We start from the raw sequence: 41,403 nt of genomic DNA, 5'->3' as shown, positions 1-41,403 counted from the left end.
TTGGTGTTGGATTTGGGTTATTATTAGGATTGTTACTTGGATTGTTATTTGAATTTGGGTTGCTTTGTCCACCATTATTTTGGTTTTGTCCATTTGCTTGGCTATTTGAGCTTTCAGTAACAAGTATGGGTGAGTCAGAACTTATAAGTGCACTTCCACTAGTTGCACTGTTTTGTGTTCCTTCTTGGTTATCTTTATTGTTTTGACTGTTTTGTCCTGCTTGTTGAGAAGCGTCAGTAGCTTGTTGTCCTGTTTGTTGTTGTGCATTTTGAGGTCCATTATCTAGGCTATTTGATGAATCTCCAGTTGATGCGGGTGCTGCAAGTGCATCTGTCACTGGTGAATCTTCTTGTTCTATACTAGCTAATGGATTTAATAAATTATCATTTATATTAATTTGATAGGTAGCTGCTACTATTCCTATAAGGGCTACTATTACAATAGATAATATTATTTTTTTATCCATTATTTCACCTATAGAGTTATTTTTTATTTAGCATTTATCAATATAATACTTTATAATATTAAAATATATTTTATTTGTTATATAAATTTTTTAGTTGGTCTATTTTAACTTCAGGTATTGCTTTTGTCTGTGTGATATCAGTGATTATAGTTTTTGTTTTGTGTTTTTCAGGGTTTTCAACTTGACTTAATAATTCTTCAGCATATCTTAGAGCATTTTTATATTTTCCTATTATGGTTCTTAGGTCTTCTATTGCTTCATGATCTCCCATATATAATCTTTCTTCTATATTATATAATTCTGTAAATTCCTCACCCATCATGTGCATATTGATAGTGTCTGGTTTTATGAATATTTTTATTTCTATATCTTGGGATATTTCATAATATTTTCTTGGTCGTCCCCTTTCTATTTTTTTGTATGATGGGTTTATAAGTCCAAGATCTTCCATAGCTTTCAAGTGACCTATGATTGCTTTTTGGCCTATATTTAGTTGTTGTGATATTTGACTTACAAAACGTGGTTCTTCTGTAAGTAATGCTAATATATCTCGTCGTGTTTTGCAGCCAATTACATCAAGTACTGCTTCTAAATCCATATTATCATCTTCTTATTTTTTACCTACTTATTATTATATTCATGTAAATATATAAATATTACCTAAGGTTACTAAAATATCCAAACATTTATATAGTACTTCATATTTATTTAATAATATCGAAAAATACTTTTGTAACTAAAAGTTATTAAAATACAAAAAGTATATATAACATTTTGTTACTAAATTATAATTAGCAAAAGAAAATATTTTATAACTTGGGGTTACTATAATAAATAAGCCCTTAAAAATAATAAAAGTATTAACACTAAATAAGGGTGAATACATGACAGAAGAAGAAAAAACAAAAAGTGAAGCAGAAGAAATAGAACAAAACAACAAGGAAGAAGAACAAGAAAAATCAGTAGAAGAACTTCTTGAAGAAAAAGAACAAGAAATACAACAATATAAAGATAAACTACAAAGAATACATGCAGACTTTGAAAACTTCAAAAAACGTTCTATTAAAGAAAAACAAGAATTTGTCAAATTTGCCAATGAAGGCTTAATACTTAAAGTACTGGAGGCATATGAGGATTTAGAAAGAGCTCTTGAAGTTAAAGAAGATAAAAACTTAAGAGAAGGTGTAGAGCTTATCTATAAAAAACTCACAAAAATCTTGGAAGATGAAGGAGTAGAGCCAATAGAAACAAAGAATCAGAAATTTGATCCATATAAACATGAGGCTCTAATGACTGAAGATAATGATGATTATGAGAATAATGAAATCATCCAAGACCTACAAAAAGGATATACATTAAATTCAAAAGTCATACGATACTCAAAAGTTAAAGTATGTAAAAAATAAAAATTATTTATTCATTTAAATTACAATAATAAAATAACTATTAAAAAAAATAAAGGTGATACACATGGCAGAAGAAAAAGTAATAGGAATCGACTTAGGAACTAGTAACTCAGCAGCAGCTGCATTAATTGGTGGAAAACCAACTATCATACCAAGTGCAGAAGGAGCAACTCAATATGGTAAATCATTCCCAAGTTATGTAGCATTCTCAGATGATGGGGAAGTTTTAGTAGGAGAACCTGCAAGAAGACAAGCAGTAACAAACCCAGAAAACACAATTAGTGCAATTAAAAGACATATGGGTTCAAACTATACAGTAAATATAAAAGGAAAAGATTACACTCCTCAAGAAATTTCAGCATTAATTCTTCAAAAAATTAAAAAAGATGCAGAAGCATTTTTAGGAGAACCTGTTAAAAAGGCTGTAATTACAGTACCAGCATACTTTGATGATAACCAAAGAACAGCAACAAAAGATGCAGGAAAAATTGCAGGTTTAGAAGTATTAAGACTTGTAAATGAACCAACAGCAGCAAGTTTAGCATATGGGTTAGATAAAACAGATGAAGAAGATGTAAATATATTAGTATTCGACCTTGGTGGAGGTACACTTGATGTAACAATTATGGAATTTGGAGAAGGAATCTTCGAAGTAAAATCCACAAGTGGAGACACTAATCTTGGTGGAACTGATATGGACACTGCATTAATGAAATACATAGCAGAAGAATTCAAAAAAGAAAATGGTGTAGATTTATTAAATGATGATCAAGCAGCTCAACGTTTAAGAGAAGCAGCAGAAAAAGCAAAAATTGAATTGTCCACAACATTAACAACAGATATAAACTTACCATTTATTACAGCAACACAAGCAGGACCTTTACATTTAAATATGAGTTTATCTAGAGCAAAACTTGAAGAAATTGTTGATCCAATTATTCAAAAATGTGGAGCTCCAATTAAACAGGCAATTGATGATGCAAAATTAGAAAATAATGAAATTGACAGAATAATTCTCGTAGGTGGACCAACAAGAATGCCTTCCATCCAACAATATGTAGAAGACTTTGTAGGTCAAAAAGTAGAAAGAGGAATTGACCCAATGGAATGTGTAGCATCAGGAGCATCTATTCAAGGTGGAGTATTAGCTGGAGAAATTGATGACTTAGTATTACTTGATGTAACACCTTTATCTTTAGGAATTGAAACAATGGGTGGAGTAGCTACAAAACTTATTGAACGTAACACAACAATTCCAACTAAGAAAAGTCAAATATTTACAACAGCAGCTGATGGTCAAACAAGTGTAGATATTCACGTAGTACAAGGTGAAAGACCAATGGCTAATGATAACACTACTCTTGGAAGATTCCAATTAGTAGGTATTCCATCAGCACCTAGAGGAACACCACAAATTGAAGTAACATTTGATATAGATGCAAATGGTATAATCAATGTATCAGCAAAAGATAAAGGTACAGGTAAAGAACAACAAATAACAATCACATCATCTAACAAATTATCAGATGAAGAAATTGAACAAAAAGTAAAAGAAGCAGAAGCTCATGCAGAAGAAGATAAAAAACGTCAAGAAGAAATTGAAATTAGAAATACTGCAGATTCATTAGTATACACTGCTGATAAAACTTTAGAAGAACTCAAAGATCAATTAGGTGAAGATAAACAAACACTCATAAAAGATCAACAACAAGAACTTAAAGATGCAATAGAAAAAGATGACATTGACTTAATTAAAGAAAAATCTGATGCATTAGATAAAACAATACAAGAAATTGGTGCAGAAATATATCAACAAGCTGCACAAGCTCAACAACAAGCTCAACAACAAGCAGATCAATCAGATTCAACACAATCTGATAATGATGACACAATCGATGCAGACTTTGAAAAAAAATAAATAAATTAACACATAGATTGAAGGATTATTGTTGAAGATTTCTTTAACAATTTCTTTTTATATATCAATTAAGTTAAAAGAAAATATTTAATAACCGTTTATAAATAAATTTATCTTAAAATTAATTAGCTATAAGAAAGGATAATTTCTTTTTAAATCTTAAAGATGTAAAAAAGAAGGGTATAGTATAGGAAGATTTTTCCTATACTATTTTTTTTTATTTATTATTTTAATAGAAAGGGGCAATACTATGGCAGATAAGAGAGATTATTATGAAGTATTAGGTGTAGATAAAAACGCTGATAAGAAAACAATTAAAAAAGCTTATCGAAAATTGGCTATGAAATATCACCCAGATGTAAATCATGAGGAGGGTGCTGAGGAAAAATTCAAAGAATTAAGTGAAGCATATGGTGTACTATCTGATGATGAAAAAAGAAAAAGATATGATCAATTTGGTCATGCAGGTATGGACGGATTCAGTCAAGAAGATATCTTTAACAACATAAACTTTGAAGATATTTTCAATGGTTTTGGATTTGGTGGTGGATCCCAAGGTGGATTTGGAAGTATTTTTGACCTATTTGGATTTGGTGGAGAATCATCTGGTCCTTCTGGAAGAGGGCAGGATATTTCACAAATAGTAGAATTAACACTTGAAGAAGTAGCTAGTGGTGTATCTAAGGATTTAGATGTTAGACATAAGAAAAAATGTCCAAAATGTAATGGAACTCGTGCAGAACCAGGGTCTTCTGTAAAAACATGTCCTCAATGTAATGGTGCTGGACAAGTAAAACAAGTACAAAACACTCCACTTGGACAGTTTGCAACAGTTTCTAAATGTCCTCAGTGTAATGGTGAAGGGCAACACGTTGAAAAACCATGTACAGAATGTCATGGTTCTGGATTAAAAACAACCACCAATAAAATTTCAATAAACATACCAGCTGGTGTGGAAACTGGAACAAAACTACGTGTTTCTGGTGAAGGTGATGATGGAATTAGGGGTGCTCCTTCTGGAGATTTGTATGTAACTATAAAAGTTTTAAAACACGATCTATTTAGAAGAGAAGGCCAAGATTTATTCTATGATCTACCAATAAGTTATGTGCAAGCATGTTTAGGAGATTCTGTTGATGTTCCAACAATTGATGGTGAAGCTTCTCTTAATATTCCAGCAGGTACACAAAGTGGAAGTACATTTAAATTAAGAGGAGAAGGTATTAAGAGTCTTAACTGGTCAGGAAAAGGAAACTTGTATGTTAAAGTGCAGGTTGTTGTTCCTAAAAAATTATCTGCTAAACAGAAAGAAGTACTTAAAGAGTTTGCTGATGTTAGTGGAGAAGAAATATCTCATGTTAAAAAAGGACTTCTTGATAAAATTTTTACTAAATAATCTCATCCATTCAACCCCTTCTTTTTCAATATCTTTTTTTTGAAATTTATAAATAAACATAATAATTATTTTAACACATATATTAACACTAATGTTGTGGAGGTATAGTCATGATTATTAGTAATGAAATTAAAGTAGATTTATTTTTAAATGATGATGAATATGTTAATATTTCATTAGATAGACTAGAATTATTACTTAGCCCATATAAAGAAAAGGTGCAAGGATTGTTACATCCTAAAGAAACACTTTCTATTAATAATGCCTATATTTGTTTTTCTGATGATGATGAAAAACATGTATTTTACTGTAAAATATATAAAACAAGTGTTGGTCCAGATATATGGATTTTATTATTAGCTGATAAAAGAGAAGGTTATGCATTATATAAAAATCCACTTACAAATAAACTTGAACTTGCATGGTATAGAAGTGATTTGCAAGAGCCATTAAGTAAAGAAATGGAAAGAATGAAAATTACATGTTATATTCCTAAATAATTTTTAAAAATAATCATATACTATTATTAATATAAATAACACTATAAATATAGAAAAAATAATAAAGATAATAAATTATGGAGATTTTATTTTGACATACGATGCAGAAGTACTAGTAGTAGGATGTGGAAATGTTCTATTTAAAGATGATGGATTTGGACCAGCTACAATAGATGAAATTGAGAAACATCTCAAAGAAAGACCATTACCTGATAATGTAATGACAATTGATGCAGGTACAAGTGCACCCCACTATCTTTTTTCATTACCAAATCCAATGTGGAAGAAAATAATCATACTTGATATTGCAAACTTTGGTGGAAAACCAGGAGATATTAAAATCTTATCAAAAGATGAAATGCCTGTAGGAAAATATCAGGATCCCCATTCAATATCTGTTGTAGATCCATTAGATGAATTAGATGATGTTGAAATAGTTGTTATTGCATGTCAACCTGAAAAAGTATCATCACCATTTGTAGAATATGGATTATGTGATAGTGTAAAAGAAGGTATGTCCAAAGCTATAGATTTGGTATATGAAGAAGTTAATATATAAAATAGAACTCTTTTTTCAATTTTTTTTAATGATTTATAACCTAAAACTATATATAATACTTTTTATATAATTATAAATAATCCTAAAAACTCGTTTGAGTCTTAACACTTAAATAGCACATATGGGGTTATAGTGTAACCTGGCATCATCTGGGACTCCAGTTGTCTTTGAAGAACGCGCGCATGCTGAGGCATACCGATGATGATCGATTGGAGTGCTGAGACAAGAGAAATCCTAGGATCGGGGTTCAAATCCCTGTGACCCCATTTTTAAAAAAAACTATTTTTATAAAAATTTAATATAAAAACATGTATGATCTATTTAACAATGCAAATAAATTATCTTTTCTAAGAATAATATTATCTATATTATTTAGTATAGGACTTTGTGATTTGTATATAAACAATAATAAAATCAGCATAATACTATTAATTCTATTTATAATAATATCATTAACAGACATATTTGATGGAAAAATAGCTAGAAAAAACAATCTCACATCATCTTTTGGATCAAAATTAGATGTTATTGCAGATATTACATTTGTATTATTATCATACATAGTGCTTGTTTATGTAAATAAAATACCATCATGGTTTTTAATATTAACAATAATAGTCTTTAGTGAATTTATATTAACATCATCAATACTTGCAAATAACAAAGATAAATCATTAATATTTGATAAAATAGGAAAATATTTTGGAGTAATATGTATGGCAATACCAGGTATGGTCCTATTTTCTAATATAATTAACTGTAACTATATTGTAAATATAATCATAATTATAACTAGTATAATGGGCATAATATCCTTCATATCAAGATTAGTGAAGTGTTATAAAATAAAGAAATTAGATTAAAAAATCTAATTCAAAAACATGTCCATTCACAATTTTTCTACCACTATATATTATTTTTTTATTATCTGATGTTTTAAGTAACAGTTTGTCTGTTGTAATATCCCTTAGAATATATTCATATCTGGTATTGTCTGATATAATATGTTCTGTTATATTTAAGAGATTACTTTCTAACTCAGTATTAATATCATCTATCATAGTTAGAGAATATAGAATACTTTCATCATTATAGGGCATAGTATCTAATAGATTTAATACCTCATATGGTGTTTTATAAGTATTATCTAATTCATATACAGTACTTTCTTTTTCTAAAATATTAAAACAGACTATCATAATAATAAATAGAATAATTATTGCAAGTACTCCATCATATAATAGAAATTGTCCTTTTTCATTCATATCTACTTTTTATCCATGATACAATCTCATCTTTTTTCTTAATAGATTCTACTGTAGCATGATTGATTGTTTTTTTATTTTCTTCAAAGTCCACTTCATTTATTGAATCAATAACTTTCTTTATAGGGGTATATGCAGCTTCTCTAAATTTTGGAACTAATTGTTTAATATTACCAGATTCATCCTCAAGATAGGTTTTACCAGTATTTGTTATTTTTCCAATAACATCTGTTTTAATCTTATTTTCATTTAATAAACGAATAATAGTATCTGATTCTTCTTCTGAAACAATTATCATTAATGAATCAACTGAAACCCCAAGAACATCTATATCTAAATCATCTAACATATTATAAACCTTTGAATTTATAAGATTTTTAATATTTTCACTATATAAATGTATTCCAAGTCCTGTTGTTTTATTAATTTCATTAGAATCACCAATTATTCCACCATTTGTAATATCGGTCATCGCATGAATTTTATCTTCTGATGGATAGTTATTTAGTAGTTGTGATGCTTTTATAAACTGAACATTAAGTGTTTCTTTTATGACTTCAGGATAATTATTATATATTGAAGTTGTTGTGATTGTTCCACCACCACAACCTTCTGTCATAAGAATCAAATCACCTTCTTTTGCATTACTACGTGCTTTGGGTAAGGTGTTGGATGATCCAACAGCACCAACAGCACCAACTAATCTATCACCTAAAACCATATCGCCTCCAATACGGAGGGTACTTCCAGAAACTAGTGGGACTTGTGTTAATTCTGATACTGCACAGATTCCTGCAGTATAATCTAATATTTTTCCAACATCTCCATCATCTGCAAGATGAATATCACTTATTAATGCTACAGGATTTGCGCCCATAACACATACATCACGTAGTGTGGCTCTTGCTGTATGAAATCCTGCAAGAAATGGATAATCACTTAATCTTGAATGAATTCCATCTATTGCAGTGGTTATATAATAGGTATCCTCTACCTTTACTACTCCTCCATCATCTTGGGCTGTAGGATTTACTATGGAGGAAGTGTCAGTATTTTTAATAATCTGGGCAATTTGATTGTGTACATAGAAATCTCCTTGTCCACGTGATCCTACACCAAATTCGCCCATATGGATATTTGTTTTTGGATAATCTAATAATTTTTTTAATTCAGTTTTATCTAAGTTTTCTGTTGTTTTTACTTCATCATACACAGTTTTACTTAATAATTTTGCTTGTTTGGAGTTAATATTCTTGTAGTATTCGATTATTGTTGTGAGTTTTTCAATTATTTCATTTTCATCTTTTTGTTGTCTCATATTTTTCTTTACAAATTCTTCAATATCCATATACATCACTAAAATTATTAATTTTCATAAAATTTGTATGATTATATCTATATATCATACTTTGTTATTATTATATTAATTTCTAATATTATAAAAAATAAGAAGAAAAGGTGGTTAATCTATGGTGTTTATAAATTTACGTAGAATATTTAATCCTGCTTTTCCACTTTTTTCTGGATGGAATTGTAGTGCATGAATATTATTCTTTCCAATAGCAACTGGAATTTTTCCACCATAATCAGTATATGCAGTTATTATATTTTTATCCTCAGGGTCAATATAATATGAATGAACAAAGTACATATAGTTATTGTCAGCTTCAGATAGAAGAGTAGTGTTATTTGAAGTAGTATCATTTACTTCTATAGTATTCCATCCCATATGAGGTATTTTATATTCTGGAGGTAAGTTAAATTTCTTTGCACTACCATTAAATATATCCAACCCCTTAATATCAGGACTCTCCTGACTACTAGAAAAAAGCATATGTAATCCTAAACAGATTCCTAGTAAAGGTTTATCATCATCTATATGATTATATACAACGTCCTTATACTTAACAAGATTCTTCATAACTGCACCAAATGCACCTACTCCTGGTAATATTAATGCATCAGAAGTTTTAATTTCATTTATATCAGAAGATACTTTTACTTCAACATTTAAACGTTTTAAAGCATTATATATGCTCCTTATATTTCCACTGCCATAATCAATAATAGTTATATTACTAATAAAACCACGTCTCCATAAATAATTTTAAAAAAAGTAAAAAAGAATTTTTAAGATAGATTCAATCTATCTTTTACCACTAGGTGTTTGTGAATCATAGAAATCTTTTATTCTAATTGTATCATCTAAGTCTGGTGTAGATACTTCATGTAATACTGTGTTTTCTATAGCAACAATAGTATGTGGTGTTTGTGGTTCTATTCTTACAGTATCCTTTGCTCCAAAATATTCTTTTTTGTCTTCAAATTCTATGTAACCTTTTCCACTTACAATGTACATTGTTTCATCTTTATTTGGATGATAGTGGAAGCTTGTCTGATAACCTTCTTTAATAAATAATTCTTTTGTAAGATATTTATCAGTATATATAAGTACTTTCTCATATCCCCATGGCTTATCTTCTCTGTTTTTATATTCATTTTGTACTTGCTGTAATTCTTTTGACGTGTCTACTGCCATCCAAAATAAACCATTTTCCTTATAATATCCAAGTTTCTTATCTTTTGCTAATTCAGGGAATATTGTTTTTTCAATATCTCCTGTTTTATATGATCCGAAGTCTAACTTACCTTTTGAAAAGTATATTCCACCATTTATATAGTAATCAAGTAATGGTTTTTCCTTGAATAATACTATTTTATCTCCACTTAATTCAACTATACCATAAGGTGATGTCATTTGTGTTACAAATATTGTGAAATCAAATGGTGATTTTTCACCATCTTCTATCATTTTTTTAATACTTAAATCTGCAACAACATCTCCGTTTCTTATTACACATTGTGTGTTATCATCCATGTGTTCCATTCCTAAACGTATGGCATTTAGTGTTCCAAGAGGTTTTTCTTCTTTAACATATTCAATTGTAACGCCCATATATTCATTACCATAACGTTCTTCTATTTTTTCTCCAAGGAATCCAGTCAATAATATTACTTTATTAACTCCTGCACTTTTAAAGTCAAATATTTGTTTATCAAGTATTGTGTAATCTTCTTTTAGTTCTACTAATGGTTTAGGTACTGTTTCAGTTACAGGTCTTAATCTTTTTCCAAAACCACCACATAGTATCATTCCCACTGTGTCTTTCATTTGGATCACTCTGTTTATTTTAGTAATATTTTTTTTTATATTATAAAATACTTTATATAAAAATATTTTTTACTATTTAAACTTCTTTTTTTTATAATAAATAAAGATTATTACAATTAAATATTCAAGAAAAATCAACAGTAACATAATCAATTCAATTATATTTAGAATAATGGGGAGTATCATTTTAAAAAAAAAGTATTTATTAAATAACAAAAAACCATTTTTAATTTCTTATTTTAAAAAATTTCTAAATTAATTCAAGAGTATTTATATTAATTGTGTGTTTTTATATTAAATCATATAAATTTTATTTAAATTCAGGTATTTTTATATAATCCCTTTAAATAGAAGCTTTTTTATATATACATACATCTAAGTGATGACATATTCATATGATACTTATGAATAATTTTTTTTCAATATGGGGTAGAGTAGTCTACTTCAATTTATTTTTTTTTAGTCTGAAATTTTATTAGAAACTAGCTATTTAATGGAATTATTTTCAATAAAAATAAAAAAAAGGGTGGAGTTTATTTTTTAGCCTTAATAACAATTCTTTCAGAGATTACTTGGGGTGGAATGGTATTTGTAGGGTCACCTACTGTATAAACATCAATTTTACAACCATTTTTTATGCTAGACATATTTACAGAGGTTTGTTTACCATTTTTATCTTCCTTGTATATTTTAGTGTTTTTTCTAATTATAACTGATGTATTTGAAGAATTATTTGTATCATCATATAAGTAAACTGTTCCTATTGTTGGATTTGTACTGTTATTAACTGTTGTGTTACCAACAACAGTACCTGAAACATCAGGTAATTGATCTATTGTTGCACTGTATGCACCATATGCTATTCCTGCTAATATTACTATAAAAACAATAGTTTGTAAAGGACTAAGCTTCATAAAATATACTCTTTATATTTTTTTTAATAATTATTATGTATTTTTTAACTTATAAATATTTTATAAATTATCTATTTTTTTTCAATCATCTAAATTACCAATATATGTAGCATAAAATCCATCAGTATCTGCATATATTGGTTTAAAACCATATTCTTCTGATTTTTTCATTGCATCTTGAATATATTCCCTTCCCCAAGCAGTTATGGCAGCAGCACATTCTTTTTTATACCATCTAAATCGCGCATATCCATAAGCTCCGAACATTGAATTTGCTAAACGTTTAAGTCCTTGTTGTTCGAAGTCATATGCCTTTTTCTGTTCAGGTACAGTTTCTTCATACATTAATTTTTTAATTCTTTGTCTTTCATCAAGAATATAACCAATAATTGAAGGAATAAAACCTTTTGGTTCTTTTAAAAATTTATAATCTGATTCTGGACATAAATGATATTCTGATTCATCTAGCGTATCATCAGTAGTTATAGTATCTGGAGAGATATTTTGAGCAATAATTACTGAAGGATATAGGCTTTTAAAATCTAGATATGCAATATGTTCAAATAATCCTTTTTCAGGTTCTTTAACATAGCCTCCTGCTACCTTTTTAGAACTTCTTCTTTGAGTATATTCATTAGTAGTTGGTTTATTTGGTATTATGTTGTTTTTTTCAAATGCCTTCCATATAAGATACCATTCAACCATTTGTCCGGTAGTCATACGTGCAATGTCAAATAATGGTTGACCAACTAATCTTGTTTGTGCAACAGTAAGGGGAGTTAATTTATCTGCAATTTCTGTTGTTGTAATAGCATCATCCATTGAATAATCAAATAATTTCTCTAATAATTCATTGTCAGAATCCCAGTATTCAAATATCTTATCTCCAGGTACATCTATCTTTTCAATATCAAATAATTCTTTATATACACGTTCTAATGTGTAACGATCTAAATTCATGTATTGCCTTACAAGAAGGTATAAGTCTACATGTACACGGCCTCTTATAAGGCCTGCATTATTAAATCCTCTTTTTATGAATTTAATACTTGATTTATCAATTCCAAGAGGTAATTTAATATTAAGTGTATCTGCTCTTTCTTTAATATATGGTAAATCAAAGTTATCAGAGTTATATCCTACAAGCATATCAGGATTTTCTTCTTTAATAATTTCAACAAATCGTTTTAACATATCCTCTTCAGTAGGTAATGTTTCAACAAAATCTTTACTTGATTTTTTTGTAGATAAAACCTTTTTAAAACCATTATTACCACATAAACTCATCATAATAATGGCATCTTTTTTAGCAGAGGGCATACCTTCAGCATTATAAACTTCTATATCAAAACTTAATATTTTATTCTGATTTACAATCTCTTTAGTATCAATTGGGTTTTCTTCTAATTTAAATATAATAACATCATCATCAACATCAAAATCCATATCTTGGGTTTTTCCATGAATTTCTATAACATTTGTTGGTGTTATTTGTTTATCAATTAAATATCTTCTATAAAATGGTATATCATATTCTCTTATTTCTCTAACAGTAGGTAGTTCACGTATAATATCACGTAATTTTGGAACTTCTTGTGGATGAATTAATGTTGCCTTAATATATTCACGTTTAACTCCAATATCTATTTTATCTTCTAATTCTAAATCATCTATACCTAATTGGCGTAGTTCAACTAGACATTCATCTAAATTATTTGGTAAAATATATAAATATGGTTTAAATGTTGTGTCATATGCAATAACATTTTCATTTGTCTTAGAGTCTCTACCAAATAATCGTATTACTGGTTTTTCATCTCTTGTTATATAATCAATATCATTTAGAACTATAGTTTTAGTTTCCATAATACTTAATTATTTATAAAATAGAATATTAAAAAGTTTATATCAAATAAAAGAGAAGTATTAATAAATACTATAATAAAAATATAAGCTTTAAAGAAAATGATATTATGACTAATTTTAGAAATTTAAATGATTATGATGATGTTGGTGAGATTGCAACATGGATATATAATACTGATGAATTTACATTTAATCTACTCTTTTATAATGATAAAGTACGTGCAATCACTGCTATTGAGAGATTAATAATGAGTGATTATATAAATCCTTATCATAGAAATTTTATCACAATATTGTATGATGAGAATCCAAGGGATATTGAAGGAATTGCTGTATCATTTAAGGGTTCTGATTTATCTATTAGAAATACATATAAAGCTTTATATGATACTTCATGTACTAGTTTACCTTTAATTATACAAAATTCAATAGTAGGTATGTTATTTGCATCACATATTAAAAGTAATGAATACTATATTGGAAACTTATATACTAATCCAGAACATAGAAAAAAAGGTGTTGGAAGTAAATTAGTTAAAAGATGTATAAAAAATGCGTATATATTAAAATGTGATGCAATATTATTGGATGTTGAATTTAAAAAACCAGGATTACTAAATTTTTATGGTAAACTTGGTTTTATGCGTGCTGAAAATCATTATCATAAAATATTAGGAACAACATATGGTTGTTATGGTATGAAATATGAATTAAAATAGGTGGGATATAATATGGAAAAAGTAGATGATATTACAATAATTTTAGGAAAAGAAAGAGATTCAAATACATATGTTATTGGGGATATGCTAATTGATCCTGGAACAGGACTAAATAACAAATATTTAATAGATTCAATAGAAGAATCTGGAATATCAATGAATGATATTACAAAAATTGTAAATACACACTGTCACTTTGATCATATGGGTGCAGATAAATATTTACAAGATAAATATGGTTATGATATATATATGCATCCATTAGATTTGGAAACTGTTAAAAATAAGGATGAAAATGCAACAGTAGCATCATCATTTGGAATGAAAGTTCCTGATTTAGATATTAAACCATTAAATGAGCATGACATGGTTAATGGATATGAAGTATTACACACACCAGGTCATACACGTGGTGGTATTTGTTTATGTAATGGAAAAAGTTTAATAAGTGGAGATACACTCTTTTCTGGAGGTAACTTTGGAAGAACAGATCTTCCAACAGGAAGTATGGATGATATGAGAAAATCCATTTTACATCTTGCAGATTTAGATGTTGTTCAATTATTCCCTGGTCATGGGCCATATGCAATATCAGCTGTAACTGAACAAATATCATTAGCTGTCATGTTAGCTTCACGTTTATAAACACAATAAATTCCTTTTATTATTTTTTTATATTGAGCTAAGAAGACCACTTTTTGTGAAATATTTTTTAACTTTTTTAATTTTATTTGATTTAACAAGAACTGTTATCTTATCATCTTTTGATAAAACAATATTATTTTGGGCTATAATATCTTCATTGTTTTTGTTACATAAGACTATGATGAAATCTTTTGATGGACTAATTTGACCTATTTCTTTACCAACAACTTTGCTGGACTTGACTGTGATTTCTACTAGTTCCATATCATCAGAACCTGTTGTTAACATTTTAACAGAAAGAGAATTGATAATTAACTTTTGAATATCCATACAAGTTGTAAGTTCAGGACTTACTACTTCATTTAGTCCTAATTTTTTAAACATCTTTATATGTGATGGATTGGCAGTTCTAGCAATTATTTTTTTCAGATGATATCCTTGAGATAAAATACCAATAAGTAGATTTACTTCATCAATACTAGTTGCAGCCACAATGATATCAGCATTTTCAATACCTGCATTTTCAAGCACAGTTTTATTTGTAGCATTACCCCGAACAATATCCACTGTTTCATATTTTTCTTTAATTAAGGATAATGCTTTTTTATTATCATCAATAAGAGTTATATGATAATCTTCACGTTTATTTAAAAGATCAATTAAGCGAATACCAACTCTTCCTCCACCAACTATGATTATTTCTTCCATTTATCACATCTCTTTGTTATGAATATAATTATACATTATATTTGAATTTACTTAAATAATTATAATTTTATTATATTAATAAGACATATATTATATAATAATATTAATTTTTTTTAAATAGAATTAATAAGTCTTAGGATTTGTTATTAGATTTAAAAAATTTATAGGAGATAACATGAATTATAAAAAAGTATTTGGTTTACTGTTAATTGGATTAGTTGTACTGGCAGCAATGATTATATTCATAGGTCCGGGGGAGATTATCAGTGCTCTTAAACAGGCAAATATGAATTATGTACTTCTAGCGATTATTTTACAAGTAATTACAATGATTTTATGGAATCTAAGATGGAGTGTTATCTTAGGTGGATTAAATATAGCTCATAAAAAAATAACATTATTTGCAATGTTACTTGTAGGTTTAGCAGTAAATAACTTGACACCAAGTGGTCGTGGAGGTGGAGAACCGGTTAGAGCATATTTATTAAGTAAAAATACAAATTCTTCGTTTAAAACAACATTTGCAACAGTAATGGGTGATAAATTATTTGATATATTCCCTTTTACTATACTTGCTATTATTGCAATGATTTACCTAATATTTACAATACATTTAAGTATAGTTATGCTTGCTACATTGATTTTTGCAATTATATTATTTGTTGCATTACTCATATTCATAGTATATATTTGTATTAATGAAACCTTTGGTGTTAGAGTTATTCGTTGGGTATTTAGACAGTTAAATAAAGTTATAAAACGTAATATTGAACCTTATGAAATAAAGATATTAAATTCACTTAAAGGATTTCAAACAAGTCTTTTATATCTATTGAAGAATAAGCAGATATTTGTATCTGCAATTTTTATATCTTTCATTGCATGGTTTTTAGAAATTATGAGAATGTATCTTGTATTTATGGCATTTGGAGTTCAAGTATCAATAGGTATGGTAGCAGCAGTATTTTTATTATCTACACTTGTGGGTATGATTCCTACATTACCTGGGGGATTAGGTGCTATTGATGGAGTAATGATTCTAGTATATTCTTTATCAGGAATACCACCATTTATTAGTACAGCAGTAACTCTTGTTGAAAGACTAATATCATTCTGGATGGTTTCAGTGTTAGGTTTATTAACCCTTCCATATTTTGGTACGGGAGTGTTAGATGAAGTAGATATTAATTAGAAAACAAAAAAAAATATTTTATTTTTTATCTTTTTTTTAGAAAAATTTAGGAGTATTTAATTATGAAATTACCAATAATAGAAGATACATATGCAGAAGCATTTAATACAAAAGCAGCTCATTTGTTAATTACTGCTGCAACAAAGAATTTAGCATTCACTGCTGCAACAGAAGCAACAGGATTTGCAACATCATTTATAGGATGTCCAGCAGAGGCTGGAATTGATAAGTACATATCACCTGATAAAACACCAGATAATAGGCCAGGTTATTCCATTATAATTTGTCAAAATAAGATAAAACAGGTTGAACAACAACTATTAGAACGTATTGGACAGTGTGTATTAACTACTGCAACAACCTCTGTATTTAATTTATTACCTGATTGTGATAATAATACAAATCTTGGATTTAAATTAGCATTTTTTGCTGATGGATATCAGGAAAAAGTAGAGAAATATGGAAAAACATTGTATAAAATTCCAATAATGTCTGGAGATTTTCTAATAGAAGAAGATTTTGGAATAACAAATGCAGTGGCTGGTGGTAATTTATTTATCATGGCAAAAACACAACAAAGTGCGTTAGTAGCTGCAGAAGCAGCAGTTAATGCAATAAAAGAAATTTCTGGAGTTATATGTCCATTTCCTGGAGGAATAGTTGCATCTGGTTCTAAGGTTGGATCTAAAAAGTATAAATTTATGAATGCAACTACAAATGAAGGGTATTGTCCAACATTAAAGGATAGAATATCTGATTCTAAATTACCAGAAGATGCAGAAGGTGTTTATGAAATAGTATTTGATGGATTAACCGAAGAATCCATATCTAAAGCTACACAAGTAGCAATTAAAGCCATAAAAACAATACCTGGGGTAATTAAAATATCTGCCGGTAATTATGGTGGAAATCTTGGAAAATATAAGATAAATCTCATAGAATAAGGGAGTTTTTGATAATATGAAAGGGGTATTAACACCTATTGAAATGAAAGCAGTGGATAGAAATACAGAATATAATCATATACCAACAATAGTATTGATGGAAAATGCTGGTTCAAGTATAGCAGGATATATAATGAATAATTTTCCAGATAAAAAGAAAATTTCCATATATTGTGGTACTGGTGGAAATGGTGGGGATGGATTTGTTATTGCACGACATTTATTAAATCAGGGTTATAAAATACATTTATTTCTATTATCTAAACCTGAGAATATTAAAAATAAGGATTCAAAAACTAATTGGAAATCAATTAACTTAATATCTAAAACTGATAAAAATCTTAAATTATCCAAAATTACAGATTCTAGTCAATTAAAGCCAGATAATTCTGATATAATTATAGATGCAATATTGGGAACAGGTGTTAATGGGAGATTAAGAGAACCTATATCATCTGCTATTGATAATATTAATTATTCACCAGCAATAGTAATATCAGTGGATGTTCCATCAGGTTTAAATCCAGAAGATGGTGTAGTTTATGATAAATCAGTTGTTGCACATACAACATTAACACTTCATAAACCAAAAACTGGATTAAAACTTGCAGATAATAAATATGTTGGAAATATTGAAGTATTGGATATTGGAATTCCTTTAGTATCAGAGGAATATACAGGAGTAGGTGATTTACTTAAATTAAAAACTCCAAGTACATCTTCACATAAGGGTGAAAATGGTTCTGTTTTAATTATTGGATCAAATCCTGATTATATTGGAGCAGTTATATTTGCAGCAGAAGCTGCTATTTCACGTGGTGTGGATTTAGTATTTATTGTAGCTCCTGAATCCTCTGCAAAAATAATAAAACAATATAATCCAGAGTACATTGTTAAAAGTATTGAGGGGGATGTATTAAATATGGATGGTTATCCTATTATATCTGAATTAATAGATAGGGTAGATTCAATATTAATTGGTTCTGGCGCAGGTCTTTCAAGTCAAACTGGTGAATTATTTAATAAGATAGTAACTTCTACTGATAAAAAAATAGTAATTGATGCTGATGCTTTAAAATTAGTTGATAAACAGAATATAATCGATTCAAATACTTTAGTAACACCACATACACGTGAATTTAAGGAATTTTTCGGATGTGATCTTCCTGATAAAAGAGATGATAAAATTAAACTTTTAGAAAAATTATCAAAGGAATATAATACTGTTATTTTATTGAAGGGTGTTGTTGATATTGTAGTATCACCTGATGATTATAAATTAAATAGTACTGGTAATCAAGGTATGACTGTTGGTGGTACTGGAGATTTACTTGCAGGTTTATGTGTAGGTATTTCAACAAGAAATACTCTTTATGAATCTGCATATATTTCAGCATTCATATTAGGTAATGCTGGTGATAAATTAGTTGAAGAGTATGGATTTAATTATACATCTAGTGATTTATTAAAGATTATTTAGAATATAATTGATAATAATACAAGAAGTATAGTTCCTAAAATTCCTCCAAAACCTGAAATTAGTATGGTTATAAGGTTAATTGGTATGTGAATACCTGGTATTATATTAACAATAACTAGTGTAATCCATCCCATAGCAAGGTGTGTTATTATTTTTAAAATAGTGTCACCATTTTCTATTAGGAGTTTAAGTCCAATAATTGCTATTAGTATGAGTATGAGTAATGTTATTAATTCAATTAACATATTTTATTCCTCCTTACTTTTTTTATAGATTTTATTTTTAATTCATATATATATTTATATCATGTCTTAAATAATTAGTAATTAATTGTAATGAATGTTTTTCATAGACAGGAGGTGTTAAATTTAGGCTCACTTAAATATATGGTTTTCAATTCTTTAATTGGGGAAATAGCTATTGTATGGGATAAAAATGAAATAATAAAACAAGTGGTACTTCCAGATTCAAAGAGTCGAAAACACAATTATGGGGACATACAATATCATGGAGTTTTACATGAAGTACATCCAAGTAAATACATATTAAAAATCATGTCAAATATTAAAGAAATTATTATGGGACATGATATTAAATTTGAATTAAATCAATTAGATTTAAATGATCTTACACAATTTCAAAGAGAAGTACTATTAAAACAAAATGAAATACCATATGGAATGGTAACTACATATAAGAAATTAGCACAATTAATAGGACGACCTAAAAGTGCAAGACCAGTAGCAAATACCCTTGCATCCAATCCATTTCCATTGATAATTCCATGTCATAGAACAGTAAAATCTGATTGGACATTAGGTGGATATAATGGAAGAAAAGATGGTTATTTTAAAAGATTCATACTAGAGAATGAGGGAATTCGATTTGAGGATGATGTAATCAAACAACAGTATCGTTATCCACAAGAAGATGTGGAAAGTATGAATAAAATCTAATTTTTTTTAAATATATAACTTATAACTTATTACAAATAACTTATAACATATACTAAAAAATAAATTCAACTATACAAAAACAATTACAAAAAATAAAAAGAAGAAAAAAAAGAAAATCTAAATTTTTTCATCCTCATCAAGAGCTAATCTCATTGTATCAGAATCTTGAGGTAAGTATCTGAGGAAATCTTCAGCAGCTCTTCTAACATCAGATGAACCAATAATATATCTTCCAGCAATAATAATATTAGCACCATTAGCTAAGGCAGTATCAACTTTTTCAGGAGTTACTCCACCAGCAACAGCAATTAAACCTCGTTTACCAAGTTTAGATTTAATATCTTTGATGTTACCCCATTCAGATTGTTGTTCACCATCATTATCTCTCATAGTCTCAGAATCAATATTTCTGTGTAATAAAACTATATTAGGTTTTAATTTAAGTTCTTCAAGTTTGGAAGGAATATCACTTACATTCATCATATCAAGAATAGAGTAAATTCCTTGTTTAGAACATTCATGGATAGCTTTCTCAATGGATTCATTGGTTCCAAGACCAGAAATAGCAACAGCATCAGCTGTTTCATCAGCAGCCATTTTAACTTCTACTCTACCAACGTCTAAAGTTTTAAGATCAGCAATAATGAAAGCACCCGGTCTTTCTTCTCTTATTTTACTGATAATTTCAACACCAAATTTTTTAACTAAAGGTGTACCTGCTTCAATAAGAATTCTTTCACGTTTAGGTAAATCTCTTATAATACTACGCATTCTATCTTCATTATCAAGATCTAATGCAACTTGTAAGTAAGGTGGGTTCCATAATTTCATAGCTTTGAATCCCATAATTGGATGTGTTCCTCTGTCTTTTTCAGCTAAAACCTTATCAACAGAAGGATATTTATCAAATGCACGTTTAATAGCTAATTTAGTAGCACCATAATTGTATTGGTATATTTTACGGTAATCCTTAGCAGAAGGATCAATAAATACATTAACCATCAATACAATATCTTCCACAATATCCTTTGGAATTATTTCTTCTTCAACAGCATCTGCTACAGCACGACCAACAGCAGTTTGAGCTGGACCAAATATTTTACTTGCATCATCTAGATTTTGTACAGTTACTTTAGGTACAATAAGAGTAGCAGGTTTAGTAGGTAAGTTTGGTCTAATAACAGATAATAAAGGAGTATGACCAACACTCATACTTGCCATGTTAGTTGCAAAAGCAGTACCAACAGGTCCTTGTTTACTACCAACTATAAGATCAATATGTGCTAATTCAGGTCCATCACCAATTAAAGCTTCACCTATCTCATATATATCAGACATTAATTATATTCTCCATTTTATTCAATTATAATCTTTTTTCCATCACAAGATGTATGAATTATAAAAAAAAGTTTTTCAATAATATTATATTTATATATTTATAATTATATATTTTCACTAATAAAAATTATTTCTTATCAACAAAAAAAAATACAAAACTAAATAAACAAAACTCCAAAAAAATTATATTAATTAAAAAAAAGAATGTGGGAAAAAATGAAACAATACACTGCAAATCTATTAGTAGATGGAATAGTTCAAGGAGTAGGATTTAGACCTACAATATACAGGCTAGCAAAAGTAATGAAACTAAATGGTTATGTACGAAACATGGGAAACATAGTAGAAATAGTAGTACAAGGAACATACGATGATATAAAACTTTTTATAGATCAAATACAAGAACATAAACCAATAAGATCTGAAATAAATAATATACACGTAGATATACACGAACAAACAACACCAAAATACAATGACTTCACAATAGTAAATAGTAGTAATGAAATATCAGGAACAGCAGTAATACCACCAGATATGAGTATATGTGATGAATGTCTAGATGAAATATTAGATACAAACAATCAACACTACTATTATCCATTTACAGCATGTACAAACTGTGGGCCAAGATTTACAATAATAGATGAAGTACCATATGATAGAAAAAATACAACAATGAAGAAATTCCCACTATGTAAACATTGTAATCAAGAATATACAAACCCACTAGATAGAAGATATCATGCAGAAGCAACATGTTGTCCAGATTGTGGACCAGAGGTGTATTTGTATAAGGATGGAAAAATACCTACAAGAGATCCAATAAGACAAACAAGTCAACTAATAGATGAGGGAAACATAATAGCAATAAAAGGAATAGGTGGAACACATCTTGTATGTAAAACATCAACAGATGATGCAATAGAAAAATTAAGAGAAAGATTAGGGAGAAAAACACAACCATTCGCATGCATGACACCAGATATACAAACAGCAAGTTTATTTGTTACATACACACAACAAGAAAAAGAAGTTCTACAATCAGTAGCAAAACCAATAGTAGTACTAAATAAATCCCCTGAATACAATCTATCACCACAACTATCACCTAATCTACATAATCAAGGGGTAATGTTGCCATATACAGGACTACATCATTTACTATTTAAGTACACATTAGAACCAGCATATGTGATGACATCAGCAAACATGCCTGGAAATCCAATGTTAATAGATAATAAAGAAATAACAACTAAATTAGAAGATATAGCAGACTACTATCTCTTACATGATAGAAAAATACTAAACAGGTGTGATGATAGTGTAATTCGATTCAGAAATAACAAACCCTCATTTATAAGAAGATCAAGAGGATATGTACCAAAACCTTTTGACTTTACAAAAATAAACACAACAAAAAATATACTAGCACTTGGACCAGAACTAGATGTAACATTTTCAATATTAAAAGAAGGAAAATGTTATCCATCCCAACACATAGGAAACACATCAAAATACAAAACACTAGAATTTATGAAAGATGCAATAAAACACCTTCTAAAACTAACAAGAACGGATAAAATAGATTACATAGTAGCAGATATGCATCCAGAATTTAACACAACAAAACTAGCAAAAGAACTATCAAAAAAATACAATACAGAACTCATACAAGTACAACATCATCATGCACATGCAGCAAGCCTAATGTCAGAACATCAATTGGATGAAATGGTAGCAATAACAGCAGATGGAGTAGGATACGGGGAAGATGGAAATATATGGGGTGGAGAAGTCCTATATTTAAATAACACTGGAGAATATAAAAATCATGGAGGACTCACACTACAACCAATGCCTGGAGGAGATCTAAGTACAAAATATCCAATAAGAATGGCAATGGGAATACTATATAATATCATGGATACTGAAGAATTAAGAAACCTTATGAAAACAGATTATTCAGATTACTTTAAATATGGAGAAAAAGAAGTAGATATAACATTAAAACAACTAGAAAACAACTTCAACACAGCACAAACAAGTAGTATGGGGAGAGTACTTGATAGTATAAGTGTTCTTTTAGGAATTAGTAAAAATAGGGGATATGAAGGAGAATGTTCAATGAAACTAGAATCAGTAGCAAGAGAAGGATTTGATCTACTGAAAATAGAACCAATATATGAAATTAAAAATAACAAAACCCTAATAAACACAAGTAAACTACTATATGAAGTAGTAAAACTAATGAAAAGTGGTGTAGGTATAGATGAAATAGCATGTGCAGCACAAAGAACATTAGCAGAAGCACTATCAAAAATAGCCATAAACACAGCAAAAGCATACAATACAAAAATAATTGGAGTAACAGGCGGAGTATTTTACAATGAATACATATCAAAAGTAGTTAAAGAAACACTAACAAATGAAGGATACACATACATACAACACAAACAAACATGTCCAGGAGATGGAAGTGTATCAATGGGACAATGTGCAATAGCAGGATGGAAAACACAAGAATAAAAAAAATAAGTGTTACAAAGTAGTAACACAACATCCATCCTTTTCAACAATAATAGTATGCTCAGTCTGAGCAACCATACCATCAGTTTTTTCTTTCAAAGCATTGTATGGATAAATAGATCTAGAAGAAATTAAAGGACGTATAGCCCTATTTAATCTATGTTCATCATAAACTTCAAGTAAATGTCTTCTAGCAAAAGGGAAATAACATAAATTATTTCCAATATAATTAAGTAAATGTTTAGAATCAGGTTGTCTCATAGGCCTATTTCTAAGGAAAGAATAAATATAATGCTGGGGAATATCATTTACCAAACCAACACCATTAGTAGCAAAAGGTTCAACAGCAATATGATCTCCCTCTTTTAACTCATGATTACTACCATCTGGATAATTAGGAATGGAAAGACCAGCATGTAAATTATTCTGCTCTAAACTATGGCCAGTAAGATTAACAATAGGATTATATCCAAGATCATTCATAGTTTTTTGAACTTCGTAACCAATTTCATTTAAAGTAACTCCCTCTTTTATAATACTAATAGCATTTTCTAATGCACAACTAGAAGCATTAATAATAGCACGTCTTTCTTCAATTTCATCCTCGCTAACAACAGGATTACCATCATCTAATCGACCTGGCATATTATAAGCTTTACCCTCCTCATCAACAAGTTCTCCATTATCGCCCTCAACAATAACAGTAACAGCAGTATCAGAAATATAACCATCAACTTCAGCTCCAAGATCAATCTTTACAATATCACCATAACAAAATCGTGTATCATCACTAGGAGCAGAAGTATAATGAGCAGCTATTTGATTGATAGAAACATTACATGGGAAAGATAATCCAGCACCAGTACTTTTAATTTCTGATTCAATCCACTCCACAAGATCAATTACTTTCATACCTGCAGTAATTTTCTTTACAGCCTCTTTTCTAACTTTTGATGCAATTTTTCCTGCTTTTTCATATTTTTCAAACATTAATATCACGGTCTAAATTTTTAAAACTAATTATATTTTTACTATATTTATTAATTTAAATATATACTCTTATAAAAGTATAATTAATTAGATAAATAATATAATAGTAACAAGTAATGAATTTACTAAAAATAAAAAATAAAAGAGGTTAAATTATGAATATAGCCTTCACTGAAGAACAATTGATGATAATTATTCTATCATTACTTTTTGTAATAGCTATAATAGTAATAGTTATAGAATGGCGAAAAAATGCAGTCTCTAAAAACAACGTTCTACTACTTGAGAAAAAAACAGAACTTAAGAAAATAGAACTTGTTGAAAAAGATTTAGAAAATAAAAGAAGAAAAGAAGACATGTCCGACTTATCAGAAGAAGATCAGGAAAGACTAAGACAAATCAGAATAAACACTGCTGAAATCATAGGAAAAGTAGGTCTATTAAATACTGAAGTAACAGAAAAGGTAGAACAATTAGAAGCAAAAAGTGAACTATTAAAACTTCAAAAATTATCAGAACAACTCAGTAAAAAAGAAGAAGAAATAGAAAAAGCTCTAAAAAAATAAAGGAAGTTAAAATATGGAAGCAGCATCAATTCTTGCTATAATAATATTAATAATAGCAATATTAATAATGATATATTACTATCTGCAAATTACCAACAACCAAATATACCAAAATATTCATTCACAAGCTACAGGCATATCCTCAAGAGTAGGACAAGAAGAATACTTTACAAACATCACAGATAAAATGAATGATTTTAGTGGAAAAATCAAAGATAGAATACAAGATGAAGAAGATGAAGAACATATATCTAAAGCAGATGTAATTTCAAATAAAATAGATCAATTTATTGATGAACAAAGTGAACAAGTAATAGCAGATTGGGATTTAGTAACACACAAAGACTTAGATTCAATAATAGAAAAATATGATTCAATTGAAAAAGATCTCAATCAATACAAACAAGACAACAATAACAGAGTAGAAACAATAGAATCAAGATTGGATGATATTGATAAAAAACTTGAAGAAATGGAATAAATAACTTATTCCAACATCTTTTTTTTAGAAACGTGCAACAATCCAATTAATAGGACAAAATAATTGTCGCGCACACATTAAGATAAAAAAAGTATTAATAAAATTAAAAAAAATAAGATATTGTATCATAATAATTTAAATATTATGGCATGCTGAGAGTAACCCACCTCATGTTTTTTGCAGTATTTATCTTAGCAAGATACCTTTTGTCATATTATAACAACAATAGAACATAAACTCTAAGAGAATAATATTCTCTATCACCATAAATGACAATATTTACTTTTGCACTCCATGGATTGATCGTTTCATCGATTATCTATGTTTGGCATCATCAACCTAATTGTATCATCTTTCAAAACCAGATTAAGATCTATCGTATCGTTTCTATATCAGTATCACACTTCTCAGTGTATGTCAATTAAGAACATCATGGTTTTATATAGTGGATGGAGTTTCCTCAGTGAAATTCACCGTTAACTGCACTTCAGCTTACCACAAATCTAAATATAAATTAAAGATAGCAGGGCCTAGATTTGAACTAGGGCTCTCGGGGTTATGAGCCCCGCGGGATCACCAGACTACCCCACCCTGCTATAGAATAAAATAGTCAACTCTAACTAAGAGCTATATTATAGTTTATTCCTAACTTATATATAAAGATTGCTATTTTAATATTATATCTTCAAGAATGTTACACTTGAAATCATTGACTACATTCCTAAATTTATTGTTCTGTCATGTCTTTAATTCTTTTTTCTATTTGATTTAATATTGTAACAGAATATATTCCAGCTCCATAACCATTATCTATATTCATAGTGGCAATTCCAGGTGCACATGATTGTAGCATAGCAAATAATGCTGTGAATCCTTTTTCACCTACTCCATATCCTGTTGATGTTGGAACTGCAACTACTGGAATGTCTACAATTCCTGCTACAACTGATGGTAATGCTCCTTCCATTCCTGCTATTGTAATGATAATATCTGTTTTTTTATCAATAAGATATGTGATTTTATCTATTAATCTATGTATTCCTGCAACTCCTACATCATATGTTGGTATAGTTTTATAACCTGCTTGTTCTATTGTTATTCTGGCTTCCTCTGCTATTGGAACATCTGCAGTTCCTGCTGTAATTATGCCAACTGTACCTTTTTTTTCCTTTGGAGTTGTTTTATTAATAGTTAATATACATGCTTCTTTGTAGTATGTTCCATTTTTTAAAACGTTTTTGTTTAACTGATATTTTATTCTATTAAAACGTTCTTCTGGTAATCTTGTTATCATTAAATGTTTTGTAAAATCAATATTGTTGATTATGTTTATTAGGTCCTCATCGGTTTTTCCTTGTGAATAAATAGCTTCAGGAACACCAACTCTTATTTCTCGCATAGTATCAAACTTAACATGACTACCCATTTCTTGTATTTGCATGATTTTTAATTTATCTTCAGCATCTGAAATAGAAATTTTGCCATCAATTAATTCTTTTAATATATTTTTCATAAAACTCCTCAATTTAGATATTTATCATGTTTTCGGCATTCTTATTTAATTTAATATTTATTATTAATCTTAATTATTTTACTATTAAATATATTATTGATTAATTCAATATTTATAATATAATTTAGGTCATAATTTTAGAAGGTTTTTAAATGAAGATTGATACACATATTCATAGTAAGTATTCAAAAGATTCAATTACTCCTCTTGAGAACATTATTAAATACAGTAAAAAAATAGGTCTTAATGCAATAGCTATAACAGATCATGATGAAATAAAAGGTACTTGGGCTATTAGAGAATTAGAACATGATGATTTGTTATTAATTCCTGGTGAGGAAGTTAGTACTTCAAAAGGTCATATTGTTGCTTTGGGGATAACTGATTATATAAAACCTCTTCAATCACCAGAAGAAACAATTGACGAAATTCATGATAATGCTGGAATTGCTATAGCAGCACACCCGTATTGTTATTATAGGAGTGGTCTTGGTAATATTACACAATCATTAGATGTTGATGCTATGGAAACGAAAAATTCAAGATATATTCTTGGAATATCTAATTATCTTAGTAAAAAAGTTTCTAATAAAAATAATATTCCTGAGATTGGAGCGAGTGATGCTCATTTTGTTGAGGGAATAGGATGTTGTTATACTGAGATTCCTGTAACTGATTCTGTGGATACATTGTTAAAATATATTAAAAAGGGTAAAAGTACTGCTCATGGTAAACGTACACCTATGGATCTTATTATTCGGGAAGTTATTAGAAAGAAAGGTCATAGAACTAAACCTAAAGAAAATTAATTTAAAAAGAATAAATTCCCCTTATAATGTTTAGATAACGAATGTCTCTAGTTATAATGGGAGATTGTTTTGACTTTGTAATGATTGGTTTAATTGCCATCCCATATCAAAGTCTATTTGTATTATATTATTTTGTACATATACTTCTACTGCACTACATCCGGAGTATAGTCTGTAATATGTTTTTTCATCCATATCTTGGTATATGTCTGTTTGTAATCCACTTGATTTTTCTAAAATATCTGCTAATTCATTAACTAACAAATCCACTAATTCATATGAAGGATTTGTTTTATAATATTTTTCTAATTTTCTTAAATCATTTTCATTAATGGTTATCATATTTTCACTATACTGGTTGTTGTTATACTGTTATTATTTAATTAATATATAAAGGTGCTTTATTTTAGATTAAACTAAATTATTAATTTTATTTTTTTGATTAACCTAAAATTATTCCGAATTTTAAATTATAATTGTGTGAAAATATGATTTTTAGTTTAGACTAACTTCACGGTAATTTTTTTGGTTTTAGTAGAATATATGTCTATCCTATGAAAAAAAGTAAAATGAAAAATTATCTTCATAATTCTTCAAATGATGGTGCATAGAATTTATCTCCAATAAAACTTGGAAGTATGGCACTTAAAACTAATACTCCTGCTAATATACTGTAGATATGTTGTGGAATAATATGATTATTTAAACCATATAATGCTGCTACTAATCCAAATGTTAAACCTGTACTCATTATCATAGTAATATACATGTGGTGTTTTGATAAACTTTTTTTTACTATTGTGTATACTCCTATGAATTTTCCCACTTGTCTTACAACAAATATTAATAAAAATATTCCTATTGTTGATATTATTATAGGTATTGAAACTTTTGTTCCACCTACAATGAAGAATATTGGTGTGAATATTGTGAATGATACTGTTTGTAGTCTTGTTAGCATGTCATTTTTATTTGTATGTGTAAATTGTTTTGATAGTAGCGCTCCTAATATGAATACGGGTAATAATGCTTGTCCTCCTCCTAGTGTTGCAAAGAATATTAATATTGTTAGTAGTAGGAATATATATTTTAGTTCTATTTCATTTTTATTCATACTAAATGTTTTACTTTCAAATAGTATATCTGAATATTTATATGCAAATACTAGTATTATTATTGATGTTATTATGAAAATTAGAGTTTCTATTGTAGGTTTCATAAACAATATACTTAGTGTTGCTGCTGTACATATGTTTGTTATGAAGGTTGAACCCATTAATATTGTTCCTAATTTTTTTTCTGATAGGTTTTTATCTATTATTACAGAGTATACTATGGCTATTGATGTTTCTGAAAGTGCTGTTGCTACAAGTAATGATGATTGTTGTGGCCATGATAGTATGTAGTTACATGTTATGAATACTGTTATAAATGCTAGTAGGAATGATGCTATCCCTATACTTATACATTCTTTTAGATTTGATTTCATTATTTGTATGTTTATTTCTGTTCCTGCTAGGAATGTTAAAACCATTCCTCCAACACTTGCTATGTATATCATCCATGGTTCAACATGTAATATTCCTAGATTTCCTGCAATTACGCCCATTATTATTTCAACAATTGAAATGGATATGCTCCATTTTATGGAAATCATACTTGCTAGTATTATTAGTATTGCAAGTATAACTGGGTAAATATCACTAATCAAGTTTATAGTCTCCTTAATTTTTTTTAAAATTAAAGATAAAATAAGTTAATTTCCTATAAATTTGCATGGTAACTCCTAATCCTATTTTGTGATTATCTGATGATTTATAGGTAAACTTAATTTTACCTTTAAAAATAGAAGTCATCATCCAGTAATCACTGGCAGTTAAATAGGTGGAACCTCATCACCTTATTTGTTATTTTTGTTGTTTATATTATTTATATATTGTTATTTTTTTATTGAGTGGATTGTTATTTTTGAGAAGTTCTATTTATTAATTGTTGTTGAAGGAGTGTGACAACTATTTTACTCTGTTAATTGTATATATTATTTGTTGTGTTATACAAACCCCGACAAATATTTAATAATTATAAAATAAGGTAACAAGAAACTTATTGAAAACACCAAAAACAGAATTGTTGCACATTCTATTATATCTATAAAAAAATGTAGTAGATGTATTTAATCTACTAAACCTTCGGTAGTTACTTTAAATACAGATTCGCCTTCAGGTAAATGAGGACTATCTACAAGACGTGCTATTCTTTTACCGGATAATCCTTTTTTAAGTAATATGCGGTATGTTGATGCGTGTCCTAAAACGTGTCCACCAACAGCTTTTGTTGGAGTTCCAAAGAATGAATCTGGTTTTGATTGTACTTGGTTTGTTATAAGAACTGCTACATTATACGTGTTTGCAATTGTTTGTAGGGTGTGTAGGTGTTGATTTAACTTTTGTTGACGTGTTGCTAATGATTCACGACCAACATATTCTGCTCTGAAGTGTGCCATTAATGAATCAATTATTATAAGTTTTATATTAACTCCACTTTGTATTAATTCATTGATTTTATCAGCCATTAAAATTTGATGTGAACTGTTAAATGCTCTTGCAACATGAATTTTTTTAAGAACTTCTTCTATATTTAATCCAAATCCTTCAGCTATTTGTTCTATCCTTTCAGGTCTAAACGTGTTTTCAGTATCAATAAATACTACTTCACCATCAAGACCACCTTCTTCTACAGGTAACTGGGTTGTAACAGATAATTCATGTGATATTTGACTTTTTCCAGATCCAAATTCACCATATACTTCAGTAATAGATTGGGTTTCTATTCCTCCTCCTATAAGTTCATCAAGACCTTTACTTCCCGTTGTTATTCTACCAACATCTTCACGTCTTTCCATTACTTCGAATGCAGTTTCAAAATCTATTTTTTCAGCTTTTCTTGCAGCTTCAATTACTTTTGCAGCTACTCCTTCACCAATTTCTACTTTTACACTAAGTTCTTTAGGTGTTGCAGTTGCTAATCTCATCATATCTGCAAATCCAGCATCTCTTAGTTTTTGTGCTGTTTTTTCTCCTACACTTGGTAAATCTTCTAATTCTGTCATTTAAATTCTCCTTGTTATTTTCATATCATTATACTACTATTACTAGTTGTCTTACATTTAACCTAATATCTTCATCATATTCATTAAAGTTTGCATTAGCTATTATTGTAACTTCATGTCCAATCATGTCTTCAAGTTTTGAAGACATTGCAGATTCATCTCCAGTTTGTTCATATATTGCTACAACTTCATCAGTTGTTGTGCTTATAAGTTCTTCTGCATCTTTTCTGAAGAATGTTGCTTGAACAGTTCCTGTTTCATCTTGTAATGTTGTTGATATAATCATTAGATAATTTGGTTTTTCTATTTTTTCTCCACATTCATTACATATATATCCATTTTCATCTTGTGTTATTCCAATATTACAATTTGGACACATGGTATAGATGATTTTTTCACTATTAATTTCTGATATGGTTCCTTTAATTTTTATATGTTGATCATCTTCTTCTATGTCTTCAATGTATTTTTCAACATAGAGTTTATTTTCAATTTCAGTTAATGAAAGCATTTTTTCAGCTTCTTCTTGTCTTGCTGCACGTATTGTACTTCCATTTCCAATAGATAATCTTAGTTTGGTGTTTTGTCGTGTTATATTTGGATTTTCTATTATGATTGCAGAACCTTTGGTGAATTTTATTTCTGTATCATCATCCCAGAGTGATACTTGTATTTCACCAGTTTCATCAGCAACATATATTGATCTTACTCTTCCATCTCTTCCATCTGTTCTTGTAAATGTGTTTATTTCATTGATGTTAAGGATTCTTACTCTGAGTTTTGTGTTTGTTTCATTTTCTTCAAGTTGACTTATTGTTCTATCATTGTATCTGTCTTGTTCAATGTTTTCATATGATGGTAGGTTTACTATTTCTTCATCTGTAGGTGTTGTTATTCGTGAGGATTTACCTACACTTAGTTCCATTTGACCCTGTCCAATCCTTGTTCGTGCATTTTCTATTTTTATTGCATCACCAAGTTTTTCAGTGATATCTACTTTTTCATCCCAAAGTGATGTTCTTACAATTCCTGTTTCATCAGCTAATTCAATACTTTTTATTTGTCCTTTACTTCCATCTCCTCTTTCAAATTCACGAGTATCATTGGTTGTAATTATTCTTCCAACAACATCTACTTCTCTACCTTCGTCTTCATTTAAATCTAGAACGTTTTCTATTTTTACTATTCCAATTGTATCTACTAGTTCAAGTTTTTCTCTAAGTTTTGTATCAAGTTCAGGGTTAATTGTTATTGATGCATTCCAGCCAGTATTTAGTCTATATCCATCTCCAGCATAATCATCAAATTCTATGGATCCTCCTTCAATTTTGATGATATCTCCCTTTCTCATTTCAATTTCTGTTTCTTTGTTCCATAGTGTTACTCTTATAGATCCTGTCTCATCAGTTACTTCTATGCTTCTAACATGTCCTTCATTTCCATCTGTTTTTGTGAATGTTATTGTATCATAGATTTTGGTTATTGTCCCTATGATTGTTACATCTTCTTTTTCTTCAGCATAGCCTATTTTTAGGATTTCTTCTTCAAAATCTGGAACATCGTATTCATTTTTTATAATTCTTCCATTCCAACTATTGGATAATGTTATCTGATCATATCTTTGTTGTGCTCTTGCTTTTATGATTTTTATAGTATCATGTTCTTTTAGTTCTAATGTATCTACTAGTTTTGTATCTTTGTTCCATAGTGTAAATTCAAGTGTTCCTGTTTTATCCATTATTTCTAATGTAATTATCTGTAGAGTTTTTTCTCCTTTTATAATTTCACGAAGTGTTGATATTTTTTTGATTCTTACTATGATGTTGTATTCACCATCTTCAGTAATGTCTGATAGATTAGTTATTTTTTCTTCATATTTTGGTAGGGATGGATCTACTTCTTCTGGTAAAACTTGTATTGATGAGTTATTTTTCATTTGTACTTCAAGATCTCCAGTGTATCCTTTTCTTACTTCAAGATTGTTTACTTTTATAATGTTTCCTTCTTCTATACGATTCATGTATTTCATATTGTCTGTCCACATTACGACTCGTATTTTTCCACTATTATCTTCTACTGTTAGATTGGCAACTTTTCCTTCTCTACCTTTTTTTGTTGTAAATGTTTTAATGTTGGATATAGATATTAATCTTCCTTGTATGCTAATGTTTCCATTTCCTTCAATAAGTGAAGATATGGGTTGTATTTGATTTGTATGTGTTTGTTGTATGTTTTCATGTTCTGCATATTTTTCTATAACCATATCAATTAATTGTTGTTGTGTAAGGAAGGGAGCATCAACATTTTCTATTTTTATATCTTCTAAATCTTTTAAGAAGTCTTTGTATGTTACTTTCTCTTTAACTTCTTGATATCTTTCTTTTATGTAGTCTTCATTTTCTCCTGTCAATTTAGATCCTCCTATGTGGGAGTTATATTAATATTTAATAATTATTATTTATAAAAAATTTAGATATATTATAATATATTTATAATTTGCATTTGTTTTAGTTTTTGTATATTTTATATAAAGGTTTTTATGGTAGCTTTTGATAACTATTTATTTATATATATTTTTTAGTAAATTTTGGATATTTCTAATATTTTTATATTCATTTTAGCATAATTCTACAATTATTTTTACTGATTTGGTATATTTGTAATACATTATTATGTAATAATAATTTATAAATTTGTAATACTTATACTTTTCTAGTAAAGAATTAATTACAAAATAAATAATAAGTTAGTTTATCAAAAATATATATAATGTGAAATTTTATTTTTCAATAATTCTATTGAATTATGATTCACTTAAATCATTATACTAAAAAAATCATTAAAAATATTTACACTTAAATAGGGGGTAACAAATCAATGTCAATGACAATATCTGAAAAAATATTAGCAAAATCATCTGGCAATGAAAAAGTAGAAGCTGGAGAAATAGTCATGGCAGATATTGATACTGCTATGGTACATGACCTTACAGGTCCATTAACATTACAAGCACTAGAAAAAATTAATACTAATAAAGTATGGGATCCTGATAAAATAGTAATTCCTTTTGATCATCAGGTACCTGCAGATACTTTAGATGCTGCAAAAAATCATCAAATATTAAGAAAATTTGTAAAAGAACAGGGAATAAAAAACTTTTATGATGTATATGAAGGTGTTTGTCACCAAGTATTACCAGAAAAAGGACATGTACTTCCAGGAACAATAGTAGTTGGTAGTGACTCACATACATGTACACATGGAGCATTAGGAGCTTTTGGAACAGGAATTGGATCAACTGATATGGCTATGGTATTTGCAACAGGACAATTATGGTTTAAAGTACCAGAAACATTACAATTTAATGTAACAGGTGATTTAAAAGAAAATGTTACAAGTAAAGATGTAATATTAAATATCATAGGACAAATAGGGCAAGATGGTGCAAGATATAAAGCATGTGAATATACTGGAGAAACAGTACAAAATATGGATATGTCTGATCGTATGGTATTAAGTAATATGGCAATAGAATGTGGTGGAAAAACTGGAATTGTACCAGCAGATAAAATAACTGATGAATATCTTAAAAACAGAACCACAAAACAATATACAAAATTCACAACAGATAAAGATGCAGCAAGCTTAGAAGTTATGGATATTGATGTTTCAGATTTAGAACCACAAGTTGCATGTCCAAATTATGTGGATAATGTAAAACCAGCAAGTGAAGTTGAAGATGTGGAAATAGATCAAGTATTTATAGGTTCATGTACGAATGGTAGACTTAAAGATTTAGAACAAGCAGCACGTGTTCTTAAAGGAAATAAAATCAATCCAGGAGTAAGAACATTAGTAATACCAGCATCACGTACAATTTATAAACAAGCATTAGATGAAGGTTTAATGGATATATTTGTAGATGCAGGTGCATTAATTTGTAATCCATGTTGTGGACCATGTCTTGGTGGACATGTGGGTGTGATTGGAGATGGAGAAGTAAGTTTATCAACATCTAATCGTAACTTCAAAGGAAGACAAGGAAGTCCTGAAGGAAAAGTATATCTTAGTTCACCAATAGTAGCAGCAGAAAGTGCAATTACTGGACATATAACAGCACCAGAAAAAAAATAATTCGAAGGAGACGATAAAATGGATAAAATTATTGAAGGTCGAGTTTTAAAACTTGGTGATGACATAGACACAGATAGTATACTTCCAGGAAGATATTTAACATTAAGTAAACCAGAAGATCTTGGAAAACATGTAATGGAAGGATATGATTTACATTATAAAGATAAAATTCAAGAAGGTGATGTTATAGTAGCAGGTTCTAACTTTGGATGTGGATCTTCTCGTGAACATGCACCTATAGCATTAAAAGCTTCAGGAATTAAGGCAGTAGTTGCAAAATCATTTGCTAGAATATTCTATAGAAATGCAATAAACATTGGATTAACATTAGTAGAGGCACATGAAGGTCCTGATGAAATAGAAGAAGAAGATACAGTAAAAATAGATCTTGAAAATGGAACACTTACTAATAAAACAAAAAATCAAGAATATGCAACAACAAGTCTTCCAGAATTCATGTTTGAAATACTTGAAAATGATGGATTAATAAAATACTTAAATAAAACAAGATTTAATGAATAGGAGTATAATATTTATGTATAATATAGCAGTAATACCTGGAGATGGAATTGGTCCTGAAGTAGTAGAAGCAGCAATAACAATACTTGATAAATTACCAATAGATTTTAATTATACTTATGCTAACGCAGGAGATAAATGTAAAGAAGATACAGGTGTGGCTCTTCCTGATGAAACATTAGAAATAGCAAAAAAAGCAGATGCAGTATTGTTTGGAGCTGCGGGAGAAACAGCAGCAGATGTAATTGTAAGACTTAGAAGAGAACTCAACACATTTGTAAATTTAAGACCTGTAAAATCATTACAACCAGATAAATATGGTGATATAGACTTCATGATTGTAAGAGAAAATACTGAAGATTTATATATAGGTGATGAAGAATTAACAGAAGAAGGTGCAATTGCACGTAAAAAAATAACAAAATTTGCATCTGAAAGAATAGCAGAATACGCTTTTAAATATGCTGAAGATACAGGTCGTAAGAAAGTTACAGCTGTACATAAAGCAAATGTACTTAAATTATCTGATGGTTTATTCAAAGAATCATTCTATAAAATGGCAGAAAATCATCCAGATATTAAAACAAATGATTTCTATGTTGATGCAACAGCAATGTATCTTATTACAAATCCACTTGACTTTGAAGTAATAGTGACAACAAATCTCTATGGTGATATTTTATCAGATGAAGGTGCAGGACTTGTTGGTGGTTTAGGAATGATACCTTCTGCAAATATTGGGGATAATTCTGGATTATTTGAACCAGTACATGGTTCAGCACCCGATATTGCTGGTCAAGGAATAGCAGATCCAGTAGCAACAATATTGTCTGCATGCATGATGTTAGATTATTTGGGTGAATCTGAATATGCAAGAAAAATAGAAGATGTTATGATTGATGTTATTCGTCAAGGTGATAATGTAACTCCTGATTTAGGTGGAGATGCATCAACACAAGAAATGGCTGAATATATAGCAAGTAAATTATAAAATATGAGGAAAGGTTTCTTTCTTTTCTTTTTTAAATTGAATTTTTTCTAGTTATAACTAATATTTAATAGGATTCTTATATTAAGAAGTAGGTATTATTAAATAAAAATTTAATATATGAAAATAAACAGAAAAATTAACAATAATTAAAACATTATAAGACATTAATAACGGAGATTAAATCTATGGAAACAGCAAAATTAATAGCATTATTTATTATATTCATTATGGTAGTAAGTTCAGTATCAGCATTTGTATTATACTTAGTATAAATCTAGAAAAAGTAATATAATATATAAAATACATAAAAGGAGAAAATTTTAATGATTAAAATAGGAGCAGTAGTAGCAGAATTTAATTTTGATATAACAAGTATGATGTTAGAATTAGCTAAAGAGCATGCTAAATTTTTAGATGCAGAAATTACAGAGGTATTCCCAGTACCTGGCGTATATGATATGCCTATTGCAATAAAAAAATTATTAGATGAAGGAAAAGTTGATGCAGTTATTACTTTAGGTGCTGTAATTGAAGGAGATACTCAACATGATGAGATTGTAGTACAACACGCAGCAAGAAAAATAACTGATTTATCATTAGAATATAATAAACCAGTAACTCTTGGAATTTCAGGACCAGGAATGACTAGACTTGAAGCACATAAAAGAGTAGAGTATGGTAAACGTGCAGTGGAAGCTGCAGTAAAATTAGTGAAAAGATTAAACTAATTGGTTTATGTCTTCTTTTTTTACATTCTTTTTTTTAAAACTAATAACAAAAGGGAACTATGAGAATATGGAAATTTTAACACCTGATGAATTAAAAGAAAAATATACTGATGCATGGATAACACCTTATCATGAAATTTTAACGGTAACTGATAATAATGAGGATAAAATAGAATTAATTGAATATCATCCATGTCCTGTAGGATCTGACTGGATGATTACACAATATCAAAGAACAAGTCCGTTAATATTAGAAGCTAAACGTGATGGAAACAAACACACATATCTTGTTAAAAAAGGAAAAACAACTTTGGATTTAAAACCAAGTTTTTGTGCAGCAGGAATAGAAGAAGCTATAATTGGTGATGATGAAATTAAGATAATCCACGCTGGTTTAGCAGGGGCTGGTGTTGGAGCAGCATTTTGTCGAGGTAAAGCAGCAGGTGTAAAACGAGTTGAAATATTTGAGAAGGGTGGTGGTTCTAAAGTAGGTAAAGCTGCAGTTGTAACACCAAAACTTAGAAAAGTAATTATTGGTATTGATGATACGGATATTCCTACTGAAGGCGCTACATGGACACTTGCTAATAATATTGCAACTGAGATACAAGATGAAAAGGGTTATAAGTATTTAGAACATATTACTTGTCAATTATATCCGAATAATCCAAATAAAACTAAGAATTGCGTATCTATAATATTAGTATTTGCAGTAAAAGATGAGGATAAGGAAGATTTAATAAACAGTATTAAATCTAAGTTAAAAAAAGATACATTGTCTGAAAATACAGCATTTGTTGTGTATGATAAGTTAGATATTCCTCAAGAAGTTAAAAATTATGGAATTGAGGCTAAAAAATCTATGAAATCATTTGAAGAAGCAGAAAAAATAGCTAAAAGAAATAATATTCATATTGAATATGTCACTGGAAAAGCAGGACTTATTGGTGCTTTAGCAGCAATTGGTTTGTATAATAGTCCAGAAGAATATGCAAAAGTTTATTCTGATGAATAAATTTTTTTTATATTAACCTCCTTCATATTATTTAATTTTGATTTTATTTTAATATTTATTTATTATTCAGTTTTTTACATAAAAAAATCATTTATATTATAATTAATAAAATGTATTAATAATTAACAAATGTTAAATAATAATTTTTAACATATATAAAGGGAAATGAGATTACATGTTACAAGTTATACCAATTATATTGATAATTATAGTGTCTTTACTATATTTTGGAGATAAATCTTCTAAAGTAAATGATACTGTATCTGTTGTAATACCTGCATTTAATGAGGAAAAATCAATAAAACATGTAATTGACACAGTAAAACAAGTAAAGAGTATAACAGAAATCATAGTTGTAGATGATGGGTCTACAGATAAAACATATGATATAGTCTCCAAAGAAGATGTTGTACTTATAAAGCATAAGATAAATAAGGGTAAAGGCTCTGCTATGAAAACAGGCCTTAAAAAAGTAACAAATAATATAGTTTTATTTTTAGACGCTGATTTATCAGAAATTAATAAAAAACAAGTCGAATCAATAATTCGACCGATTATTAAAGGGAATGCAGACATAACAAAAACTAAATTTAAAAGAGAAGCAGGACGTGTAACTGAATTAACAGCAAAACCTTTACTTCAATTTTTCTTTCCAGAATTAAGTTTTGAACAACCATTAAGTGGACAGTTTGCAGCAACAAAAAATTTCTTAGATACAATTGATCTTGAAAAGGATTATGGTGTTGATATTGGTATAGTGTTAGATGCGGATGCCCGTGGAATGAGAATACATGAAGTGGATATTGGAAATATTGTTCATGAAATGTCATCATTAAAAGAATTAAATTTAATGGCTAATGAGGTTGTAAGAACAATAGTTGATCGTGCGATTAATTATGGTAGATTGACTATGGTCGATGATTTAGGTAGTTCAATAAGGATGGAAATCATGGGATTATCACTAATAACCTTGGGAATATTTGGATTATTCTTTATTAGATTCATGACTACATGGATGTCTTCATTTATTATAATAATTGGATTAATTATTTCTATACTTTATATTATAAAAATAATTAAGATGTCCTTAAGAATATATGGACAAAGTAAAGTGTCTAAGAAACAAATATTTAAGTCATTTATTCACATGCATTTTCCAATAGTTATTTCTATAATAATTCTATTACTATTAACAGTTTCGTTAGTAGGATCTGTAACTATATCTTCAAATCAAATATCTATAGAACCTGCAAGTAAGAATCTAATAATATCAACATCACCTGAACCTCATAAAGGGGTAGATGTTAGAGGACCATATACAATAGAGAATGCTTTGGAAAATGAAGAACAGCTCATACGTCTCCCAACTTCAGCATTGAGTACTCTTCAATCACAATATGGGGACAATATATATATTAATCATGAAAAGTATCAGCTTGAACAGTCGCTTGAGGGTGAAAATGATTTAATACGTATGCCTGAGTTAGCTAGAAGTAATTTAGAAGTTAATCCGGGGGATGTGATTAGGGATTCAGATTTTAAAACTAAATTCGAGAATACTCAACAAGTAAAAAATATTAAAGTAGATGAAAATACACTAGATAAAAATCTAAATAATACAACTATAAATGTTGATATAAATCATACAAATGCTAGTGTTGGAACAGAAATTAAATCACAGCAACTGCCCGAAAAAATATTAACTGTATATGTAAATGATACAGAAATCGGAAAAGTATTAGCTTCAGTAACAAATACTTCCTATTCTATATATCTAAATGAAGGTTATTCTGATACAATAGATTTAAATTCAAATACACATGGTGTAATATACAATCAAACATATAAAAATTCGACAATTGAAGTTGTTTTAGAAGATAGTGGGGCAAATACAACTACTGAATTTGCAAATGATGATTCATATGTGAAGTTTTTAAATATTAATATAGATAATGTAACTATAAATAATACAACAACTACAACTCAAAAAGATTAGATTCTTATCTTTTCTTATTTATTTTACTATTTTTAGTGGCTTTCCAGTTGTAGGGTCTTGATTTTTGAATATTTATTTTTCTTTTGTGTTTTTAAATTTTTTCATCATTTTGGTTGTTAGTGTTGTTAGTATGCCGTTAATGGTTCTTTTTTTGTTTTTCTTTGATTTTGGTAAAGAGTTTCTGTAGTATTGTTCTACTGCGTTGTTTGTTCTTGGTATTTCGGAGTATAAGAGGTGTATTATTATTTTGTTTATGTTGTTTTCTATTGTGGTGTTTAGTATTTTTTTTAATTGGTTTTAATAGTTGGTTTTCTATGTCTTTTAGTTCATTTAGTGTTTTGTATGTATCATAAAGACTTAGTTCTCTGTATATTTGGAATATTTGTGATGTTTGGTTTGCTATTGTCATTTTGTCTAATGTTGATAGTGTTTTTGATCTTAAGTATTCTTTGTTTCTAGAGAATTTATTTTTTATTTTTATCCAAAATTCAAGTGTTTGAAGATTTATATTAGTATTTAGAACTACGTTTATTATATGTTGTAGTAGAGATAATGGTATATTTCTAAATTCCATTATTT

39 protein-coding genes, 2 tRNA genes, 1 other RNA gene, 1 pseudogene and 1 riboswitch are annotated in these 41,403 nt (G+C 28.6%); of the genes and pseudogenes, 23 read left to right on the top strand and 20 right to left on the bottom strand.

Annotated features, from left to right (window positions below; translation table 11 throughout):
• Positions 1–466, bottom strand: a 466-nt coding sequence (locus tag BZ132_RS07350; protein WP_286940705.1) for a hypothetical protein, incomplete at its 3' end; no start/stop codon positions are given.
• 70 nt (positions 467–536) lie between these two features.
• Complete coding sequence (locus BZ132_RS07345; protein ID WP_011407087.1) at positions 537–1,064, bottom strand: ArsR family transcriptional regulator; 528 nt, start codon at positions 1,062–1,064, stop codon at positions 537–539.
• Positions 1,065–1,350: 286 nt separating this feature from the next.
• Here BZ132_RS07345 and grpE point away from each other — a divergent pair, with 286 nt between their 5' ends.
• The 7 genes from grpE (at position 1,351) to BZ132_RS07310 (ending at position 7,108) form a co-directional block, all read left to right on the top strand.
• The gene (gene grpE, locus BZ132_RS07340) at positions 1,351–1,872 is read left to right on the top strand and encodes a nucleotide exchange factor GrpE (RefSeq protein WP_011407086.1); all 522 of its coding nucleotides are present in this window, start codon (positions 1,351–1,353) and stop codon (positions 1,870–1,872) included.
• Positions 1,873–1,927: 55 nt separating this feature from the next.
• Entirely contained in the window at positions 1,928–3,790 is a 1,863-nt protein-coding gene (gene dnaK, locus BZ132_RS07335; RefSeq protein ID WP_369815009.1) for a molecular chaperone DnaK, read from the top strand.
• A 250-nt stretch (positions 3,791–4,040) separates the two neighbouring features.
• Positions 4,041–5,186, top strand: a complete 1,146-nt coding sequence (dnaJ, locus tag BZ132_RS07330) for a molecular chaperone DnaJ (RefSeq protein WP_011407084.1) — start codon at positions 4,041–4,043, stop codon at positions 5,184–5,186.
• Positions 5,187–5,296: 110 nt separating this feature from the next.
• On the top strand, positions 5,297–5,686 hold the full coding sequence (locus BZ132_RS07325) for a hypothetical protein (protein WP_011407083.1): 390 nt from the start codon (positions 5,297–5,299) through the stop codon (positions 5,684–5,686).
• Between the two features lie 91 nt (positions 5,687–5,777).
• A complete protein-coding gene (gene frhD / locus BZ132_RS07320; protein WP_011407082.1) occupies positions 5,778–6,245 on the top strand; it encodes a coenzyme F420-reducing hydrogenase, FrhD protein in 468 nt (155 codons plus the stop codon).
• Between the two features lie 123 nt (positions 6,246–6,368).
• Positions 6,369–6,511: transfer RNA gene (locus tag BZ132_RS07315), tRNA-Trp, on the top strand.
• Between the two features lie 42 nt (positions 6,512–6,553).
• Entirely contained in the window at positions 6,554–7,108 is a 555-nt protein-coding gene (locus tag BZ132_RS07310; RefSeq protein WP_011407081.1) for a CDP-alcohol phosphatidyltransferase family protein, read from the top strand.
• Here BZ132_RS07310 and BZ132_RS07305 read toward each other — a convergent pair.
• From BZ132_RS07305 to BZ132_RS07280, 6 genes are all read right to left on the bottom strand, one after another.
• Positions 7,100–7,510, bottom strand: a complete 411-nt coding sequence (locus BZ132_RS07305; RefSeq protein ID WP_011407080.1) for a hypothetical protein — start codon at positions 7,508–7,510, stop codon at positions 7,100–7,102. The two genes, BZ132_RS07310 and BZ132_RS07305, sit on opposite strands and share 9 nt — an antisense overlap.
• Positions 7,503–8,858 (bottom strand): AIR synthase-related protein, encoded by a 1,356-nt coding sequence (locus tag BZ132_RS07300; RefSeq protein WP_011407079.1) that lies wholly within the window; start codon positions 8,856–8,858, stop codon positions 7,503–7,505. The genes BZ132_RS07305 and BZ132_RS07300 overlap by 8 nt, the downstream gene beginning before the upstream one ends.
• A gap of 114 nt (positions 8,859–8,972) precedes the next feature.
• Complete coding sequence (hisH, locus tag BZ132_RS07295) at positions 8,973–9,575, bottom strand: imidazole glycerol phosphate synthase subunit HisH (RefSeq protein ID WP_369815011.1); 603 nt, start codon at positions 9,573–9,575, stop codon at positions 8,973–8,975.
• 81 nt (positions 9,576–9,656) lie between these two features.
• A complete protein-coding gene (locus BZ132_RS07290) occupies positions 9,657–10,682 on the bottom strand; it encodes a sugar phosphate nucleotidyltransferase (protein WP_011407077.1) in 1,026 nt (341 codons plus the stop codon).
• Positions 10,683–11,215: 533 nt separating this feature from the next.
• Positions 11,216–11,596, bottom strand: a complete 381-nt coding sequence (locus BZ132_RS07285; protein ID WP_011407076.1) for a hypothetical protein — start codon at positions 11,594–11,596, stop codon at positions 11,216–11,218.
• An 81-nt stretch (positions 11,597–11,677) separates the two neighbouring features.
• On the bottom strand, positions 11,678–13,462 hold the full coding sequence (locus BZ132_RS07280; protein ID WP_011407075.1) for a DNA-directed DNA polymerase: 1,785 nt from the start codon (positions 13,460–13,462) through the stop codon (positions 11,678–11,680).
• A 107-nt stretch (positions 13,463–13,569) separates the two neighbouring features.
• On the opposite strand from BZ132_RS07280, the gene BZ132_RS07275 reads away from it, so the two are divergent.
• Both BZ132_RS07275 and BZ132_RS07270 read left to right on the top strand, forming a co-directional pair.
• Complete coding sequence (locus BZ132_RS07275; protein WP_011407074.1) at positions 13,570–14,181, top strand: GNAT family N-acetyltransferase; 612 nt, start codon at positions 13,570–13,572, stop codon at positions 14,179–14,181.
• A gap of 12 nt (positions 14,182–14,193) precedes the next feature.
• A complete protein-coding gene (locus BZ132_RS07270; RefSeq protein WP_011407073.1) occupies positions 14,194–14,826 on the top strand; it encodes an MBL fold metallo-hydrolase in 633 nt (210 codons plus the stop codon).
• 27 nt (positions 14,827–14,853) lie between these two features.
• Here the strand turns inward: BZ132_RS07270 and BZ132_RS07265 are convergent, their stop codons facing one another.
• Positions 14,854–15,534 (bottom strand): TrkA family potassium uptake protein, encoded by a 681-nt coding sequence (locus tag BZ132_RS07265; protein WP_011407072.1) that lies wholly within the window; start codon positions 15,532–15,534, stop codon positions 14,854–14,856.
• 175 nt (positions 15,535–15,709) lie between these two features.
• Here BZ132_RS07265 and BZ132_RS07260 point away from each other — a divergent pair, with 175 nt between their 5' ends.
• The 3 genes from BZ132_RS07260 (at position 15,710) to BZ132_RS07250 (ending at position 19,150) form a co-directional block, all read left to right on the top strand.
• Positions 15,710–16,726: a UPF0104 family protein gene (locus BZ132_RS07260; protein WP_286940704.1), complete on the top strand. Its 1,017-nt coding sequence runs from the start codon at positions 15,710–15,712 to the stop codon at positions 16,724–16,726.
• A 62-nt stretch (positions 16,727–16,788) separates the two neighbouring features.
• Positions 16,789–17,670, top strand: coding sequence for a formylmethanofuran--tetrahydromethanopterin N-formyltransferase (gene fhcD / locus BZ132_RS07255; RefSeq protein ID WP_011407070.1), 882 nt, complete (start codon positions 16,789–16,791; stop codon positions 17,668–17,670).
• A 16-nt stretch (positions 17,671–17,686) separates the two neighbouring features.
• Positions 17,687–19,150: an NAD(P)H-hydrate dehydratase gene (locus tag BZ132_RS07250; RefSeq protein ID WP_112149764.1), complete on the top strand. Its 1,464-nt coding sequence runs from the start codon at positions 17,687–17,689 to the stop codon at positions 19,148–19,150.
• Here the strand turns inward: BZ132_RS07250 and BZ132_RS07245 are convergent.
• A complete protein-coding gene (locus BZ132_RS07245) occupies positions 19,147–19,395 on the bottom strand; it encodes a pro-sigmaK processing inhibitor BofA family protein (protein WP_011407068.1) in 249 nt (82 codons plus the stop codon). The genes BZ132_RS07250 and BZ132_RS07245 overlap by 4 nt on opposite strands.
• Positions 19,396–19,509: 114 nt before the next feature.
• Between BZ132_RS07245 and BZ132_RS07240 the strand changes: the two genes are divergently transcribed.
• Positions 19,510–20,106: a methylated-DNA--[protein]-cysteine S-methyltransferase gene (locus BZ132_RS07240; RefSeq protein WP_233144175.1), complete on the top strand. Its 597-nt coding sequence runs from the start codon at positions 19,510–19,512 to the stop codon at positions 20,104–20,106.
• Positions 20,107–20,223: 117 nt separating this feature from the next.
• Here the strand turns inward: BZ132_RS07240 and BZ132_RS07235 are convergent, their stop codons facing one another.
• Positions 20,224–21,435: a bifunctional 5,6,7,8-tetrahydromethanopterin hydro-lyase/3-hexulose-6-phosphate synthase gene (locus BZ132_RS07235; RefSeq protein ID WP_048059920.1), complete on the bottom strand. Its 1,212-nt coding sequence runs from the start codon at positions 21,433–21,435 to the stop codon at positions 20,224–20,226.
• Positions 21,436–21,660: 225 nt separating this feature from the next.
• Here BZ132_RS07235 and hypF point away from each other — a divergent pair, with 225 nt between their 5' ends.
• Complete coding sequence (gene hypF, locus BZ132_RS07230; protein WP_011407065.1) at positions 21,661–23,973, top strand: carbamoyltransferase HypF; 2,313 nt, start codon at positions 21,661–21,663, stop codon at positions 23,971–23,973.
• Positions 23,974–23,985: 12 nt separating this feature from the next.
• Here the strand turns inward: hypF and BZ132_RS07225 are convergent, their stop codons facing one another.
• Complete coding sequence (locus BZ132_RS07225; RefSeq protein ID WP_112149763.1) at positions 23,986–24,963, bottom strand: M24 family metallopeptidase; 978 nt, start codon at positions 24,961–24,963, stop codon at positions 23,986–23,988.
• Between the two features lie 155 nt (positions 24,964–25,118).
• Between BZ132_RS07225 and BZ132_RS07220 the strand changes: the two genes are divergently transcribed.
• A complete protein-coding gene (locus BZ132_RS07220; RefSeq protein WP_011407063.1) occupies positions 25,119–25,529 on the top strand; it encodes a hypothetical protein in 411 nt (136 codons plus the stop codon).
• A gap of 13 nt (positions 25,530–25,542) precedes the next feature.
• Entirely contained in the window at positions 25,543–26,010 is a 468-nt protein-coding gene (locus BZ132_RS07215) for a hypothetical protein (RefSeq protein WP_011407062.1), read from the top strand.
• 147 nt (positions 26,011–26,157) lie between these two features.
• Here BZ132_RS07215 and rnpB read toward each other — a convergent pair.
• The 3 genes from rnpB to larB all read right to left on the bottom strand — a co-directional run bounded on the left by rnpB (position 26,158) and on the right by larB (position 27,523).
• Positions 26,158–26,506, bottom strand: an RNA gene (rnpB, locus tag BZ132_RS07210) — RNase P RNA component.
• Between the two features lie 25 nt (positions 26,507–26,531).
• A tRNA-Met gene (locus BZ132_RS07205) sits at positions 26,532–26,606 on the bottom strand.
• Between the two features lie 131 nt (positions 26,607–26,737).
• Positions 26,738–27,523 (bottom strand): nickel pincer cofactor biosynthesis protein LarB, encoded by a 786-nt coding sequence (gene larB, locus BZ132_RS07200; RefSeq protein WP_011407061.1) that lies wholly within the window; start codon positions 27,521–27,523, stop codon positions 26,738–26,740.
• A 152-nt stretch (positions 27,524–27,675) separates the two neighbouring features.
• Here larB and BZ132_RS07195 point away from each other — a divergent pair, with 152 nt between their 5' ends.
• A complete protein-coding gene (locus BZ132_RS07195; RefSeq protein ID WP_011407060.1) occupies positions 27,676–28,332 on the top strand; it encodes a PHP domain-containing protein in 657 nt (218 codons plus the stop codon).
• A 51-nt stretch (positions 28,333–28,383) separates the two neighbouring features.
• Here BZ132_RS07195 and BZ132_RS07190 read toward each other — a convergent pair whose 3' ends face one another.
• The 4 genes from BZ132_RS07190 to BZ132_RS07175 form a co-directional block, all read right to left on the bottom strand.
• Complete coding sequence (locus BZ132_RS07190; RefSeq protein WP_286940703.1) at positions 28,384–28,674, bottom strand: hypothetical protein; 291 nt, start codon at positions 28,672–28,674, stop codon at positions 28,384–28,386.
• A 241-nt stretch (positions 28,675–28,915) separates the two neighbouring features.
• Entirely contained in the window at positions 28,916–30,043 is a 1,128-nt protein-coding gene (locus tag BZ132_RS07185; protein ID WP_286940702.1) for a cation:proton antiporter, read from the bottom strand.
• A gap of 128 nt (positions 30,044–30,171) precedes the next feature.
• Positions 30,172–30,241: riboswitch (Fluoride riboswitch) on the bottom strand.
• A gap of 264 nt (positions 30,242–30,505) precedes the next feature.
• Positions 30,506–31,441 carry a DNA repair and recombination protein RadA gene (gene radA, locus BZ132_RS07180; RefSeq protein ID WP_011407057.1) on the bottom strand — a complete coding sequence of 312 codons (936 nt, stop codon included), beginning with the start codon at positions 31,439–31,441 and terminating at the stop codon, positions 30,506–30,508.
• Positions 31,442–31,469: 28 nt separating this feature from the next.
• Positions 31,470–33,851 (bottom strand): replication factor A, encoded by a 2,382-nt coding sequence (locus BZ132_RS07175; RefSeq protein ID WP_286940701.1) that lies wholly within the window; start codon positions 33,849–33,851, stop codon positions 31,470–31,472.
• A 467-nt stretch (positions 33,852–34,318) separates the two neighbouring features.
• On the opposite strand from BZ132_RS07175, the gene hacA reads away from it, so the two are divergent.
• The 6 genes from hacA to BZ132_RS07145 all read left to right on the top strand — a co-directional run bounded on the left by hacA (position 34,319) and on the right by BZ132_RS07145 (position 40,824).
• Positions 34,319–35,575, top strand: coding sequence for a homoaconitase large subunit (gene hacA, locus BZ132_RS07170; protein ID WP_011407055.1), 1,257 nt, complete (start codon positions 34,319–34,321; stop codon positions 35,573–35,575).
• A gap of 18 nt (positions 35,576–35,593) precedes the next feature.
• Positions 35,594–36,097 (top strand): 3-isopropylmalate dehydratase small subunit, encoded by a 504-nt coding sequence (locus tag BZ132_RS07165; RefSeq protein ID WP_011407054.1) that lies wholly within the window; start codon positions 35,594–35,596, stop codon positions 36,095–36,097.
• A 13-nt stretch (positions 36,098–36,110) separates the two neighbouring features.
• Positions 36,111–37,085, top strand: coding sequence for an isocitrate/isopropylmalate family dehydrogenase (locus BZ132_RS07160; RefSeq protein ID WP_011407053.1), 975 nt, complete (start codon positions 36,111–36,113; stop codon positions 37,083–37,085).
• Positions 37,086–37,408: 323 nt separating this feature from the next.
• A complete protein-coding gene (gene ribH / locus BZ132_RS07155; protein WP_011407052.1) occupies positions 37,409–37,813 on the top strand; it encodes a 6,7-dimethyl-8-ribityllumazine synthase in 405 nt (134 codons plus the stop codon).
• 67 nt (positions 37,814–37,880) lie between these two features.
• Positions 37,881–38,828, top strand: a complete 948-nt coding sequence (gene mmp11 / locus BZ132_RS07150) for a methanogenesis marker protein 11 (protein WP_011407051.1) — start codon at positions 37,881–37,883, stop codon at positions 38,826–38,828.
• Positions 38,829–39,003: 175 nt separating this feature from the next.
• Positions 39,004–40,824: a glycosyltransferase gene (locus tag BZ132_RS07145; RefSeq protein WP_112149761.1), complete on the top strand. Its 1,821-nt coding sequence runs from the start codon at positions 39,004–39,006 to the stop codon at positions 40,822–40,824.
• A gap of 72 nt (positions 40,825–40,896) precedes the next feature.
• Here BZ132_RS07145 and BZ132_RS07140 read toward each other — a convergent pair.
• Positions 40,897–41,403: pseudogene (locus BZ132_RS07140) on the bottom strand (ISNCY family transposase); the annotation flags it as partial.

Origin of the sequence: Methanosphaera sp. DEW79, from assembly GCF_003266085.1 — an archaeon.
Taxonomy (GTDB): Archaea; Methanobacteriota; Methanobacteria; order Methanobacteriales; family Methanobacteriaceae; genus Methanosphaera; species Methanosphaera stadtmanae.
Note: the sequence above shows the minus strand (reverse complement) of the source record. Positions and strands in the feature narration are given on the sequence as shown.

What these genes read in the sequence shown, in the direction of transcription:
- BZ132_RS07300 (WP_011407079.1), bottom strand. Translation starts at nt 8,858, where the DNA reads ATGGATATTGAAGAATTTGTAAAGAAAAATATGAGACAACAAAAAGAT.
- BZ132_RS07290 (WP_011407077.1), bottom strand. Translation starts at nt 10,682, where the DNA reads ATGAAAGACACAGTGGGAATGATACTATGTGGTGGTTTTGGAAAAAGA.
- BZ132_RS07145 (WP_112149761.1), top strand. Translation starts at nt 39,004, where the DNA reads ATGTTACAAGTTATACCAATTATATTGATAATTATAGTGTCTTTACTA.
- BZ132_RS07305 (WP_011407080.1), bottom strand. Translation starts at nt 7,510, where the DNA reads ATGAATGAAAAAGGACAATTTCTATTATATGATGGAGTACTTGCAATA.
- BZ132_RS07285 (WP_011407076.1), bottom strand. Translation starts at nt 11,596, where the DNA reads ATGAAGCTTAGTCCTTTACAAACTATTGTTTTTATAGTAATATTAGCA.
- mmp11 (WP_011407051.1), top strand. Translation starts at nt 37,881, where the DNA reads ATGGAAATTTTAACACCTGATGAATTAAAAGAAAAATATACTGATGCA.
- grpE (WP_011407086.1), top strand. Translation starts at nt 1,351, where the DNA reads ATGACAGAAGAAGAAAAAACAAAAAGTGAAGCAGAAGAAATAGAACAA.
- BZ132_RS07225 (WP_112149763.1), bottom strand. Translation starts at nt 24,963, where the DNA reads ATGTTTGAAAAATATGAAAAAGCAGGAAAAATTGCATCAAAAGTTAGA.
- BZ132_RS07215 (WP_011407062.1), top strand. Translation starts at nt 25,543, where the DNA reads ATGGAAGCAGCATCAATTCTTGCTATAATAATATTAATAATAGCAATA.
- BZ132_RS07260 (WP_286940704.1), top strand. Translation starts at nt 15,710, where the DNA reads ATGAATTATAAAAAAGTATTTGGTTTACTGTTAATTGGATTAGTTGTA.
- BZ132_RS07220 (WP_011407063.1), top strand. Translation starts at nt 25,119, where the DNA reads ATGAATATAGCCTTCACTGAAGAACAATTGATGATAATTATTCTATCA.
- BZ132_RS07270 (WP_011407073.1), top strand. Translation starts at nt 14,194, where the DNA reads ATGGAAAAAGTAGATGATATTACAATAATTTTAGGAAAAGAAAGAGAT.
- BZ132_RS07195 (WP_011407060.1), top strand. Translation starts at nt 27,676, where the DNA reads ATGAAGATTGATACACATATTCATAGTAAGTATTCAAAAGATTCAATT.
- BZ132_RS07190 (WP_286940703.1), bottom strand. Translation starts at nt 28,674, where the DNA reads ATGATAACCATTAATGAAAATGATTTAAGAAAATTAGAAAAATATTAT.
- dnaJ (WP_011407084.1), top strand. Translation starts at nt 4,041, where the DNA reads ATGGCAGATAAGAGAGATTATTATGAAGTATTAGGTGTAGATAAAAAC.
- BZ132_RS07345 (WP_011407087.1), bottom strand. Translation starts at nt 1,064, where the DNA reads ATGGATTTAGAAGCAGTACTTGATGTAATTGGCTGCAAAACACGACGA.
- BZ132_RS07275 (WP_011407074.1), top strand. Translation starts at nt 13,570, where the DNA reads ATGACTAATTTTAGAAATTTAAATGATTATGATGATGTTGGTGAGATT.
- fhcD (WP_011407070.1), top strand. Translation starts at nt 16,789, where the DNA reads ATGAAATTACCAATAATAGAAGATACATATGCAGAAGCATTTAATACA.
- BZ132_RS07325 (WP_011407083.1), top strand. Translation starts at nt 5,297, where the DNA reads ATGATTATTAGTAATGAAATTAAAGTAGATTTATTTTTAAATGATGAT.
- BZ132_RS07160 (WP_011407053.1), top strand. Translation starts at nt 36,111, where the DNA reads ATGTATAATATAGCAGTAATACCTGGAGATGGAATTGGTCCTGAAGTA.
- radA (WP_011407057.1), bottom strand. Translation starts at nt 31,441, where the DNA reads ATGACAGAATTAGAAGATTTACCAAGTGTAGGAGAAAAAACAGCACAA.
- BZ132_RS07265 (WP_011407072.1), bottom strand. Translation starts at nt 15,534, where the DNA reads ATGGAAGAAATAATCATAGTTGGTGGAGGAAGAGTTGGTATTCGCTTA.
- BZ132_RS07165 (WP_011407054.1), top strand. Translation starts at nt 35,594, where the DNA reads ATGGATAAAATTATTGAAGGTCGAGTTTTAAAACTTGGTGATGACATA.
- larB (WP_011407061.1), bottom strand. Translation starts at nt 27,523, where the DNA reads ATGAAAAATATATTAAAAGAATTAATTGATGGCAAAATTTCTATTTCA.
- hypF (WP_011407065.1), top strand. Translation starts at nt 21,661, where the DNA reads ATGAAACAATACACTGCAAATCTATTAGTAGATGGAATAGTTCAAGGA.
- BZ132_RS07280 (WP_011407075.1), bottom strand. Translation starts at nt 13,462, where the DNA reads ATGGAAACTAAAACTATAGTTCTAAATGATATTGATTATATAACAAGA.
- BZ132_RS07250 (WP_112149764.1), top strand. Translation starts at nt 17,687, where the DNA reads ATGAAAGGGGTATTAACACCTATTGAAATGAAAGCAGTGGATAGAAAT.
- BZ132_RS07310 (WP_011407081.1), top strand. Translation starts at nt 6,554, where the DNA reads ATGTATGATCTATTTAACAATGCAAATAAATTATCTTTTCTAAGAATA.
- BZ132_RS07245 (WP_011407068.1), bottom strand. Translation starts at nt 19,395, where the DNA reads ATGTTAATTGAATTAATAACATTACTCATACTCATACTAATAGCAATT.
- ribH (WP_011407052.1), top strand. Translation starts at nt 37,409, where the DNA reads ATGATTAAAATAGGAGCAGTAGTAGCAGAATTTAATTTTGATATAACA.
- hacA (WP_011407055.1), top strand. Translation starts at nt 34,319, where the DNA reads ATGTCAATGACAATATCTGAAAAAATATTAGCAAAATCATCTGGCAAT.